A 41,796-nucleotide genomic window follows, 5' to 3' on the forward strand; every position below is an offset into this window, starting at 1 on the left:
CCGCAAGACGTGACTTTTTATTCAGTTGTTCGCTTACTTGGTCAATCTGCGGTCATGATGTTCTTTGTGCTCAGTGGCTTTTTGATTGGACATTCGATACAAAAAAATATTCAGCAAAACCATACCTTCTCGATCAGAAAATACGCCAGACAGCGTTTTCGCCGTATTTTACCACCGTTTATTTTTGCGCTGTTTTGGATGCTTTTGCTGTATGGTCTTGCGCCCTATTTCTTTGCCACGCAAAGTCATTCATTTGAAGTTATTCCTGCGTTAATGGTTCGCACCGCTTACAATTTTTCTTGGGTAGAATTGGTTGGCTCGGTATTTTTTATCAATGAGTTTCTCACGCCAACTTTATCTGCTAATGCACCACTTTGGAGTTTGAGCTACGAAGTGTGGTTTTACGTCTTAGCTGGACTAATAGCATTTTGGCAGTCCACATTTGCAAGGGTTGGCTTTGTGATCACCCTACTTATTTTGTCTTTGTTGAATTTGCAATTCTTAGTCTATTTTGGCGTGTGGTTATTGGCATTTACTTTTTCATTTGATCAAGTGTCCAGCCGTGTAGATGTCTATTCTTTAAAAATAGTTCAATGGATTTTTGCTATTTTTGCACTATGTATTGCGATGTATGATGCCTACCAGTTCTTCATCATTGATCAAGTCATAACATATCAAGCGAATTTATTTACCATTTTTAATGCCTGTATCGGGTTTGTCTTTGCGATTTTTCTGCTACAGCTTTATCAAAAACAACGCTCTTTTAAACCTGTTTGGGTAAGCTCAGCACGTTTTTCTTATACCTTATATATTACCCATTTTCCAATTTTGCTATTTATTATGGGCGTGTTTCCGCAGAGTTATCTGCGCAGTATTTGGACGTCAATGCTTGCAGTAATTTTAAGCATGTCGATTTGCATTGCATTTGCATGGTTGATGGCGAAGTTTTTAGAACCGAAACAACCTATTCGTCCGAAATAGCTGGCTTAATCACTTTGAAATATCATTGATTAGAATAATCTCTTGCACCAAACAACGCAGTCCCAACTCGCACCATAGTTGAACCTGCCTGAATCGCATCCGCCATATCTGCCGACATGCCCATACTTAAAGTGTCCCAAAGCTCAGGCTGAGCATGATATTGCTTGACTTGATCAAACAATTGCTTGGTCGTGGCAAAGGCTTGCACGTGCTCAGGCTGAGGAATTACCATCAATCCTCGTAAACGAAGATTCGGCAATCGACTGATTTTTTCAACTAATTCTGCAACCTCATCAGGCGCACAGCCATCTTTAGACTCTTGATCATCAATATTCACTTGTAGACAAATATTTAAAGGCTGTAAGTTTTGAGGGCGTTGATTGGATAATCTTTCGGCAATGATCAGCCGATCAACACCATGCACCCAAGCAAATTTCTCTGCCAAATGTTTGGTTTTATTACGCTGAACATGCCCAATAAAATGCCATTCGATCTCTAAATCTTTTGATTGTTCGATTTTTTCTAAAGCTTCTTGTAGGTAGTTTTCCCCAAATGCTTTTTGTCCCAGTTGATACAATTCAGCAATGGACTGTGCAGGGTGAGTTTTCGACACAGCGAGTAATTGAATATCTTGAACATTTCGCTTCGCTTGCAGGCTTGCTTGTTCGATTTGCCTCTGGACTTGTATAAGATTCGTGGCTAAATCTAAGCTCGTCATTTCCTTTCTATCCCTTACTTTAAGCTGAAATTTGAAATTGTATTGAATTTGTATCGTATTTCTTCACAAAATCACTTGGTTTCAAGAAGTGAACACCGTATTATTCTAAACATAAAGAAGCCGTTTGAACATAAAGGAAAAAAATGGATATTACAGAGCTTTTAGCGTTTTCGGTGAAAAACGGGGCATCAGACTTGCATCTTTCGTCAGGTCTACCACCAATGATTCGTGTGGATGGGGAAGTCAAGCGTATTAACTTGCCAGCGATGGAACACAAAGATGTGCATCGCCTGATCTATGACATCATGAACGATAAACAGCGTCGTGATTATGAAGAACAATTAGAAACTGACTTTTCATTTGAAGTACCTGGCGTGGCACGTTTTCGTGTCAACGCATTCAACCAAAACCGGGGTGCAGGTGCGGTATTTCGTACCATTCCATCCAAAGTATTGACGATGGAGCAGCTTGGTCTCGGTCAAACGTTTAAGAATATTGCCGAGTATCCACGTGGGCTCGTCTTGGTTACAGGTCCGACGGGTTCAGGTAAATCAACCACACTTGCGGCCCTGCTCGACTATATCAATGACAATCGTTATGACCACATCTTGACCGTCGAAGACCCGATCGAATTTGTACACACTTCGAAAAAATGTCTGATTAACCAGCGTGAAGTCCATCGTGATACGCACGGCTTTAACGAAGCACTACGTTCTGCACTACGTGAAGACCCTGACATTATCTTGGTCGGTGAGATGCGTGACTTGGAAACTATTCGTCTTGCACTCACTGCTGCGGAAACAGGTCACTTAGTATTCGGTACACTGCACACCACCTCTGCAGCAAAAACCATTGACCGTGTCATCGACGTATTCCCTGCCGAAGAAAAAGACATGGTACGTGCCATGCTTTCAGAATCACTTCAAGCCGTGATTTCACAGACTTTGCTTAAGAAAAATGGCGGTGGTCGTGTGGCTGCACATGAAATCATGATCGGTACACCTGCGATCCGTAACTTGATCCGTGAAAATAAAATCGCACAAATGTATTCTGCTATCCAAACTGGTGCGGCTCAAGGCATGACTACACTGGATCAAACCTTAAAGCAACTGGTTGCAAAAGGTCAGATCACCGCTGCTGCTGCACGTCATGTGGCGAAATCACCTGAAGCATTTATGTAAGGATTTAAAATATGGACTTTAATGACTTACTCAAACTCATGATTGAGAAAAACGCTTCGGATTTGTTTATTTCAGCCGACGTCGAACCATCAATGAAAGTACATGGACAAATTTTGCCAGTCACCAAAAGCAAACTCAGTCCTGAAATTATCTCTCAGTTGATGCATGCCATCATGAATGAGAAGCAACGTGAAGAATTTGCCACCACTCGGGAATGCAACTTTGCCATCACCGACCGTGAAAAAACTGCACGTTTTCGTGTCAGCGCATTTCAGCAACGTGACATGCCTGGCATGGTACTGCGTAAGATTGAAACCAAGATTCCAACTCCTGAGTCTTTAAAATTACCACCAATTCTAAAAGAACTCGCCATGACAAAACGTGGCATTATTCTCTTTGTCGGTGCTACAGGTACGGGTAAATCAACTTCGTTGGCATCATTGGTTGGACATCGTAACCAAAACTCTCGTGGACATATCATCACGATCGAGGATCCAATCGAGTTTGTCCATCAACACGCAGGTTGTATCATCACACAACGTGAAGTCGGCATTGATACCGATTCATTTGAAGTCGCTTTGAAGAACACGTTACGTCAAGCACCTGATGTCATTTTGATTGGTGAGATTCGTTCTCGTGAAGTTATGGATTATGCCGTTGCCTTTGCAGAAACAGGTCACTTAGTATTTGCAACGCTTCACGCCAACAACGCCAACCAAGCCTTAGATCGTATTATTCACTTCTTTGATGCAGACCGTCATAGCCAACTCTATATGGACTTGTCATTGAATTTGAAATCAATCATTGCGCAACAACTTGTTCCAACCAAAGATGGTAAGAGCCGTCGTGCTGCGATTGAAATTTTGATCAACTCACCACTCATGCAGGACTATATCCGTAAGGGTGAAATCCACGAGCTGAAAGACTTGATGAAACGCTCACGTGAACTGGGTATGCAGACCTTTGACCAAGCCTTATTTGATCTCTATAAAGCTGGTGAAGTCACTTATGAAGATGCGCTCAAGCACTCTGATTCACCAAACGATCTTCGTCTACAAATCAAATTGTCAGAAAGTGATTCTAAAACATTGTTAAATAACAGTGGTAAAGGTTTATTTATTCAACAAGATTGATCGAATGCCTCTCAATAAAAAAGGTGCATTGATTGCACCTTTTTTACTACTCATTTTTTGAAAATTTAAACTTATTTCTTCTTTAAAACTTCTTGGCATCTAGGGCTATCGCAATAGCCATAAAGATTCAGTGCATGACCAGTCAAAGTGAAATTGAATTTTTCAGCAATACTGTGTTGTTCACGCTCAATTAAATCATTGGTAAATTCAACGACTTTATTACAGTTTTGGCAAACAAGGTGATCATGATGATCTTCCTGCATGATTTCAAATACCGAATGATTGTTGTCAAAGTGATGACGCTGTATAATTCCCGCCGCTTCAAATTGCGTCAACACACGATATACCGTAGCTAAACCAACATCTTCGCCATGCTCAAGTAAAGTCTTATAAATATCTTCAGCACTCAAATGATGTTGTTTTGAATTTTCTAATAATTCTAAAATTTTAATACGAGGTAAAGTGACTTTGAGTCCCGCTTTGCGCAAATCCTGATTTGTAATCGGCATTGTATATAAACTCTCAACAAAATTAAGTGGTCATGGGTTAGCATACTTTGCTAAAGTATGCGCTAAACTTTATCTTAGTGCATTAAATAATTGTGGGATAGTGTAGCAAAATGCAAAAATTTCTGTTGTCAATTTTTATAGCCACCATCATTACTGGCTGTTCTGTGCTCGGCGTCTACAAAGTAGACATTCCACAGGGCACACCATTGACTCAAGCAAAAGCTTCTCAAGTCAAAGTCGGTATGACACCGCAACAAGTCCGTTTCCTACTTGGGACACCTACAGTCAGTGATCCTTTGAATCCATTGCGTTGGGACTACATTTACAACTATATCCCAGGAACATATGCCAAAAAAGCAGATATTCCTGCTGCCAAAGGTCAGCACTTACGTATTCACTTTAACGAATCTGGCGTTGTTTCGCAAATCGAAGGCTTGGACACCATTCCCGAATCTCAGCCGGGCTTACCGGGTTCGAAAGAAGCGATCTTGACTGCACCAAAGCTATAACTAGCTTATCGCTTCTTAAGCAAGCGTCTTTAACGCAAAAAAAAAGCATAGATGATCTCTATGCTTTTTTATTCATCTTAGATTAGCATTTTGAGCGCCAAATCTTTATACAAGCTTTATAAAAGATGATTTGGAATTGATCTTACGCTCTGCTTTTAACGGTTTTATGAATTACTCTGTTGATTGCCCTGTCGTTTTTTCTGTTGATTACCTTGTTGATAGCGCCCAACTGGGTGCTTCTCTGCACGGCGACGACGCACGTCTTTGGGATTCATGGTCAATGGTCGATACACTTCCAAGCGATCCCCTGCTTGCAAAATATGTGTCACAGGATCTTTGATTCGCAGTCCAAAAATACCTAATGCCAACGGCTCAGGTAATGTGACCTGTTTAGCCAAGTCACTCGCCTCTAATGCTTGTAACGCTGTCATGCCCTGCTGATAAGGAATATGTATTGAATATTGCTGATCCACTGCACAATACACAATCCAAATCTGAGAGGATTGATCTATACCAATATTCGAATCATTAGAAAAATCGTTCATGTTCAATTCAGTACAGAAAATTAGACTGTAAATAACATTTGAAGCCACGCAAACATCGCGACGACGATCGACATAGGGACAACGATACGAATCAAAATTCGCCACACGTTGTAGCTCATTTCATTTTTAAAATTAAGTGATTTACGCAGATGACTGATCTTCATCAACCACCCTGCAAAAATTGCATACGCAAGACAAAGCACCAAACCCAGGGCAATCAAAATTGGATATAAAACATTACTGATTGGTAAAGCCCAAATCAATATTGGAATAAGCAAAATCAATGCTTGAATGGGTAAGGCAATTTGACGTTGAATCAACTGCGCTCGTATCAATTGCAACAGATAAGCTGACAAGCTCAATGCACCAATGAGCAATACCATACTTTGTGTCATTGTTGCGCTTTGATTAGCCCAAAGCATCGCCAACAACCCGACAGCTTGCGCAATCCAAATCGGCAATACTATTGGCGTGCTTGATGCTTTATCAGCACTGCTCGCTTGAACATTCTGAGTCGCAGACTGCCAATACACACCCAAACCCAAGCCACCTGTAACTAAAGTCAATGTCACGACTTTTGCCCACTCTGCAAAGCTCACACCTGTCCATTGCCAAGCGCCCTGCTGTGCAAGCATGCCCAACACAATAAACGCAACGACTGCGAGTGCCGACACAGCAAGTAAAATTATTCGTGGCAACATCGACAAAGCAACAGCAACAATCGCCAAGACTAAAATCGCAATACTTGGGTTCAGTCCCATTGTATTTGACTGTAGCGTAAGCTGTGACATCACTGCACTATTGGCATAATGTAACATCGCTCCTGCAAACAACGGTACAATCACCACAGCCAACCAACTCACCGCACGCCATTTCGTCGATACATCAGCATCACGTGTTAGTTGCATCAATCCTTGCAAGGGCGCAGACTTGGCTCGCTTCGCCAATCCGACTTCCATATACAGTGCAGGCAATGCCAAAACGAGCATAGTCACCAACCACAATACTAAAAAGTCATACTGCTGATATGCGACCAGACCCAAACTTGGTGCCAAAGTCACACTAAATAAAAAGGATAGACAAAATGCCAAAACTGGCGTGATCCATGTCGGTTGCTGTTGCATCATATCGTCTTTAAAAGTTATAAAAATCTTGCCTGTATTTTGCCTTTCTCAGCCCTCAAAAGCAAAACTAAAACGACCAAACTCGTAACAATTCCAAATCATTCTTTTCATTTTCGCCATTTCTCAAAACATAAAAAAAGATCGCCGAAGCGACCTTTTCTTTAGATAAGATGATCGATGTTTTACATCATACCGCCCATCCCCCCCATACCGCCCATATCTGGTGCAGCAGGTTTGTCTTCTGGGATATCAGTAATCATTGCTTCTGTAGTCAGCATCAAGCCTGCAACAGATGCAGCATGCTCAAGTGCAGAGCGAGTTACTTTTGCAGGATCAAGAATACCCATCTCAAGCATATCGCCATATTCACCAGTCGCAGCATTATAACCGAAGTTGCCTTCACCTTGTTTCACTGCATTGATCACCACAGACGGCTCTTCACCTGCATTGGCAACGATCTGACGAAGTGGCGCTTCGATCGCACGGCGCAAGATATTGATACCAACAGTTTGGTCATCATTCGCACCAGTTACACCGTCAAGTGATTTGATTGCACGTACTAGCGCAACACCACCACCTGCAACCACACCTTCTTCAACCGCAGCACGTGTTGCATGAAGCGCATCGTCTACACGATCCTTTTTCTCTTTCATTTCAACTTCAGTCGCAGCGCCGATCTTGATCACTGCAACACCACCTGCAAGTTTCGCAACACGCTCTTGCAGTTTTTCTTTGTCATATTCAGAAGTTGACTCTTCAACTTGCGCACGGATTTGTTGTACACGCTCAGCGATTTGTGCTGCATTACCTGCACCGTCCACAATCACTGTGTTTTCTTTAGATACTGTGACTTTATGCGCAGTACCTAAATCTTCTAGTGTTGCTTTTTCCAAAGACATACCAACTTCTTCAGAAATCACATTTGCACCAGTCAAGATCGCAATATCTTGAAGCATTGCTTTACGACGATCACCAAAACCAGGCGCTTTAACCGCACAGACTTTAATAATGCCACGCATGTTATTAACTACAAGAGTTGCAAGCGCTTCCCCTTCAACATCTTCAGCGATGATTAACAATGGCTTACCAGTTTTAGCAACTGCTTCAAGTGTAGTGATCAATTCACGGATGTTGCTGATTTTTTTATCAACAAGCAAGATAAACGGATTTTCAAGTTCAGCAGTCAACGTGTCTTGTTTGTTGGCGAAGTACGGGCTGATATAACCACGATCAAACTGCATACCTTCTACAACGTCCAAAGCATCTTCAAAGCCTGAACCTTCTTCAACAGTGATCACGCCTTCTTTGCCGACTTTTTCCATCGCTTGAGCGATCAACTTACCCACTGTACCGTCAGAGTTTGCAGAAATCGAACCAACTTGTTCAATCGCTTTAAAGTCGTCAGCAGCTTTTGCTGTAGATTTAATGTTTTCAACCACAGTGCGTACAGCGATGTCGATACCACGTTTCAAATCTGTAGGGTTCATGCCCGCAGTGACAGACTTGATGCCTTCAGCCAATATCGCTTGCGCAAGTACAGTCGCAGTCGTTGTACCGTCACCCGCCACATCGTTAGTCTTAGAAGACACTTCACGAACAAGCTGAGCGCCCATGTTTTCGAATTTGTCTTTTAAAGTGATTTCTTTCGCAACAGTCACCCCATCTTTAGTGATATGCGGTGCACCGAAAGAACGGTCGATCACAACATTACGACCTTTAGGACCTAAAGTGACTTTCACTGCATCGGCAAGGACATTTACGCCGTCGATCATTTTTGTACGTGCTGAAGCACCGAATTTTACTTCTTTAGCTGACATGAATTTTTCTCCGAATAATCTTTAATCTGATTTTTAAGACATTAATTTAAAAACTAAATCAATCTGAGTTTTAGCCTTCAAGAATCGCTAAAATGTCAGATTCTTTCATGATTAAAAGCTCTTCGCCGTCGACTTTGACTGCTGTGCCCGCATAAGTACCAAACAATACTTTATCACCAACTTTAACGTCGAGTGCACGCACGCCATTGTCAGTGATCTGACCATTACCTACAGCGATGATTTCACCTTGAGCAGGTTTTTCAGCAGCCGAACCCGGTAGCAAAATACCGCCAGCAGTTTTAGTTTCTTCTTCGACACGACGAACCACAACACGATCATGTAGGGGACGAATATTACTCATGTTTTACTCCATTCATCTGAACTTTTCAGGTAAATTTTAGCTTTGATGTATACACCGCCTGAATTCATAAATCTTTTCGGCGATGCAATGTTGAATTTGTTTTTTGAAATGGGGTTGACCTGTAGAGTTTCAAGGGCAAAAAATAATTTTTTAAACTTTTTGTGCTTTTTCTCATCAAACAATTTAAGTCATGTCATTCTTCGGAAAAATGCGTTTCCATTTTTGAAAACTTTTTGATGGTTCATCATATAAATAAGCATCTATTTCACCTTGCGCAGTGATCACATTAAAGCCATTTTCCTCACCGTGATGAGTACGATTCGAGAAGGTCGTACCTGCATGAATATCGAGCACCGACTGTGCTACATTGAGATGGTAAAATTGATTGAGATGATAGACCGCCGACTGATGCAAATGTCCATGTAACAAACCATTCAGCCCTGCATCTGCCCAGTGCCTGAGTGCAATTTCCCCCGATACAGGGCAATCTTCTACATGTTTATCAAACGGTTCACAGTAAAATGGCTGATGTACCGCAACCAGTTTATATAAATGCTCAGGTGCATTTTTTAATTTAGCTTCCACCTCTGCGATTTGCTTAGTCGAAACATAACCTTTGGTATGATATTTCGGGCGGATACTATTCACACCGATCACATAAAAATGCTCAGAGATAATCTCCTTTTCCGTTGCGCCAAAGAACAATTGATATCGACCAAACGGATTAAAGAAACGTCGCCAAACATGATACAGCGGAATATCATGATTACCCGGTACAACAAGATACGGAATATTTAAACTTTCTAAAAATTGACGACATGCATAGAACTGCTGAAAGCGAGCACGTTGGGTCAAATCGCCACTGACAATCACCAACTCAGGTTGATGCTGCTCGCAGAAATTTTTCACCGCTTGGACACGTTCGGGAAGCTCCGTACCAAAATGTAAATCGGATAAATGTAATAGCATGCTTACATCTCTCCCAATGTAGAGCGCGGTACACGGACATTGATCGCATCATGCGTAACTTTAAACTTGAGTGGTGTACGCAATCGCATAATTTCACCATCCAGCGCAACTTTCATATCAGGCTTTTGCGTTGAGATTTCGACATTTTCTGCGCAAAAACTATAGACATCTTTGGCATCTTCCAATTCGCCTTGTAGCAATTTGACCATGAGTTGAAATAACTGAAATCGAGTCACATAACCCACTGCCACAGCTGCCAATTTGCCTTGTGCAGCGCAATCAGCCAAACGTAATTTTAAATCTTGCAGTTGGAGTTGATTATTGCCAAAGAAAACCATCGGCGATGCGATCGGATGCTTCTGCCCATCAATTTTGATTTTTAAGCGATAATATTTTTGTGGTTGCGCAAGCACCGCCAAGCCTGACAGATAAGCCACTAACGGAAAACGACCAAACTTTTTATTATAATATTCTCGGTTTTCGATCATCACAGGATATAAGCCAATACTGGCATTATTCAGATAAATTTTATCATTCACTTGTCCAACATGAATCGGCTTCGCCACGCCATCAATCAGATTCTGTACTGCCTCAGGCAAAGTCACAGGAATATGTAGCGCTCGAGCCACATAATTAAACGTCCCTAAAGGTAAGATTCCCAGTTCGATATCGGTATACATCAATGCCTGCGCAACCGCATTAATCGTACCATCACCACCTGCTGCGACGATGACGCCACGCTTGCCTTTTGCATATTGCTTATGCTTTGCCAATGCGCTACTAACACATTGATTCAGTGGAAACTTCTCTTCTGTCAAAAATAATTCGACATCAAAATCTGATTTTTGCAGGCTTTGTGAAATCAAGCGCATTTCCATCTCATGCCCTTCGCCATGATGCCCTGATCGCACATTCATAATAATAGAGAGTGGTACTGTCATATAATGTTTTATCTCACATTCTGCAAGTTACAGATCATTCTTCAATTTTTCTTAATACTTTGAATTTCAATAAAATAGCAGCGTATTGAGATCAAAGTATGTCAAATCACAATCTATAACGATGTGATTATTTCAATAGTTAATGCAAATATACAACAGATGGTAGTGCACAAATGTAAAATTAGTTTATTATTGATTTATAAAGATTTTATTTAATATTTAGAATATAAATACCAAGCATAAATTTTAAATTATATCACAATGATTTTAATATAATTATTTTAATTCAATATCTTACATGAACATTATCAACCTACAGCTTCTCTTGAGAGTGAAGCTTGGATACCTATTCCAACAAAAATATGTTTTAATATGTTCACCCATTTTTAACGACGATATAACGTATATATCTTAGTCATTATCGTGCAGTTGTATCCCGACTGTGCGTTGTACGGATAGTACATTTTTAAAGAAAAGTAGGCCTCATCATGACCCAAGTGAACGCACCAGAATTCGTTCGTCATCCTAAGCTTGTTGCTTGGGTTGAAGAAATTGCTAAATTAACTAAACCTGCAAAAATCGAATGGTGTGACGGCAGTGAAGAAGAGTATCAACGTCTTGTTGACTTGATGATCGCTAACGGCACCATGCAAAAATTGAATCAAGAAAAGCACCCAGGTTCATATCTAGCAAACTCTGATCCGTCTGATGTGGCACGTGTCGAAGATCGTACATTTATCTGTACTGAAAATGAAGAAGACGCAGGCGCAACCAATAACTGGGAAGCTCCCGCAGTAATGCGTGAAAAACTCAATGGCTTATTTGAAGGCGCTATGGAAGGTCGTACGATGTACGTTGTCCCTTTCTCTATGGGTCCTTTGGGTAGCCACATTGCACACATCGGTATCGAGTTGACTGACTCTCCATATGTTGTGATCAGCATGCGTAAAATGGCTCGTATGGGCAAAGCAGTTTACGACGTACTTGGTACAGACGGTGAGTATGTACCATGTGTACACACTGTTGGCGCGCCACTCGTTGCAGGTGCAAAAGATGTTGCTTGGCCATGTAACAGTGAAAAGTATATCGTTCATTATCCACAAACTCGTGAAATCTGGTCTTATGGTTCAGGTTATGGCGGTAATGCGTTGCTTGGTAAAAAATGCTTGGCACTTCGTATCGCATCTGCGATGGGTCGTGAGCAAGGTTGGTTAGCTGAACACATGTTGATTCTTGGCGTAACTAACCCTCAAGGTGAAAAGCACTACATCGCTGCGGCATTCCCATCTGCATGTGGTAAAACCAACTTTGCAATGTTGATTCCACCTGCAGGTTATGAAGGTTGGAAAATCGAAACTGTCGGTGATGATATTGCATGGATTAAACCGGGTGAAGATGGTCGTCTATATGCGATTAACCCTGAAGCAGGTTTCTTCGGTGTTGCACCAGGTACGAATACCAAAACCAATCCAAACTGTATGGCAACATTGAACAAAGACGTGATCTATACCAACGTCGCTGTCACAGCTGACGGTGAAATTTGGTGGGAAGGCTTAACCAAAGAAGCACCTGCGAATTTGACCAACTGGAAAGGTCAAGCTCACACAGGCGCAGAAAAAGCTGCTCATCCAAATGCACGCTTTACAGTTTCTGCAGGTCAATGCCCTTCTATTGATGCAGACTGGGAAAACCCAGCAGGTGTGCCGATCTCTGCATTCATCTTCGGTGGTCGTCGTGCTGACACTGTACCGTTGGTATCAGAAGCATTTGACTGGATTGATGGGGTATATAAAGCTGCGACAATGGGTTCTGAAACCACTGCTGCAGCCGTTGGTCAACAAGGTATTGTTCGTCGTGACCCATTTGCGATGTTGCCATTTGCTGGCTACAACATGGCAGATTACTTCTCTCACTGGTTAGAGCTTGGTCAACAAGTTGGTGCAAAAGCTGAAGCTGCTGGTAACAAATTGCCAAAAATCTTCAATGTAAACTGGTTCCGCCGTGATGCAGAAGGCAACTTCGTATGGCCTGGTTTCGGTCAAAACATGCGTGTGCTTGAGTGGATCATTGATCGTTGTGAAGGTCGTGCTGATGCAGTGAATACGCCGATTGGTTTGGTTCCAACCTATGAGCAATTGAACTGGTCTGGTTTAGACTTTACAAAAGATCAGTTTGAAACTGTGACTAAGCAAGACAAAGATCAATGGATCAAAGAGCTTGAAAGTCACACTGAGCTATTTACTAAGCTTGGTGCTCGCCTCCCACAAGCATTGAAAGATCGTCAATCTGCATTATTAGATGCGGTAAAATCTGCTTAATTGCAAATTTAAAGATTGATTCAAAAAGACGCTTCGGCGTCTTTTTTTATTTAGAATGTCCCATCCTAAATAAAGTTGACACTTTCCATCCTTAAATTATGGAGAGCGTTATGCCTACATCACTAAAGCTTACACAACGAGATTATAGTCTTGCCTTTAAATTGTCAGTTGTTGATCAAGTTGAAAAAGGCGAAATGACTTTTAAGCAAGCACAGGATAAATACGGTATTCAAGGTTGCTCTACAGTTTTGGTTTGGCTTCGCAAGCATGGTAATTTAGATTGGAGTAAAGGAACACCTCCTTATCATTTAGGTCAAACTACCATGTCTAATGCGCCACTTACACCAGAGCAACGGATTAAGGAGCTTGAACAACAGCTACGTGATACTCAACAGAAAGCTGAATTTTTTGAAGCAGTTGTTGATGTCTTAAAAAGAGATTACGGAGTAAGTGTTGTAAAAAAGCCACAAAGCAAGTCATCAAAGAAAAGAGAGAATTAGGTATAAGCATCGTGCAATGTTGCCATTATCTTGGTATCACTAGACAAGCCTATTACCAACAATGCCAACGAGATGTCTTGCGATCGAAGCAAGATCAAATCATTTTGGAGCAAGTCAAAACGCAAAGAATGCACCATCCCCGTATAGGTACAAGAAAGCTCCAATATCTATTGAATCAAACCAATCTCACTCACATTGGTCGTGATTATTTATCTGATTTACTTCGATTTAATCACTTACTGGTAAAACCTAAACGAGCTTATCACAAGACAACTCATAGCCATCATCGCTTTCGCTGTCATCCTAACCGTTTAAAGGTAAGGAATGATCAAGTGATCGTAAAGAAACCTGAACAATTATGGGTTGCAGACATCACTTATTTACCAACCAAGACAGGTGAAGCATATTTAAGTTTAGTCACAGATGCCTGCTCAAGAAAAATTGTGGGCTATCATATTCATAATGATCTAAAGACTGATTCAGTGATCCAAGCGTATAAGAAAGCATTGAAACAACGTCAAACAAAAGATGTTGTACTGACACATCATTCAGATAGGGGGATTCAATATTGTTCCGAGAAATATCAGTCGTTTCATAAACAGCATGGCGTTGAATGTTCCATGACAGATGGATACCTTGTGAAACAGTGTTTCTCATACCAAAATGCTCTAGCTGAACGGATCAATGGTATTTTAAAAAATGAATATTTATTACACAAACCTACTGATATTAAAGAAGCAATCAAAATGGTTGCTGAGTCTGTAGACATTTACAATACAAAGCGACCTCACCTTGCCTTAAAATACAAAACGCCCAATGAGGTTCATCAGGCGTTTTATAGTTGAAAATAAGTGTCAACTTATTTCAGGACTAGACAAAAAGTAATTGACCTATTTGATTTTGCAACAACAACATCAACAAAACTAAATGCTATAATTCAAAATGATTATTTAATGATTATTTTTATGAAAATCCGCATCTTAACCATTGGCCAAAAAATGCCTGCTTGGGTCTATACGGCATTTGAAGATTATTTCAAGCGCATTCAGCCTTTTGTCACGACGCAATTGATCGAGTTACCCATGGCAAAGCGTGGTAAAAATGATTCCGATGCAGATATTTTGAAATATTGTCAGATCGAGGGTGAAGCGATTTTATCCAATATCAAACAAGGTGAAATGCTGATCGCCCTCGAAGTTGGCGGTCGGGAGCATTCAACAGAAAAACTCGCACAAACCATGCAACAATGGACACTTGATGGTGCTGATATTGTCCTTGCGATTGGCGGTCCAGATGGGTTATCTGATGCAGTACGTAAAGCAGCAACGTGGCATTGGTCACTATCCAAATTGACCTTACCGCACCCAATGGTACGCATTATTCTGATTGAACAACTGTATCGAGCGATGAGTATTAATCATAATCATCCTTACCATAGAGCATAAGTCATCGAGCTTAAGTCATAGCATTTAAACCAAATCATATTGTGAATTCTGCTTTGTTATGTTGTGTGGCAAGCTCTTGGTTTATGATCAATTTTGGCGCACAATAGTGCGCTTTAAATGGTTTGACTCATATCCTTGTCGGATTGCACATCCGTTCTTGAATTGACCGCTATTTATTGAATCCACTGTTAAAAAAGGGTGCATAGAATGACCGATGCCTTAGTCTTACAAGATTTGCATAAAACTTATAAAAATGGCTTTCAAGCACTCAAAGGAATTGACCTCACCGTTCCAGAAGGCGAATTCTATGCGCTACTTGGTCCAAATGGTGCAGGTAAATCGACTACTATCGGCATCATTAGCTCTTTGACAAAAAAGACCTCAGGTAGCGTCAATATTTTTGGTTATGACCTTGATCAGTTTTCCTCTAAAGCAAAGCAACATCTTGGCGTCGTCCCGCAAGAGTTTAACTTCGGTCAATTTGAAAAGACTTTTGATATTCTCGTCACTCAAGCAGGCTACTACGGCATTGATAAAAAAATTGCCGAACAACGTGCCGAGCATTATCTCGAAAAGCTCGGACTTTGGGAAAAGCGTAATACCCAATCTCGCCTACTTTCAGGTGGTATGAAACGTCGCTTAATGATTGCTCGTGCCATGATGCACGAACCAAAACTGATGATTTTGGATGAACCGACCGCAGGTGTTGATATTGAACTGCGTCGTTCGATGTGGGACTTTCTCACTGAGCTGAATCAAAATGGCACCTCAATCATTCTCACCACACATTATCTTGAAGAAGCAGAAATGCTCTGTCGTCGCATCGCCATTATTGATCGTGGTGAAATCAAAGAAGATACCAGCATGAAAAGCTTCTTAAATCAGCTTTCTGTGGAAACCTTTATTTTTGATTTGGCAGCACCAATCGAACACTTTGATTTAAATATTATTGGATTCCAATTCGATTTAATTGATTCGAGCACCTTGCAAGTCACGATGGATAAAGCCCATTCAATTAATGATTTATTTGCAATCTTTGAAGCCAATGGCATCGTGATCAGCAGTATGCGAAATAAGGCAAATCGACTCGAAGAGCTCTTTGTAAATATGGTCGAGAAAAATCTGACAGGAGCGAACGCATGAACCGTCAACAACTCAGCATCGCATTCCTGACTATCGTCCGTAAAGAAATTCGTCGTTTTATGCGGATTTGGCCTCAGACGCTTCTACCGCCTGCGATCACTATGAGCTTATATTTCGTGATCTTTGGCAATCTCGTTGGTTCTCGTATCGGTGAAATGGGCGGTTTTAGCTATATCCAATTCATCGTGCCTGGTTTGATCATGATGTCAGTGATTACCAATAGTTATTCGAATGTGTCATCAAGTTTCTTTAGTGCTAAGTTTCAACGAAGCGTCGAAGAACTCATCACAAGCCCAGTGCCAAATCATGTGATCTTACTTGGTTTTGTCGTTGGTGGCGTAGCACGAGGGATCTGCGTTGGCTTTATTGTGACGATCGTGAGCTTACTATTTACCCAGCTCAGCATTTTTAATATTTTCGTGACGATATATACCGTACTCATTACCTCGATGATGTTTTCATTGGGTGGTTTTATTAATGCAGTCTATGCCAAATCATTTGATGATATCTCGATCATTCCGACCTTTGTATTGACACCGCTGACCTATCTCGGTGGTGTATTCTATGCGATTAGTAATCTCAGTCCATTTTGGCAAAATGTGTCTTTACTCAATCCGATCGTATATATGGTCAATGCGTTTCGTTATGGCATCTTAGGGCATAGTGATGTCAATGTTTGGGTTTCTCTAATGGTGATTAGTGCGGGCTGTTTTATGATGTACGCTATCGCTTATCATTTATTAAGTCGTGGTACAGGAATGCGTGAATAATGTCAGTTGATGCGTCACTTTTGGGTCAAGACACCCAATACCCAACGAAATATGCTCCTGAGCTATTGTTTCCAATCGCACGTAGCGATGCACGCCTAGCCTATAAAGATGTCACGGGTATTGCTCAAGGCATCGACTGGTGGCATGTCTTTGAAATCTCATGGTTGGACTTAGATGGCATACCACAAGTTGCGATTGGACGATTACATATTCCTGCAACCTCAAGCCATTTGATCGAATCAAAATCGTTAAAACTGTACTTTAATAGTTTTAATTTCGAGCGTTATGCACGACAAGATTTTATTGATACGGTTGAAACTGACTTATCCAAAGCTGCCCATGCAGAGATCAAACTTGAATTATTCGATGTTGATGCGCTCACCGTAGATCGACCTCATGGGATTTGCCTTGATCAATATAAGCCAAGCACTATCGTTTATCATCCCGATGCGTCATTGCTGACTTTAGACAGTGAAGTACAACCCAACAATGAAATCATCGAACAAAGCTATTACTCACATTTATTACGCAGTAATTGCCCTGTCACCAATCAACCTGATTGGGGCACTTTATTGATCCGTTATCGTGGAAAAAAGCTTTCTGAAGCCAATTTATTCGCTTATATTATCTCTTACCGTGAACACAATGGTTTTCATGAGCAATGTGTTGAGCAAATATTTGCCGATATTTGGATACAATTGCAACCTGAAAAACTGATGGTTTACGCCGCTTATACACGTCGAGGTGGATTGGATATCAATCCATGTCGTGTATCAGATCTTTCATGGATGCCAAGTCCGCTTAGATTAGCGCGACAATAAGCACAACAATAGACTATTGGAAATTGATTGAGGAAGAACAATGCCAAGTTTTTTTGGATTTATCCCATCCCCTTCACTACTCAGTGATATTCAACAAGCTCAGCGCAGTCGTAATGCGTCTGAACCGATGTATCCACTTCGAGATAGTATCGCATTAGCAATGAATGATGAGCTATTAGATCACGTGTTGAGTGATGGTCTAAAAGAGTTTCCACCAAGTGACCGTAAAGATACTGCGGAAAAATTAGTCGGCTATGTGAAAAGTACCGTCCGTGCATTACTCAACCAGCTATTAAGCAAAACTCCGAATGAAAAAATTGTCGCTTCTCTTGATTTTATCGAAGGCAGTATTTTCCATGATGCCCAAGCACAGCTTCGTGTTGGCTCGCCATTGAACAGTGCGCTTGTTGCACAAATGCAAAGCAACTTTGCAGCAATTCTCGCAGGTGAAGATCAAAGCAAAATCAAACCTGCATTGACTGAACAATATAAGCAGTTTGCAGATTTGATGGTTAAACATTTTATGGTTGATTTTAACAAGACACTTGATCTGGGCATGATCAAACGCAAAGCTGCTGATGTCGGCGCAGGTGTTGTCAGCAAAGCGGTGCATATTGCGATTAATAAGTTAATCCCTGCACTAACTGACGAAGAGCTAAAAATTTTGGCACATCACCATAGTCAGTTGATTCATCAAACCAACTAATTTTATAGTTATATTGATAAAAATATACTGATATAAATCAAGTCGCCAAAGCCTAAGTGATCTATTGTTTGCTTAGGCTTTTCACTTTTAGTTCAATTTTAGCTTTTTTAGTTTCAATATCTATTCTTTCTAAGCTTCTAAATTTAAATTCCTAAACATAATATTTTACTTTTCTCGATGAGATTTCTTAATCAATTTTTTTAGCTGTGTTAGCATATACGACTTGTTTTATCTCAAAACAATACTTCATTTTTTGCATTCCTTTTCCGCTACCAATTATCTTGAACGCCATGTCTTATCGCATTCATCACAATCGCTTCTTACGTCATGCACCTCGAGATGGCACAAGCTCTCGCTACCCCCTTTCACTATGGGAACGCGTCCACCTCGATCCGTGGCTGCTTGGCTTATTGGCATTTAATGCGGTACTTGGGTTGACGGTACTATATAGTGCATCTGCTGAAAATAGTGGCTTGGTACTCAAACAAGCCATGAGCTTTGGTATTGGTTTTGTGGTAATGCTATTTATGGCGCAAATCCCGCCAAAGATGTATCAAGGCTTCTCGCCCTACTTTTATGGTATTGGTGTGTTATCACTGATCGCTGTGATTTTGTTTGGTGAAGTGCGTATGGGCGCACAGCGTTGGATTGATATTCCGGGTTTTGGCAGTGTTCAGCCCAGTGAATTTTTAAAAATCGGTATGCCGATGATGGTGGCATGGTATCTGTCACAGTATCCTTTACCACCAAGTTTCAAACGTGTATTCATTAGCCTCATTATTATTGGGATTCCTTTCTTACTGATTGCTGAGCAACCTGATTTAGGGACTTCGCTACTGGTTTTAGCGAGTGGCATGTTTGTTTTATTTTTAAGTGGTTTATCTTGGCGTTTGATCTTGGCTGCTGTCGGTGCGGTTGCGGTGATTATTCCGATTGCTTGGCAGTTTCTATTACATGACTATCAGCGCCGCCGAGTGTTGACCTTATTAGACCCTGAAGCAGATGCGCTCGGTTCTGGGTGGAATATTATTCAGTCCAAGACGGCGATTGGTTCTGGTGGATTCTCAGGTAAAGGCTATTTAGAAGGTACGCAAGCACATTTACACTTCTTACCCGAAGGTCATACCGACTTTATTATTGCCGCATTTTCTGAAGAATTTGGCTATATCGGCTTGCTGATATTATTGGCGATCTACTTTGCAATGATTATTCGCATCTTCCAAATCAGTTTACATAGCTTTCATAATTATGGACGCCTTGTTGCAGGTGCGTTAGGATTATCGTTTTTTGTCTATGTATTTGTGAATGCTGGGATGGTTAGTGGTATCTTACCTGTAGTTGGTGTGCCCTTACCTTTTATGAGCTATGGCGGTACGGCAATTATTACCTTGATGGCTTCTTTTGGCGTGATCATGTCGATCCATACGCACCGCTAGTCTATTTTAAAGTACATCGGTTTTAAGGTGCATCTTCTTTCAGATACAGCGCTTTTACGATATATCAGTTTTAAAATAGATCTGCGAATGTTTAGCTCAACATATTGATAAGCATCTATATCGAAATTTTATATCAGATTTACGGAGAATAAAGTTAATGACCCATTTTTATAAGAAAGCAATGCTTGCGCTTGGCTTAAGTGCATTTTCGATCACAGCAAGCTTTGCAAACGACTTTATTACCCATCCAAACTATCTCTCATTCAAAGCCAAAGCAATGCAACAACATGGCTTAACTTCTGCGCAAATTGATAATGCCATGTCAGGTGCACAAAATATTGATCGCATCTTAAGCATTATGGCAAAACCTGGCGAAAGTAAGCCGTGGTACGAATACCGTGAGAACTTCTTGGTTGAAGGCACGATTCAACGTGGTGTGCGTTTTAAAAATCAATATGCCAGTGCGCTACGTCGTGCAGAACAAACTTATGGTGTCCCTCAGTCAATCATTCTAGGCATTTTAGGTGTAGAAACAGGCTACGGTGCCAATAAAGGTTCATTCATCACACGTGATGCGCTAGCGACCCTCGCCTTTGGTTATCCACGTCGTGCTGATTATTTCCAAGACGAGCTTGCTGCCCTCATTGCATGGACATATCAAGATGGGCGAGTCACATCAAGCGTGAAAGGTTCTTATGCAGGTGCAATTGGCTTTCCGCAGTTCATGCCAACGAATATCACCAAGCTTGGCGTAGACTTTGATGGCAATGGTCATATTGATCTTGAAAACTCGGCTGTAGATGCGATCGGTTCAATCGCCAACTTCATCTCTAAGCATGGTTGGCAAACAGGTCAACCTGTAGCTATTCGTGCGATCTATACAGGTGTCGATGATACTCAAGTGATTGCACCTGATTTGCGTACAGCAAAACCATATCTGGTTGGTGAGTTGAGTAAACTTGGTGTTCGCCCGATTAACCCAACAGTCAAACTCGACACGATGGATATGGTACACGTGATTCGCCTTGATGAAGTTTCAGGACCGCAGTACTGGATCACCTACCCAAACTTCATTAGCATCATTGGTTATAACCCAAGTCGTATGTATGTTTCTGCGGTATGGCAACTCGGTGAAGAAGTCGCAAATCGTTAAGTTTTGCGGATCAACAAAAAGTGTCAGAAGCTCTAATTTTTTGACACTTTTATAAAAGTCAAACAATATTTTGCGACGCAGTTTGAGTTTTAGGCTATTTTAAATATTTTGTTACATTTTTGATTATTATTTAGCCACAAATTGCGATAAAAAGTTACTTTTTGCAAATTTTTACAGTTAAGACATAGACAAATACAAAAGCGAACCATTACTATCCACTCAATTCTGAAGATCGCATCATGCATATTAATTATGCGATCAATGCACTGGATGCATACTTAAATAGAAGATTTGGTTTTTATTTAAGCAATTTCAGTCACATATTGGTCGTATATAGGAGTCGTCGCGTGCAAAAGTCTTTAAGTACTATTTTACTGATTATTGCAGCTGGTTTTACATCTCAAAGCCAAGCTGAATTATTACCAACTACCAATTTTGTCAATGCTACAGACAAAACCAATTTGGCATCTAAAGTCCTCGATAAAGATTTCCAAGCTTTAAGTGATAGCTTATTTAAAGGAAATGGTGATGCTCTAACTGGTTTAAGCATTACTGAATCTGCAAACAACCGTGTTATAAACAAACAAGTGGTTGCAGCAAAAATCGAAGTTCCTGAAGAGCCAAGTATCATTGAAAAATTGAATACTGTTGCCTCAAACACTGTGAAAAAATTCACGCAAAGTGGTGTGGCATCTTGGTATGGTCGCCAGTTTCATGGCCGTAAAACTGCAAGCGGTGAGCGTTTCGACATGAACGCTTTGACTGCTGCACACCGTACCCTACCGTTGAACTGCTATATCCGTGTAACGAATAAGAGCAATGGTAAGAGCGTAATTGTTAAAGTCAATGATCGTGGTCCATTCCATGGCAATCGTGTTGTTGACTTATCTTACGGCGCTGCCAAAGCAATCGGTATTACTGGTGCAGGTCTAGGTAAAGTATCTATCGAACGTGTTGAAGGTCCGAATTCTTAATTCTGATTTTTAAAATGTTCCAAAAGCCACTATTTATTAGTGGCTTTTTTTATATCGAAAATCTGATTTATAAAATGCTACTCAAAGCAGTATTTGACCTGTTTTGATATTGCAGTTTCTTACGCAGGGCGATACATTAAAGATAGAGTTGACTGCAATGCGAGGGAGCGTGATGAAAACAATTCAAGATTGGCTATCTGAATATAACGAGAGCCACCAGAATGCGACAAATAAGGTGATTCACTGGGTTTGTGTTCCTGCAATCCTTTTTACCATTATTGGCATTCTAATGCACTTGAGTGCCCTCCTCACTGCATTATTATTAGTTTTAAGCCTCGTGTTTTATGCTCGCTTGGATTTGGTCTTGGCAATCGCTATGGCTGTACTACTTTCAATGATGACCACGTTGGTCATTATTCTGCCTGTTGGTAAAAGCTTTTATTTTGCAATGTTTGTGATTGCTTGGATCGGGCAGTTTTATGGACACAAGGTAGAAGGTAAAAAGCCATCTTTCTTTAAAGATTTGCAGTTCCTACTCATTGGGCCAGTATGGTGTATGGATGCTTTTTTAGGTAAAGCCTTGCCGAAATGGCGCTTTCGCAACCCTGCGCTTTCTTAACAATTCAAGTCAGCATATTTATTGAGCTTCCATTAAAGACCGCATGAATAGAATGGCTCAATGAATATACTGAAAACTGCTTGAATAACTCAGCAATATTCTCATTAATTCTGCTTGGCTATTGCAGTCAACCTTAGCAAAAATATGCTTAAAATACGTTCTCACTGTACTGAGTGTCATGCCACATTGTGTAGAAATCTGAGCAATATCTAGCCCTTGCACGAAATGCTCGCAAATCTCTACCTCTCGCTTAGACAACTTAAAATGCGTTATCAAATAAGATTTTGCCAAATGCACTTGGGGATGACGAGAAGTCAAAAATATCGCTACCTTATGAGATGGTAATCTTGTATTTACTTGATTCTCAACATTTTGGCCGACATGACTTTTCAGCATAGAAAATGGAACCACGGAAATTAACATCGGTTTTTGATCAAACTCATCCGTCAATGACATCACGCCACCAATCTGATCATTTTCTAAATTTTCAATGTGGCTTTGAAGCATTGAGCTTAAAATATATGGAGTTTAGGAAGTTAAACATTTTACAAAGTATGGTAACTTCCTTATATGAAAGCAAAAAACAGATACTATTTCCGTTCAAGAATCGCAGAAGCAAAATTCAGACAAATTATTCGCTTTTTTGCCATGGATTTCACTGCTTCAGATACAGCTAGACTCACAAATATTTCTGTGAGTACCATAAATACAATCTAAATCAAATTACGTAAAAAAAAGCTCATTGTTATTACGACTGGCACTTGACCAACGCCATGCTACAGCGTGTCGTTCCTCAAGTGTATTTCAATGAACATAACATGACATTATGCGGATAGCAGCATCGGTTTTTCTCTAATTTTGTTTGAGTTAATGCTAGCCTCATCCATGAGGCAAAGCGTTTTTAGTTTTATGCTAAATTACTTTTGTACTACAGCGGTTGCTGGAAGCGTTTCAGAAATTTTGCTTTCGTTACCACCACAGAACACGTGACCAAACCCTCCTGCGCTTTTTCCATCTTTAACGTCATAAATGATCTGGTCATTCTTCGCTGCACTCACCCCGCCACTGACGAAGTCGAGTTTCAATGAGTTTCTCGTCCGCCAAGCAATGTTGTGATCTACACAGGAGCTATCACCCGATACCCCCAAAGCACCAACCAATTGTCCTTTTGAGTTATACAAAGCTAAACCGCCCCCGAATACATTCACGCCACCGATGCGCTCGCCAACCAGCGGATCGTTGTCGCTCCCATTACTTTCTGCATTGCCTTTGTAGGCTCCCGCCGTATTGATCGGGTTGCTATGTTGCAATCCATACAGCGATCCACCAGGTTGAGTTGCAGAGTATAAATTGGCGGTAGACAGCGCTAGATTTTCAAGACTAAATGCATTTGCAGTATTCGCTTTTTGTGCCGAAATTAAACGACTGCCAGGCCACTGAGAATCATATTTAGTACCGGTATAAACAACTGTACAAACTTTACCGGCTCTATTTACTACCGTTCCCCACATGTCAAGGTTAAATCCTCCATTATCAGCTTTGTGCGCATCAATAAGGGCCTTTTTAAGCGCGGCATGTGTAGGTAAGCCTTCACAATCTTTTGCTTGAGCTTCCAGTGTTCCCAGTCCTGTGACAAGGGCTAGTAAGATAATCGACTTTTTCATTAAAAAATCCCTTCATTGTATGAAATAATATTAGTCTTACCAAAATAATCAGCACACTGATATTATATCAGTGTGCTGATACAGGCAAGAATTTTTAATCGGTGATCAGGCGATGAGATTTAAAGACACTTTAGGCATTAGCCATAAGCTAAAAATAGTTGAACATGAGTTGTGTCGAAAAATTGAAGTCGAACTTGCAAAGCTCGGCCTAACTCTTCCTCAATACACAGTTCTGTCTTGTCTTGAAGAAAAATCCACAGCGACAAATGCCGAACTTGCCAGAAAGTCATCTGTTACGCCCCAAACGATGAATAAAATTATGCAGAACCTGGAGAGAGATGGTTTTGTTACAAAAGAAAAAAACTCGGAGCATGGTTTAAAGCAAGATTTCACAATGAAACCTGAAGCCAAAAAAATCCTATGCGATGCTCACGCTCTGGTGAATAATATTGAATTGAAGATGGTTCATGGAATTTCTGAGGTAAAAATAAAAGAGTTCGAAGATATTTTGAGTCAGTGCCTCTATAATCTGTATTAGTCCTGCAAGTGAAGGAACTTTTACCATAAATCGTATTATTTAACTTCACGATAATACCAATGACCACAGTGATAATTACTCTCTGTGGTCTTTTTTTAAATCTTTATTAAAGCAGTCAAATATCTAAACATTAATACACATCCGCACGCGTCTTTCTCACCAAACTCGGATCATGCTTTTCACGTTCTAAACGCTCAACCAGTGTTATTGCTTGCAACTCAATTTTGCCATCTTTAAATACAATCATCTCACCGGGCTGATAAGCCTGCCACAGTTCGTTATCTGTTAATGGCTCTGTGGTAATCACTGCGACACGATCTTCTGGTGTCGTCACTGTGCTAAAGTCGATATCGACATCTAAGTCAATGAGCTTTGCATGCTGAAATGGATATTCACGAATCAGCCAATGTAGCTTAGTGGTGGCATAGCTAAATAAAGCTTGCCCATTCGATAAGAAGAAATTGAATGTGCCGTGTTCTGCAACCTTAGGGCAAATGTGTTGCAAATACGCAAAAATATCTTCAAGGCATGGATGTTCATTGCCGAATCTTAGTGCCAACTGGTCTAGCACATAACAAAATGCCAATTCACTATCAGTATCACCAACGGGTTGGAATCGACCAGTTAACTCAGGCTGAAAATTGAGTAAATCGCCATTATGCGCAAAAATCCATTGTCTGCCCCATAGCTCACGTACGAATGGGTGTGAATTTTCTAAGTTTATTTTGCCTTGTGTAGCCTTTCGAATGTGCGCAATCACATTGCGTGATTTGATCGGATAATTACGAATGAGATTTGCAATCGGTGACTCTAAAGCAGAATGATTGTCAACAAACAATCGACAGGCTTTTTCTTCAAAAAAAGCAATACCAAAACCATCAGAGTGATCCGATGTGACTCCCGCACGCTGCGAAAATCCTCGAAACGAAAAATCGATGTCGGTAGGTGTGGCGCAATTCATTCCGAGCAATTGACACATAAGCTTTCACTATTTTGGGAGGTTGGTCTTACAGAAGCTTAAAGTCAATACTTCTAGCTTAGCTGTCTTTCATCCAATATATGAAATATTGTTGTGTCTGCTCAAGTCTTTTTTTGAATATAGATATCCAGCGTTGATATAAAAGTGATCCCGTCTTAACGCTGAATCATTTTGTTCATGACAAAGCTTTTTGCTGCTTCATTCATTTCAAGGTAGACGAAATAATCTAAGCAGTTGAAATCTTCATCATAAAAAGCTTGCTTAGAAAGTTTAGCTTGCATATTCAAATACACATCGAATAGCTTCGGCATACGCTCCTCATGTGGCAAGCTGAAACTCGGGACTTGCGGTGTGAATGCATTTAACGCTTGAATATCAATACTTTGCTCAGGACTCAATTGTTGAAGTAATTGATGCGTATGATAAGCACGTGCCAAGTTATCTTCCAAACGAATACTGACACAGCCGATCAAATGCTTCGCACGCATGCTCCATAATACTTTTGGTGCAAGATTGAGCCATAACATTGACAAAGCTTTGCCTGAACGAAAACGTGGGTGAACACAAGTACGACCCACTTCAACTATGTTCGAACAATTTGCAAGATGTGGAATCACATTGAATTCCTGAGCGCTATAACTATGCCCAACTTCATGCCCTTGGAATAATTTTAACCGTGTATAAGCAACGATTTCACCTGACCATTTTTCACGAAGCACCGCATGTTCACAGCCAAAATCATAAATATCTTGATCAATCTCTTGCTCGAAAGAGATGCCAAATTGATCAGAAAATTGTGCTGCACGGAATTGTTGGACTTCACGGAGTTGTTTTAAATCATCGACCCATTCAAAACGGTATTGGGTTTGTTGGCTTTTATTTTTATTCAGTGGCAGTTTATTGGCTAATGGAAAACTCGATAAAGGGTTGCCTTTAGGCAGGGGAAGATTTTTGGCAAAAGGGAGTTGTTTTGGTGATGGTAGCATTGGGCGAAATTGATTGAGTTTTTCTAACATATTGTTACTCCTCGTTTTGCTTACGATAGAAGCGACAGATGACAAATAGATGACTAAATCATGAGCGATTAATGACAATTCAAAAAACTGTCATATAAAAAAGCAAAGTTAGAATAAATAACCTCAGTTCGACATAAGATGAGTAAAAATTATCTAATTCGTGGGAGCGTCAGTCGCATTGTTCGAGGGCAGAACAACTTTAGAAAAATGACGTTTTTCAAGGTATCGGATGATTTGTAGTGTATGACCGAGTTTGCGACTGACAAATGGTTTTGCTTACTTTTCCCGAAAGAAAAGTAAGTCGAACCGAAGGTTAATCCCGAAATATGAGTATACACCGCATGACCTTGTCTAAAAATGCTTTTCTTTATCAACGCTGTACAATACAAACTTCATCGGACTCCAGTTAAATAGAAAAGGTCGCACTAAGCGACCTCTTCAAAACACTCAGAATAAGCGTGAAATTAATGCTTATTTAACCGATTAGAAATCAGCGTACCTACACCATGATCAGTGAAAATTTCTAACAAACTGGCATGTGGCACACGACCATCAACGATATGCGCACTCACTACACCACCTTTGACTGCATCAAGCGCACAAGTCACTTTTGGAATCATTCCGCCATAGATCACACCAGTAGCGATCAACTCATCCACATCATGGGTATTTAGACCTGTGAGCAATTCTTTGTTTGCACCAAGTACACCTGTAATATTAGTGAGCAAAATCAGCTTTTCAGCACTTAAAGCTTCTGCAACTTTTCCTGCAACCAAATCGGCGTTGATGTTGTAGGTATTACCCTCTTCATCGACACCAAGCGGTGCGATCACAGGAATAAAGTCACTGTGCAAAAACATGTCGATGACATCAGTTTTCACGCCTGCAACTTCACCAACTAAGCCAAGATCAATCTGTTCAGTACCTTTGTCAGTGACTTTATCAATCATCAATTTTTTGGCGCGAATCAGATTACCATCTTTACCCGTCAGACCAATGGCACGACCGCCATGTTTGTTGATCAGATTCACGATAGATTTATTGACGCTACCGCCAAGCACCATTTCTACAACTTCCATAGTCGGCGCATCTGTCACTCGCATACCGTCGATACGATCAGACTCACGACCGAGTTGTTTAAGTAGATTGTCCACTTGCGGACCACCGCCATGCACCACCACAGGATTGATACCGACGGTTTTTAACAGCACAATATCTCGTGCAAATGAGCTTTCCAGTTCAGGATCAGTCATGGCATTGCCACCGTATTTCACGACCACAGTTTTCCCTGAAAACCGTTGGATATACGGTAAGGCTTCGATAAGCACTTTGGCTTTATCAACACCAAGTTGATTGATTGACACGAAATACTCCTGAACTTTTAAGCCGCAATCTCTTGTAAGGCTTGGGCAAAATGCGGTGAGATATTATGCACCATCTCGACAAAAAATGCTTTAATCTTCGCTAAATAGAGCGCATCATCGGCATCAAAACGCACGGTAAAATATTCACCTGTATTGGACGCACGGATAATGCCAAAACCATATGGGAAATCCAGTCGAATACCATCAACACAACTTAATGTCATCGACTGCGCATCGACTTGTGCTAAATCATTGTGAATATAATCCTGAATATGTGCAAAAAGTTGCACACGATCTATACCGTTCGCATCAATATAAATATCAGGACTTGAGGTACGTTCAGGAAATTCTGCTAATACTTCACTTAGACTTTGCTGTGTTGATTCAAGATATTCCAGTAAACGCAGTGCCGCATACAAGCCATCATCGTAGCCTAGACCACGACCATCGTTAAATACATAATGCCCTGCGTATTCGCCACCAAATACCGCTGAATGCTTAGCAATATAATGTCTTAAAAAACTACTGCCTGTACGAAGCATATGACTACGACCATGATAATGAGCCACAGTTTTTGCAATCATCGTCGAACACTTCACATCAAAGACGATCTCAGCAGACGGCTTTACTTTTTGATCAGTTAAACAAATTTTGGCAAAAGCACACATCAACCGATCCGGACTAATCCATTGACCGAGTTCATCAATGATCACCACACGATCGCCATCACCATCTAAGGCAAAACCCATCACCGACTTTGACTCAAACACGGCTTCTTGTAATGTTGCTAAGCGTTTGACATCACTGGGATCGGGTGCACCATGCGGAAAATTACCATCTGCATAACAATTTAACGCAATCACCTCACAGCCGACATTTTCTAACGAATTTTTTGCAATTTCACCTGCCGAACCGTGCAAACCATCAATACAAATACGATGATTATTTTTTAATTTTATATCTTGCTTTAAATATGAAAAATATTCTGCTTTAGCATGCATTGTGGTGACTTTGCCACGATGAGATAACGTTTGAAAATCTTGTGATTCAATCAGATCAGCCACATCTTGAATCTGCTCAGCGCTTGGCGGAAGATGCTGACACAACCATTTAAAGCCATTATCTGTTGCAGGATTGTGGCTTGCGGTGATCATGATGCCATTGCCACCAAAACGCTTTGCGGTAAAATACAGTAATGGCGAACTGACACATCCAATTTGAACAACATCTAGTCCAGATGCAGTCAATTGCGCTGTGATGATGTCTGCAAAGGTGCTACTGCTTAAGCGTGCATCAAATCCAATGACGACTTTTTGTTGATGCGCACGGATAAACTGTGTGGCAAGTGCTTTGCCAATTTGAGCGACCAATCCAATAGACAACTGCGCAACTTTTCCCCGAATGTCATACGCTCGGAAAATTTGTCGAGGCACAGATGCCACTGTCGTGGATTGGAATTGCTCACTCATTTCGTATCTAATTCTTTAAAAATACGGGAATTTATTTCGTGCCAGTATGTCCAAAGCCACCTGCACCACGCTCGGATTGCTCAAATTCTTCAACAATATCAAACTGCACTTGTTGCACTGGGACAACCACATATTGTGCCAAACGCTCGCCTGGTTCAAGCACAAAATCCGCCTGACCACGATTCCACACCGATACCATCAACTCACCTTGATAGTCTGAATCAATCAAACCAACGAGATTACCCAAGACAATTCCGTGCTTATGACCTAGTCCTGAACGTGGCAAAATCAAGCCTGCAAAATGCGGATCTTCGATATAGATCGACAATCCTGTTTTCACCAAAACCGTCTGACCAACCGCAATAGTAATTGCCTCATCTAAACAGGCTCGTAGATCAAGCCCTGCCGAACCGACAGTTGCGTAGTTTGGCATGTCCCATTGGGTGCCTAGACGTTCGTCTAATACTTTGACTTGGACTTTCATATTGTTCCTTTTAATTTCTGACTAACTTTGATCAATGATAGCGTTTTAGTGACTATAATTATCTTTTCATTAAGGCTTTGAGATTTTCAATGGCACGGCGAGCTTGTTCTTTAGGATCGACGTCGCTTGTTCCAGCAGGCTTCTTCCGCCCTAACCATTCTATGTCATTCTGTGGCAATTCATCTAAAAAACGGCTCGGTGACATTTGCTTCATTTGTCCACCATTTTTGCGCTGCTCAGCCAAAGTCATGGTTAAACCTTGCTTCGCCCGAGTAATGCCCACATACATTAGGCGACGTTCTTCCTCAATGGTTTCACTGGCGATCGAGTTGCGATGTGGCAGCAATTCCTCTTCCAAGCCCATCATATAGACATAGGGAAATTCCAAACCTTTCGCCGCATGCAAAGTCAGTAGATTGACCTTATCTTGATCCTGCTCTTCTTGCTGTTGTTCCAGCATGTCGATCAACACCAGCTTGCGAATCGCACTTTCAATATTGCGATCATCAACATCTTCAGCTTTATTGATCAGATTTTGGATACTGCTATATAGGCTTTCGATATTGTCGAATTTCGACTTTTCTTGCGCAGGTGTGGCAGCATTTTCACGAATATAATCGACATAACCCGCTTCATTAATGAACTGACGCACCAACGGTACAGGATCATCATGATCATGTAATTCTTCGGTAAAGCGTTGAATAAATTCAGCAAACTCATGCAACTGGCTCATGGCTTTTTTCGGCAAGACCATCGCAAGGCGTTGATCCGCAGATGCACCAAGCAAAGACAAATGATTTTCCTGCGCAAATAAGCCGAGCTTTTCTAAGGTCACAGGACCAATCGCACGTTTTGGTGTGTTGATAATGCGTAGAAATGCACTGTCATCTTCAGGATTAATGATCAAGCGCAGATAGCTCATGATGTCTTTAATCTCTGCCCGAGCAAAGAACGATTGACCACCTGAAAGCTTGTAAGGAATCTGCATCTGACGTAGCTGTGTTTCGATCACTCGTGATTGGAAATTACCACGGTACAATACCGCATAATCTTTCCAATTTTTACCATTCATCAGCTTGTGCGTAATCAAGTCTTTGACCACACGTTCCGCTTCATCATCATCATTGCGACAGGTAATCACTCGAATTGCTTCACCACGCCCTTTATCACTCCACAAGGCTTTTTCAAAAATATGTGGATTGTTGCCAATTACCGCATTGGCAGCATTCAAAATGACATTGGTCGAGCGATAGTTCTGCTCCAGTTTCACCACTTTTAAACGTGGAAAATCATCTTTGAGCAGTGCCATATTTTCAGGCTTTGCACCACGCCATGCATAGATCGACTGGTCATCATCACCTACGGCGGTGAACTGTCCCATCACGCCGACCAGCAACTTGACCATCATATATTGTGCGGTATTGGTGTCTTGATACTCATCGACGAGTAGATAACGCACCCGATTTTGCCATTTATCCCGCACTTCGGCATTGTCTTGTAGCAGTCGTGTTGGGAGCACGATCAAGTCATCAAAATCCACCGCATTATAAGCACGCAGATTGCGCTCATAGAGTTGATAAAGATGCGCCAATTGTACATCTTCTTCAGTTTCACAAGTGACATGCGCTTGTTCAGGCAAGATCAGATCATTTTTCCAATCCGAGATTTTCTTCATGGCTTTGGCGATCAGCTCTTTGCTATCGGCATTTGCCAGATTGTCCCGATGCATCAAATCCATCAAAATTCGTTTGCAATCGTCGGCATCTAGAATAGAAAAATTATTTTTCAGTGGCGTATGTTTTAGCTCGATTCGCAGTAGATTGAGTCCAAAAGTATGGAAAGTCGATACGCTCAAACCTTTGGATTGTTCTTTGGACAGATGCCGAGTAACACGCTCTTTCATCTCACGAGCGGCTTTATTGGTAAAGGTCACTGCGGTAATACGATGCGCAGGGATGCGACATTCTTGTACCAAATAAGCAATCTTCTGCGTGATCACCGAGGTTTTGCCCGAACCTGCACCCGCCAATACCAATAGCGGTCCTTGCGTATAGCGCATGGCTTCTTGTTGTTTCTCGTTCAGCAGGCTACCCACAGACATTCAGACACCTAAAAATTAAATTGACAGCAACATGTGTTATCGCATTCTCAATCAATGCAATGAAAAACTTTGCAGTGCGATTTTTAAAAAGCAAATTATAGAGCCTTGCGTTTCAGTTGCAATGACTAATCTCAGAATGGTAGTTGCATGGCGTCAAATTATGCCGTGCTCAATCCATCATTTTCACATACTCATGATGCTAAGATTTGAAACATTAATGCTGACAGACTTGTAAATCATCTTGCTTTGCTTGCAACTGATTTTTCTTGGTAGACAACACTTTTTGCAATTGATCAATTTGGTTTTGCGCTGCCACTTCCCCTGCTTGTATGGTCTGCATGCGTGAGCCTACAGAGAATACATGGGCTTTTTCACGAATGTCAGGACGGATCACGATGTCCGCCTGCTTGACTTCGTAGTCGGCGAGGCGATTTTGCATGATGTTAATATTTTGGTTAAACAACCCCCACACATTCGACGTTTCGGTATGTTCTGGACGTGCCAAAATATCTACAGCAATGATCATATCTGCGCCAAGCTGTTTCGCAATAGACACAGGTACAGGATGCACTAACCCACCGTCAACATACTCCTGCTCACCGATCTTGGTTGGGACAAACATACTCGGAATACTGGTCGAAGCCATCACCGCTTTGCCTGTATCACCTTGTCTAAAAATCACATCCTTTCCAGACTTTAATTCTGTTGCGACCACATAGAATGGAATCCTCATATTTTCAAGAAGTGTATTATCCACCTGCGCATTGACATAACTCGCAATTTTTTTCCCATCAAAAAAGCCTTGCTTACTTAAAGTGAAATCCCGTACATCATCGCTTTTGAGATCCATGGCGATATTTTTCATCTGTTCAGGTGTTTTGCCACTGGCGTAGATTGCACCGACGATACTGCCTGCACTGGTGCCAACGATCATGTCTGGACGAATGCCATTTTGCTCGAGCACATCAATCACGCCAATATGCGCATAGCCACGTGCCCCGCCACTACCGAGAACTAAGGCAATTTTGGGTTTTGCGTGCACTGCTGTCGCATCCGCTTGCCATTTGCAGGTGCTTGGCTGCGCAGGTGTCGAGGTTGCATGCACTTGGGTCAATGCGACACTTGCCAATCCTGTCAGCAGTATCGATCGAATGTAGCGGATAGATTTACTCCGTTGCTGCGCAAAACGTGGCGCACAATTCAGCCTCAAAAGAAACCCTCATTTTATTTTACTGGGTGAAGTTGCATAGCGCATGCTAAAGGAACTCATGCGCAGACTCTAGGCAAATTTTGCAGAAAAATGTTAATTTGCGCACCTTATCTTGAACAGTTTTCGACTAATTTTGAACAGGTGCACTTCATCTAACTCTTTAAGAAAGTCGATGACGAAACAGCCATGCTGCTAATGGCAAGGTAATAATGGCGAGTACCAGCATCGGGACAAAATCCCATTTCACCTGTGCAAAGCCAGCGCCTTCTAGGTAGACCCGTTGCACCAAATCGATGCCGAAACGCAGTGGATTGGCATAGGTCAGCCAGTTCAACAGCTCAGGCATATTCTGCACAGGAGTCAATAATCCTGATAATAAGGTCAATGGCATAATCAAGAAAAAGGTATAGAGCATGGCTTGTTGCATATTCAGCGCAATTGCCGAAATCGACAAGCCCACGCCAACCACCGCAATATTAAAGGCGAATAAACCAAAATACAGCAATGCCAGCGAACCATTCATCGGGATTTGAAACCAAAATAGAATAATCATCAAAATCAACGTCGACTGAATCACCCCAATCAAAATCGGTGGAATCGCTTTACCGATCATAATCTGTGTTGGCGTGTATGGCGTCACCAACAGTTGATCAAATGTACCCTGCTCACGCTCTCGTGCCACCGACATCGCCGCCAGCATCAAGGTTTGCATCATACTCAGTGTCGCAATCAATGACGGCATCATGCCCCAACGTGACTCTTGGTTGGGGTTATACCATGTGCGAGTTTTCACGGTTATCGCCGAGGTGGTGCCAAGTCGCTCTTGATTGACCTGACTGACCACACTGCTGATATAAGAACCTGCCATGCTTGCCGTCGACGAATTACGCCCATCCACGATCACTTGGAGCGCAGACGATTCATTATTGTTGAGCTTATCCTCAAAGTCCGCTGGAATGGTAATCACTGCCAGCGCCTCTCGATCATTGATGACCTGCTGGATTTGTTGATTATTTTGCAAATCCGCAGTCCGCCGAAATATCCCCGAACCATCCATGTGTGACAATATTTGCTGTGATGCTTGACTATGACTTTGATCTAACACCGCATAATCGACATGATTGACATCGTAGCTGGCAGCATAACCAAACAACACCGCCTGAATAAATACAGGGGCAATCAACGTCACCCGATTGGCAGGATCGACTAAAATCGCCAAAAACTCTTTTCGAGTCAGCACCCAAAGATAACGAAACCAGTGAGTGATCGCCGTGATAAAGTGATTCATGGTGATGTTACCTCAAGCGTTTTCTGAGCGATCGTGCCGTGACGATGGTCAGGAGCACAATATAAATCAACAAAATGCCACATTGCTTTAACCACAATGACCAATCATCTCCGCCAAGCAATAGCGTTTTAATCAAAGTCATATAATGCGTTGCAGGCAAGACATTACTCACCACTTGCACCACGATGGGCAGGTTGCGAATATCAAATACAAATCCAGACAACATCATCGCAGGCATAAAGCTGGCAAGTAGCGCCATTTGACTGGCTTGAAACTGACTTTGCGACAAGCCAGAAATCATCAAGCCCATCAGCAATGACACCATCAAATACAAAAATGAAGCCCCCATCACCGAAATCAGCGAGGCTCGAATTGGCACTTCAAACAGCCAATTGGTAGCAACCAAACAGATGACAGTATCAATCAAACCAATCACGATATAAGGCGCCAGCTTGGACAGCACAATTTCTAAAGGGCGAATTGGTGTGACGTACAATGCCTCCAATGTGCCTCGTTCCCGCTCCCGTGCAATCAGCAAGCCTGTTAAAAACGCACCGACCAAGGTCAAAATCAATACAATTAAACCCGGCACCAAAAACCATGTACTGTTGCCCGATTCGTTAAACCACATGCGCTGACTGACCGTTATTACACCCGCAGATGATCCAGAATTGGTACGGTCGGCTTGGATAGTGGTAGTGGTGTTTAAGGCGCTGGAAATATAGCCTTGTAAAGCAGACGCAATGCTGGTGGAGCGCCCATTGGTAATCACCTGTACATTAGCGTCACCATTGGCATATTGTTCAGCAAAATCGCTGGGAATATTGAGAATAGCATCAATATCGGCATCACGCATCGCCGCTTCTGCCTGATGAAAGCTGGGATAATGACTGACGCTGATATATTTCGAGCCATTTAAACCACTAATCACCTGCGCACTCTGTGGGGTGGGATTTTGCTCCACCACACCGACTCGACCATTGCTTAAGTCAAACGACAGTCCATAACCAAACAGTAAAATCAAAATAATCGGCAAAATAAAACCAATCGCCATGCTACTTTTGTCACGGATCAATTGCTTGGTTTCTTTGCGAGTCAAGGCAAATAAACGCGTCCAGAATGCAGAGAAATTATTCATGGCGTGTACCTCATTGCTTTAGCGCTTCTGATTGCTTTAGCTTATCGGCACGGGATTGCTCAACGATGGCAATGAATGCGCTATTCATATCATTCACACTTGTATCTTTAGCCCTTTTATCTGCCACGCTTGTATCTTTTACGCTTAAGTCCTGCATTTCGCCACGTCCATTTTCATGAATCATATTACGAATCTCTTTGGGTGTGCCAATCGCAAGCATCTTGCCTGCATCTTGAATGGCAATCCGATCGCAATATTCCGCTTCTTCCATAAAATGTGTGGTGATAATGATGGTAATGCCGTGATTTGCCAGCTCACCGATGGTGTACCAAAACGAGCGCCGTGCCAGCGGATCAATACCACTTGTCGGCTCATCCAAAAACAAAATCTCAGGCTGATGTAACAATGCCGCCGCCATCGACAAGCGTTGTTTAAAGCCATTGGGTAAATCGCCACTTTTGGCATTTGGCTTTAGGTCAAACTGTGCTAAGGCTTTGTCAATTTGCTGTTTCAAATGCTTGCCAGACAAGCCATATGCTCCGCCAAAAAACTTTAAATTGTCTAGCACACTCAAATTGCCATACAGTGCAAACTTTTGTGAGACATAGCCAATTTTCGCCCTCGCCTGTGCCCGAGCAGTACGCAAATTCATCCCAGCCACTTCCAGCACCCCGCTACTGGCAGGCAATAAGCCACACAGCATGCGAAAGGTGGTGGTTTTGCCAGCACCATTGGGACCGAGCAAACCAAAAATTTCACCTCGAGAGACATCAAAAGAAGTGCTCGCCACTGCGGTAAAATCGCCAAAAGTACGCACCAAGTCTTTGACCACGATCACTGGTTTTGATTCATTCAGCTGGCTTTGCTCTGCGTGTTGTATTGTACTTTGTCTTGTATCATGTGCTTTGTCTTGAGTCGCTGTGCCATCTAATACGGACGACTTTTCGACCGTTGCATCGCTTTCATCACCATGTTGCGATTGAGTTGATGCGTTTTCGGCATGATGTTTCGCTTCATGTAAAAACAGCATAAAAGCATCTTCAAGCTCAGGTTCTCGTGCTTGCGCTACCACACCTTCATGCAGTTGATCTGGCGGAAGCTCAGGGTGATCACTACGGGTAATGAAGCGCACCACATCGCCTTTGGGCACGGCATCGGCGATATAGCGATGATTATCCAGTAAATGCGCTTGTAGTATGCGTGATTTCAGTCCAGCACTTGGTTCAGCTTGCCATGTCTGCCCATGCACATGCGAGATCAGCTCAGCTGGTGAACCGTATTGGATGACCTTGCCATCGAGCATCACATAGACATCCTGACAACGCTCCGCCTCATCCATATAAGCGGTACTAATGATCACACTGAGATTTTCATCTTTGACCAATTGCTCGATAATGATCCACAAATCACGCCGAGATAAGGGATCGACACCGACACTGGGCTCATCCAAAAGCAATAGCTCAGGCGAACGCACCAAGGTACACGCCAAGCCGAGTTTTTGTTTCATCCCACCCGAGAGCTTGCCTGCTGGACGATCGGTAAAGCGTGCCAAATCGGTGATTTTTAATAAACGGTCGAAGCGTTCTTTACGCAGATCGGCTGGCACACCATGCAAATCTGCGTAGAGATCGAGATTTTCCTGAATACTTAAATCTTCATATAAACCAAACTTTTGTGGCATATAGCTGATACGATCTTGTACCGATTGTGGATCTTTGGCGACATCCGTGCCGAGCACTTCAAGATCGCCCGAAGTCGGTGCATACAAGCCCGCAATCAATCTTAAAAATGTGGTTTTTCCTGCGCCATCAGGACCGACCAAAGCAGTCAATTGCCCCGCTTTGATTTGCATCGTTAGCCCTTGTAGCGCATGCACATCGTCCGCACCTTTTTGCTCAGATTTGAAGATTTGCTTTAAATCGTTGGCGATCACCACACAATCTGTAGACATTGGCTTATTCACCTGAACGGGTTTGATTTTGTTGGGTCGGTTGACTTTGATGGGTCGTTTCACGTTGTTGATGCGACTTGTCGATATGAACCGTAACGGGTTGTCCCATTTTCAATTGATCTTTTGGATCATCGACATAAATACGCACTTCATAGACCAAGGTGGTGCGTATATCTTCGGTCTGGACGGTTTTTGGTGTGAACTCTGCAACTGATGAAATATACCCAATCTTGCCTGTGATCGGCTGATCAGGTTGTGAATCTCGAATCACTTGCGCACGATCACCCATCTGGATTTGCCCTAGCTCGGTCTCGCTGGCATAGACACGCACCCATTTTGGATCGATCAAAGCAATGGTATACACCGACTTGCTCGACGTGGTCATATCACCGACTTCCTGCAAACGTGCTCGCACCACACCATCGACGGGTGAACGCAATTCACTTTGTGCAATCTGATAATTGATCAAATCCAGATTGGCTTTGGTCGAATCATATTGCGCTTTGGCAGCAGCACGGTCTTCTTGGCGCACGCCTTTTTGTAGTAAGGTTAGATTGGCTTTGGCTTCATTTAAGGATGCCTGTGCTGTTTTCATGGTGCTTTTGGCAGCATCGACTTCTTGCTTACTCACCGCTTGCCCCACCGAACTATTAAACAGCACATTTAAGCGTTGATATTGCTTATCGGCATTTTCTACTTGCGCTTGCGCTGAGGCGACTTGCGCTTGAGCTTGGGCAATTTCTTCAGGACGATTACCAGCATCTTGTTCATTGATAGTTTGTTGTTGCACTTGCAGCTGGGCATCGGCTTGTTTGGCTTGGATCGACAGCGATTCGGTATTGAGCTGTGCCAAGACCTGCCCTGTTTGCACACGATCGCCTTCTTGCACCGCCATAGTTTGGATGCGCCCCGAAGTTTCAAATGCCAATGACACTTGACGAATATCGACATTGCCATACAGCGTCAGATGCGATGCGTCATCTTGATCACGATTAAACCACCAAAAGGCGACTGCGGCAGCAATCACCACGATGCCAACCAACAGCACGACATTACTCTTTTTCATGTAGACAAATCCACGCTTAATTTACGTACAAGTTTAAATTCAAATTTAATTTAAACTATAGCAAAAAAGTAAAAAAAGTTATACTGTTATTTTTAGCGTTCTTGGAAATCCATTTTTATGTCTCGTGCACGACGCAGTGATGGCGACTTAACCAAACAAAAAATCTTACAAAGTGCAGGTCAATTGATTGCACAACATGGCTTTGCGCAAACCACCAACAAAGCCATTGCGCAGATGGCTGAGGTGGACTTGGCGGCGATTAATTATCACTTTGATGGTCGAGATGGCTTATATAAAGCCGTGCTCGCTGAGGCGCATCAACATTTTTTAGATGAAAAAGTACTTATTGCGATTGCCAATGCCACAATTGCACCCGAGCAAAAATTAGCCCAATTATTCGAAGCCCTCATCACCAATGTCACCACGATCGAACGCTGGTATAGCAAAATTTTTATTTTAGAAATGCTGTCACCCTCTCCTTATTTGATTGAGTTTATTGAGACCAATGCGCTGAGAAAATTTCAATTGATTCTGAAAATCGTCAGCGAAATTACCGATATTGATGTCAACGATCCGATCTTAATGCCTTCGGTGCTCAGCATCATCGCCCCGATTTTTGTAATGATCTTGGCAAACAAAGACTTTAGCAATCCAGTCCAAGTGATTTCTGCCATGCCAAAACAGGATTTGGTTGAGCATTTTAAAACCTTTTCTTTGGCAGGCTTGGCTGCGGTCAAAGCCAAACATGACAAAACACATTAATTTTTTTACGTTTTAGTGCATCAATTGCCTTTCAACAGGCTATTTTTGCGCTAAGATAGCAAGGGTTTTTATAACATGTGTTTTATCTGAATTTATCATTCAATTTTCATCCCTAAACATAGAAGGAATGCTGCCGTGGACGTACGTCTATCAGATCGTGTGAATGCCATCAAACCATCCCCTACACTAGCTGTCACCAACAAAGCCGCTGAACTCAAAGCTGCTGGTAAGAACGTGATTGGCTTAGGTGCAGGTGAACCTGATTTTGATACCCCTCAACACATCAAAGAGGCAGCAATAAAAGCCATTAACGACGGATTTACCAAGTACACTGCTGTAGATGGTACGCCTGCTCTGAAGAAAGCCATTATTGCGAAATTCAAACGTGATAATAATCTTGACTACCAGCCGAATCAAATTTTGGTGTCTTGTGGTGGGAAACAATCCTTTTTCAACCTCGCATTAGCATTACTCAACAAGGGCGATGAAGTGATCATTCCTGCACCATTTTGGGTAAGTTACCCAGATATGGTGATCATCGCAGAAGGTACGCCTGTGATCGTGAAATGTGGCGAAGATCAACGCTTTAAAATCACGCCTGAACAATTGGAAGAGGCGATCACACCAAATACACGTCTATTGGTGTTGAACAGCCCGTCAAACCCAACAGGCATGATTTATACCAAAGAAGAGCTTGAAGCTTTGGCAGAAGTATTGCGCAAACATCCACAGGTCTATATCGCTTCTGATGACATGTACGAGCCGATTCGTTGGTCTGGTGACTTCTACAATATCGCAACGGTTGCACCTGATTTGTACGATCGTACTTTTGTACTCAATGGTGTGTCGAAAGCCTATGCCATGACTGGTTGGCGTATTGGATATGCAGCAGGTCCTGCAAAGATCATTGGTGCGATGAAAAACATTCAATCGCAGTCTACGTCGAATCCAACTTCGATCTCTCAAGTTGCTGCTGAAGCCGCTTTGAATGGTCCACAAGATGTATTGCAACCGATGGTTGAAGCTTTCAAACGCCGTCATGATTTGGTGGTAAATGGATTGAATGCCATCAATGGTATCTCTTGCTTGCCTGCTGACGGTGCGTTTTATGCCTATGCCAATATCCGTCCATTGATCCGTGCCAAAGGTTTGAAGTCTTGCACAGAGTTCTCTGAATGGTTGCTTGAAGAAACTGGCGTTGCAGTCGTTCCTGGCGATGCGTTTGGTCTAGGTGGCTTTATGCGTATTTCATATGCAACAGCAGATGAAGTGCTTGTAGATGCACTCTCTCGTATCAAAGCAGCTGCCGATTCGATCAGCGGTGTAGATGAAGCGATAGCTTCAATCGAAGCTGAGAAAAATTCATAATTAGCGATGCTTAATATGATTTAAATAAACTTTAAAACTTATAAGCTGTACTTAAGCCCTGACCTCGTTTCAGGGCTTTTTATTGGACAATGCTCTATGAAAATTACATGGCGACACACTTCTTGATGCAATCCATACATGACTTCATTTTAATCAGATTTAGAATTGGCATTAAAACTGCTTAATATACAAGTGTAATCCATTACATGAACAAAGCGTTCGAAGGAGTTCGACATGAAAATTCAAGAAAACCTACACTGCTTAAACAACCTCAAACACATCAAACAACTGCATGATGCAGGTATTGATGCGGATGTCATTGCGCATTTTTTCCAGTCGGAAAATATTCCTTTAAGTGCAGATCAGATTGTGCATATTTTGCACTCGATTGATGCACTGAATAAAAAACAGATTCCATCAAGCAAACTCACTGCGTTAATGAGCGCAAAAGCTGATATTGCCGAATCAGAACAGATTCCTTGTCCTGTTTAAGTGCATTCACGCCTTTCCGTCGTTACGAGAGATTGAGAGCTTATATTTAAACACACTTAATTTAGGTGTATTTAGGGTTCATTCGCCTATTCATTGCGTTTCTTTATCGGATAGTTGAATGAATTGATTGAAAATTAGCTCGCCGAGTTGTAATTCAGTGCAAATAGACTTGACCATTAATAAAATCTGTCTATAATCGCTTGCACATTCTCCCATAGCTCAGTCGGTAGAGC

The 41,796-nt window shown here is 41.9% G+C and carries 40 protein-coding genes and 1 pseudogene; 20 read left to right on the forward strand and 21 right to left on the reverse strand.

Annotated elements, in window-relative coordinates; all coding sequences use genetic code 11:
- Positions 1–981: acyltransferase family protein (locus ACE3PQ_RS07740; RefSeq protein ID WP_374296652.1), on the forward strand; the 981-nt coding region annotated here is incomplete at its 5' end.
- A gap of 22 nt (positions 982–1,003) precedes the next feature.
- On the opposite strand, the gene ACE3PQ_RS07745 is transcribed toward ACE3PQ_RS07740, so the two are convergent.
- Complete coding sequence (locus ACE3PQ_RS07745) at positions 1,004–1,699, reverse strand: YggS family pyridoxal phosphate-dependent enzyme (protein ID WP_374296654.1); 696 nt, start codon at positions 1,697–1,699, stop codon at positions 1,004–1,006.
- A 143-nt stretch (positions 1,700–1,842) separates the two neighbouring features.
- Here ACE3PQ_RS07745 and ACE3PQ_RS07750 point away from each other — a divergent pair, with 143 nt between their 5' ends.
- On the forward strand, positions 1,843–2,880 hold the full coding sequence (locus ACE3PQ_RS07750) for a type IV pilus twitching motility protein PilT (RefSeq protein ID WP_374296656.1): 1,038 nt from the start codon (positions 1,843–1,845) through the stop codon (positions 2,878–2,880).
- 11 nt (positions 2,881–2,891) lie between these two features.
- Positions 2,892–4,013 (forward strand): PilT/PilU family type 4a pilus ATPase, encoded by a 1,122-nt coding sequence (locus tag ACE3PQ_RS07755; RefSeq protein ID WP_374296658.1) that lies wholly within the window; start codon positions 2,892–2,894, stop codon positions 4,011–4,013.
- A gap of 71 nt (positions 4,014–4,084) precedes the next feature.
- Here the strand turns inward: ACE3PQ_RS07755 and fur are convergent, their stop codons facing one another.
- Positions 4,085–4,522, reverse strand: a complete 438-nt coding sequence (fur, locus tag ACE3PQ_RS07760) for a ferric iron uptake transcriptional regulator (protein ID WP_374296660.1) — start codon at positions 4,520–4,522, stop codon at positions 4,085–4,087.
- Between the two features lie 110 nt (positions 4,523–4,632).
- Between fur and ACE3PQ_RS07765 the strand changes: the two genes are divergently transcribed.
- Entirely contained in the window at positions 4,633–5,031 is a 399-nt protein-coding gene (locus tag ACE3PQ_RS07765) for an outer membrane protein assembly factor BamE (RefSeq protein WP_374296662.1), read from the forward strand.
- Between the two features lie 164 nt (positions 5,032–5,195).
- Here ACE3PQ_RS07765 and ACE3PQ_RS07770 read toward each other — a convergent pair whose 3' ends face one another.
- The 6 genes from ACE3PQ_RS07770 to ACE3PQ_RS07795 form a co-directional block, all read right to left on the reverse strand.
- Positions 5,196–5,543 (reverse strand): RnfH family protein, encoded by a 348-nt coding sequence (locus ACE3PQ_RS07770; protein ID WP_374296725.1) that lies wholly within the window; start codon positions 5,541–5,543, stop codon positions 5,196–5,198.
- A 53-nt stretch (positions 5,544–5,596) separates the two neighbouring features.
- Entirely contained in the window at positions 5,597–6,700 is a 1,104-nt protein-coding gene (locus ACE3PQ_RS07775) for a hypothetical protein (RefSeq protein ID WP_374296664.1), read from the reverse strand.
- A gap of 182 nt (positions 6,701–6,882) precedes the next feature.
- On the reverse strand, positions 6,883–8,517 hold the full coding sequence (gene groL / locus ACE3PQ_RS07780) for a chaperonin GroEL (protein WP_374296666.1): 1,635 nt from the start codon (positions 8,515–8,517) through the stop codon (positions 6,883–6,885).
- Positions 8,518–8,587: 70 nt separating this feature from the next.
- On the reverse strand, positions 8,588–8,878 hold the full coding sequence (locus tag ACE3PQ_RS07785) for a co-chaperone GroES (RefSeq protein WP_298892323.1): 291 nt from the start codon (positions 8,876–8,878) through the stop codon (positions 8,588–8,590).
- A 183-nt stretch (positions 8,879–9,061) separates the two neighbouring features.
- The gene (locus ACE3PQ_RS07790; RefSeq protein ID WP_374296668.1) at positions 9,062–9,847 is read right to left on the reverse strand and encodes a metallophosphoesterase; all 786 of its coding nucleotides are present in this window, start codon (positions 9,845–9,847) and stop codon (positions 9,062–9,064) included.
- 2 nt (positions 9,848–9,849) lie between these two features.
- On the reverse strand, positions 9,850–10,788 hold the full coding sequence (locus ACE3PQ_RS07795) for a diacylglycerol kinase family protein (RefSeq protein ID WP_374296670.1): 939 nt from the start codon (positions 10,786–10,788) through the stop codon (positions 9,850–9,852).
- Between the two features lie 488 nt (positions 10,789–11,276).
- Here ACE3PQ_RS07795 and ACE3PQ_RS07800 point away from each other — a divergent pair, with 488 nt between their 5' ends.
- The 11 genes from ACE3PQ_RS07800 to ACE3PQ_RS07850 all read left to right on the forward strand — a co-directional run bounded on the left by ACE3PQ_RS07800 (position 11,277) and on the right by ACE3PQ_RS07850 (position 22,673).
- The gene (locus ACE3PQ_RS07800; protein WP_374296672.1) at positions 11,277–13,106 is read left to right on the forward strand and encodes a phosphoenolpyruvate carboxykinase (GTP); all 1,830 of its coding nucleotides are present in this window, start codon (positions 11,277–11,279) and stop codon (positions 13,104–13,106) included.
- A 110-nt stretch (positions 13,107–13,216) separates the two neighbouring features.
- Positions 13,217–14,451 (forward strand): IS3 family transposase gene (locus ACE3PQ_RS07805; RefSeq protein WP_374296674.1). Its coding sequence is split into 2 segments (ribosomal slippage): positions 13,217–13,562 and positions 13,562–14,451, totalling 1,236 coding nucleotides; the frame shifts between segments, so codons are not numbered across the junction.
- Positions 14,452–14,571: 120 nt separating this feature from the next.
- The gene (rlmH, locus tag ACE3PQ_RS07810; protein ID WP_374296676.1) at positions 14,572–15,051 is read left to right on the forward strand and encodes a 23S rRNA (pseudouridine(1915)-N(3))-methyltransferase RlmH; all 480 of its coding nucleotides are present in this window, start codon (positions 14,572–14,574) and stop codon (positions 15,049–15,051) included.
- Positions 15,052–15,258: 207 nt separating this feature from the next.
- Positions 15,259–16,194, forward strand: a complete 936-nt coding sequence (locus ACE3PQ_RS07815) for an ABC transporter ATP-binding protein (RefSeq protein ID WP_374296678.1) — start codon at positions 15,259–15,261, stop codon at positions 16,192–16,194.
- Positions 16,191–16,964 (forward strand): ABC transporter permease, encoded by a 774-nt coding sequence (locus ACE3PQ_RS07820; protein ID WP_374296679.1) that lies wholly within the window; start codon positions 16,191–16,193, stop codon positions 16,962–16,964. Before ACE3PQ_RS07815 ends, ACE3PQ_RS07820 begins: the two co-directional genes overlap by 4 nt.
- The gene (gene queF, locus ACE3PQ_RS07825; RefSeq protein WP_374296681.1) at positions 16,964–17,785 is read left to right on the forward strand and encodes an NADPH-dependent 7-cyano-7-deazaguanine reductase QueF; all 822 of its coding nucleotides are present in this window, start codon (positions 16,964–16,966) and stop codon (positions 17,783–17,785) included. Before ACE3PQ_RS07820 ends, queF begins: the two co-directional genes overlap by 1 nt.
- A gap of 40 nt (positions 17,786–17,825) precedes the next feature.
- Positions 17,826–18,491 (forward strand): hypothetical protein, encoded by a 666-nt coding sequence (locus ACE3PQ_RS07830; protein ID WP_374296683.1) that lies wholly within the window; start codon positions 17,826–17,828, stop codon positions 18,489–18,491.
- Positions 18,492–18,781: 290 nt separating this feature from the next.
- Positions 18,782–19,927: a rod shape-determining protein RodA gene (rodA, locus tag ACE3PQ_RS07835; RefSeq protein ID WP_374296685.1), complete on the forward strand. Its 1,146-nt coding sequence runs from the start codon at positions 18,782–18,784 to the stop codon at positions 19,925–19,927.
- Positions 19,928–20,084: 157 nt separating this feature from the next.
- On the forward strand, positions 20,085–21,080 hold the full coding sequence (gene mltB / locus ACE3PQ_RS07840; protein ID WP_374296687.1) for a lytic murein transglycosylase B: 996 nt from the start codon (positions 20,085–20,087) through the stop codon (positions 21,078–21,080).
- A gap of 347 nt (positions 21,081–21,427) precedes the next feature.
- Positions 21,428–22,054, forward strand: a complete 627-nt coding sequence (locus tag ACE3PQ_RS07845; protein WP_374296689.1) for a septal ring lytic transglycosylase RlpA family protein — start codon at positions 21,428–21,430, stop codon at positions 22,052–22,054.
- Between the two features lie 172 nt (positions 22,055–22,226).
- Entirely contained in the window at positions 22,227–22,673 is a 447-nt protein-coding gene (locus ACE3PQ_RS07850; protein ID WP_374296691.1) for a DUF962 domain-containing protein, read from the forward strand.
- A 57-nt stretch (positions 22,674–22,730) separates the two neighbouring features.
- Here the strand turns inward: ACE3PQ_RS07850 and ACE3PQ_RS07855 are convergent, their stop codons facing one another.
- Positions 22,731–23,129 (reverse strand): helix-turn-helix transcriptional regulator, encoded by a 399-nt coding sequence (locus ACE3PQ_RS07855; protein WP_374296693.1) that lies wholly within the window; start codon positions 23,127–23,129, stop codon positions 22,731–22,733.
- 114 nt (positions 23,130–23,243) lie between these two features.
- Here ACE3PQ_RS07855 and ACE3PQ_RS07860 point away from each other — a divergent pair.
- Positions 23,244–23,387, forward strand: a pseudogene (locus tag ACE3PQ_RS07860) (IS1595 family transposase); the annotation flags it as partial.
- A 203-nt stretch (positions 23,388–23,590) separates the two neighbouring features.
- Here ACE3PQ_RS07860 and ACE3PQ_RS07865 read toward each other — a convergent pair.
- The gene (locus tag ACE3PQ_RS07865; protein ID WP_374296695.1) at positions 23,591–24,337 is read right to left on the reverse strand and encodes a heme-binding protein; all 747 of its coding nucleotides are present in this window, start codon (positions 24,335–24,337) and stop codon (positions 23,591–23,593) included.
- A 112-nt stretch (positions 24,338–24,449) separates the two neighbouring features.
- On the opposite strand from ACE3PQ_RS07865, the gene ACE3PQ_RS07870 reads away from it, so the two are divergent.
- Complete coding sequence (locus ACE3PQ_RS07870) at positions 24,450–24,875, forward strand: MarR family winged helix-turn-helix transcriptional regulator (protein WP_374296697.1); 426 nt, start codon at positions 24,450–24,452, stop codon at positions 24,873–24,875.
- Positions 24,876–25,005: 130 nt separating this feature from the next.
- Here the strand turns inward: ACE3PQ_RS07870 and ACE3PQ_RS07875 are convergent, their stop codons facing one another.
- From ACE3PQ_RS07875 to ACE3PQ_RS07925, 11 genes are all read right to left on the reverse strand, one after another.
- Positions 25,006–25,854 carry a class II glutamine amidotransferase gene (locus ACE3PQ_RS07875; RefSeq protein WP_374296699.1) on the reverse strand — a complete coding sequence of 283 codons (849 nt, stop codon included), beginning with the start codon at positions 25,852–25,854 and terminating at the stop codon, positions 25,006–25,008.
- A 155-nt stretch (positions 25,855–26,009) separates the two neighbouring features.
- Complete coding sequence (locus ACE3PQ_RS07880; protein WP_374296701.1) at positions 26,010–26,870, reverse strand: GNAT family N-acetyltransferase; 861 nt, start codon at positions 26,868–26,870, stop codon at positions 26,010–26,012.
- Positions 26,871–27,334: 464 nt separating this feature from the next.
- On the reverse strand, positions 27,335–28,234 hold the full coding sequence (gene argB, locus ACE3PQ_RS07885; RefSeq protein WP_374296703.1) for an acetylglutamate kinase: 900 nt from the start codon (positions 28,232–28,234) through the stop codon (positions 27,335–27,337).
- Positions 28,235–28,251: 17 nt separating this feature from the next.
- Positions 28,252–29,703 (reverse strand): phosphomannomutase/phosphoglucomutase, encoded by a 1,452-nt coding sequence (locus ACE3PQ_RS07890; RefSeq protein WP_374296705.1) that lies wholly within the window; start codon positions 29,701–29,703, stop codon positions 28,252–28,254.
- A gap of 31 nt (positions 29,704–29,734) precedes the next feature.
- Positions 29,735–30,187 (reverse strand): dUTP diphosphatase, encoded by a 453-nt coding sequence (gene dut, locus ACE3PQ_RS07895; RefSeq protein WP_374296707.1) that lies wholly within the window; start codon positions 30,185–30,187, stop codon positions 29,735–29,737.
- Positions 30,188–30,245: 58 nt separating this feature from the next.
- Entirely contained in the window at positions 30,246–32,288 is a 2,043-nt protein-coding gene (locus ACE3PQ_RS07900) for a UvrD-helicase domain-containing protein (protein ID WP_374296709.1), read from the reverse strand.
- Between the two features lie 214 nt (positions 32,289–32,502).
- A complete protein-coding gene (locus ACE3PQ_RS07905) occupies positions 32,503–33,450 on the reverse strand; it encodes a patatin-like phospholipase family protein (protein WP_374296727.1) in 948 nt (315 codons plus the stop codon).
- 208 nt (positions 33,451–33,658) lie between these two features.
- Positions 33,659–34,786, reverse strand: a complete 1,128-nt coding sequence (locus tag ACE3PQ_RS07910; RefSeq protein ID WP_374296712.1) for an ABC transporter permease — start codon at positions 34,784–34,786, stop codon at positions 33,659–33,661.
- Positions 34,787–34,793: 7 nt separating this feature from the next.
- Complete coding sequence (locus ACE3PQ_RS07915; RefSeq protein ID WP_374296714.1) at positions 34,794–35,924, reverse strand: ABC transporter permease; 1,131 nt, start codon at positions 35,922–35,924, stop codon at positions 34,794–34,796.
- 10 nt (positions 35,925–35,934) lie between these two features.
- Positions 35,935–37,875, reverse strand: a complete 1,941-nt coding sequence (locus tag ACE3PQ_RS07920; RefSeq protein WP_374296716.1) for an ATP-binding cassette domain-containing protein — start codon at positions 37,873–37,875, stop codon at positions 35,935–35,937.
- Positions 37,876–37,879: 4 nt separating this feature from the next.
- Positions 37,880–38,941, reverse strand: a complete 1,062-nt coding sequence (locus ACE3PQ_RS07925) for an HlyD family efflux transporter periplasmic adaptor subunit (RefSeq protein ID WP_374296718.1) — start codon at positions 38,939–38,941, stop codon at positions 37,880–37,882.
- Positions 38,942–39,058: 117 nt separating this feature from the next.
- On the opposite strand from ACE3PQ_RS07925, the gene ACE3PQ_RS07930 reads away from it, so the two are divergent.
- From ACE3PQ_RS07930 to ACE3PQ_RS07940, 3 genes are all read left to right on the forward strand, one after another.
- Positions 39,059–39,703 (forward strand): TetR/AcrR family transcriptional regulator, encoded by a 645-nt coding sequence (locus ACE3PQ_RS07930; protein ID WP_374296719.1) that lies wholly within the window; start codon positions 39,059–39,061, stop codon positions 39,701–39,703.
- A gap of 135 nt (positions 39,704–39,838) precedes the next feature.
- Complete coding sequence (locus tag ACE3PQ_RS07935; RefSeq protein WP_374296721.1) at positions 39,839–41,071, forward strand: pyridoxal phosphate-dependent aminotransferase; 1,233 nt, start codon at positions 39,839–39,841, stop codon at positions 41,069–41,071.
- Positions 41,072–41,305: 234 nt separating this feature from the next.
- Entirely contained in the window at positions 41,306–41,563 is a 258-nt protein-coding gene (locus ACE3PQ_RS07940; protein WP_374296723.1) for a hypothetical protein, read from the forward strand.
- The last annotated feature ends 233 nt before the right edge of the window (positions 41,564–41,796 follow it).

This window comes from Acinetobacter sp. (assembly GCF_041911495.1).
GTDB lineage: Bacteria > Pseudomonadota > Gammaproteobacteria > Pseudomonadales > Moraxellaceae > Acinetobacter.

What these genes read in the sequence shown, in the direction of transcription:
- mltB (WP_374296687.1), top strand. Translation starts at nt 20,085, where the DNA reads ATGACCCATTTTTATAAGAAAGCAATGCTTGCGCTTGGCTTAAGTGCA.
- ACE3PQ_RS07750 (WP_374296656.1), top strand. Translation starts at nt 1,843, where the DNA reads ATGGATATTACAGAGCTTTTAGCGTTTTCGGTGAAAAACGGGGCATCA.
- ACE3PQ_RS07925 (WP_374296718.1), bottom strand. Translation starts at nt 38,941, where the DNA reads ATGAAAAAGAGTAATGTCGTGCTGTTGGTTGGCATCGTGGTGATTGCT.
- ACE3PQ_RS07830 (WP_374296683.1), top strand. Translation starts at nt 17,826, where the DNA reads ATGCCAAGTTTTTTTGGATTTATCCCATCCCCTTCACTACTCAGTGAT.
- fur (WP_374296660.1), bottom strand. Translation starts at nt 4,522, where the DNA reads ATGCCGATTACAAATCAGGATTTGCGCAAAGCGGGACTCAAAGTCACT.
- ACE3PQ_RS07920 (WP_374296716.1), bottom strand. Translation starts at nt 37,875, where the DNA reads ATGTCTACAGATTGTGTGGTGATCGCCAACGATTTAAAGCAAATCTTC.
- ACE3PQ_RS07820 (WP_374296679.1), top strand. Translation starts at nt 16,191, where the DNA reads ATGAACCGTCAACAACTCAGCATCGCATTCCTGACTATCGTCCGTAAA.
- ACE3PQ_RS07940 (WP_374296723.1), top strand. Translation starts at nt 41,306, where the DNA reads ATGAAAATTCAAGAAAACCTACACTGCTTAAACAACCTCAAACACATC.
- ACE3PQ_RS07795 (WP_374296670.1), bottom strand. Translation starts at nt 10,788, where the DNA reads ATGACAGTACCACTCTCTATTATTATGAATGTGCGATCAGGGCATCAT.
- ACE3PQ_RS07870 (WP_374296697.1), top strand. Translation starts at nt 24,450, where the DNA reads ATGAGATTTAAAGACACTTTAGGCATTAGCCATAAGCTAAAAATAGTT.
- ACE3PQ_RS07745 (WP_374296654.1), bottom strand. Translation starts at nt 1,699, where the DNA reads ATGACGAGCTTAGATTTAGCCACGAATCTTATACAAGTCCAGAGGCAA.
- ACE3PQ_RS07890 (WP_374296705.1), bottom strand. Translation starts at nt 29,703, where the DNA reads ATGAGTGAGCAATTCCAATCCACGACAGTGGCATCTGTGCCTCGACAA.
- groL (WP_374296666.1), bottom strand. Translation starts at nt 8,517, where the DNA reads ATGTCAGCTAAAGAAGTAAAATTCGGTGCTTCAGCACGTACAAAAATG.
- ACE3PQ_RS07850 (WP_374296691.1), top strand. Translation starts at nt 22,227, where the DNA reads ATGAAAACAATTCAAGATTGGCTATCTGAATATAACGAGAGCCACCAG.
- ACE3PQ_RS07930 (WP_374296719.1), top strand. Translation starts at nt 39,059, where the DNA reads ATGTCTCGTGCACGACGCAGTGATGGCGACTTAACCAAACAAAAAATC.
- ACE3PQ_RS07815 (WP_374296678.1), top strand. Translation starts at nt 15,259, where the DNA reads ATGACCGATGCCTTAGTCTTACAAGATTTGCATAAAACTTATAAAAAT.
- ACE3PQ_RS07910 (WP_374296712.1), bottom strand. Translation starts at nt 34,786, where the DNA reads ATGAATCACTTTATCACGGCGATCACTCACTGGTTTCGTTATCTTTGG.
- ACE3PQ_RS07775 (WP_374296664.1), bottom strand. Translation starts at nt 6,700, where the DNA reads ATGCAACAGCAACCGACATGGATCACGCCAGTTTTGGCATTTTGTCTA.
- ACE3PQ_RS07765 (WP_374296662.1), top strand. Translation starts at nt 4,633, where the DNA reads ATGCAAAAATTTCTGTTGTCAATTTTTATAGCCACCATCATTACTGGC.
- ACE3PQ_RS07800 (WP_374296672.1), top strand. Translation starts at nt 11,277, where the DNA reads ATGACCCAAGTGAACGCACCAGAATTCGTTCGTCATCCTAAGCTTGTT.
- dut (WP_374296707.1), bottom strand. Translation starts at nt 30,187, where the DNA reads ATGAAAGTCCAAGTCAAAGTATTAGACGAACGTCTAGGCACCCAATGG.
- ACE3PQ_RS07900 (WP_374296709.1), bottom strand. Translation starts at nt 32,288, where the DNA reads ATGTCTGTGGGTAGCCTGCTGAACGAGAAACAACAAGAAGCCATGCGC.
- ACE3PQ_RS07790 (WP_374296668.1), bottom strand. Translation starts at nt 9,847, where the DNA reads ATGCTATTACATTTATCCGATTTACATTTTGGTACGGAGCTTCCCGAA.
- ACE3PQ_RS07855 (WP_374296693.1), bottom strand. Translation starts at nt 23,129, where the DNA reads ATGTCATTGACGGATGAGTTTGATCAAAAACCGATGTTAATTTCCGTG.
- ACE3PQ_RS07915 (WP_374296714.1), bottom strand. Translation starts at nt 35,924, where the DNA reads ATGAATAATTTCTCTGCATTCTGGACGCGTTTATTTGCCTTGACTCGC.
- ACE3PQ_RS07865 (WP_374296695.1), bottom strand. Translation starts at nt 24,337, where the DNA reads ATGAAAAAGTCGATTATCTTACTAGCCCTTGTCACAGGACTGGGAACA.
- rodA (WP_374296685.1), top strand. Translation starts at nt 18,782, where the DNA reads ATGTCTTATCGCATTCATCACAATCGCTTCTTACGTCATGCACCTCGA.
- ACE3PQ_RS07755 (WP_374296658.1), top strand. Translation starts at nt 2,892, where the DNA reads ATGGACTTTAATGACTTACTCAAACTCATGATTGAGAAAAACGCTTCG.
- ACE3PQ_RS07880 (WP_374296701.1), bottom strand. Translation starts at nt 26,870, where the DNA reads ATGTTAGAAAAACTCAATCAATTTCGCCCAATGCTACCATCACCAAAA.
- ACE3PQ_RS07875 (WP_374296699.1), bottom strand. Translation starts at nt 25,854, where the DNA reads ATGTGTCAATTGCTCGGAATGAATTGCGCCACACCTACCGACATCGAT.
- ACE3PQ_RS07785 (WP_298892323.1), bottom strand. Translation starts at nt 8,878, where the DNA reads ATGAGTAATATTCGTCCCCTACATGATCGTGTTGTGGTTCGTCGTGTC.
- rlmH (WP_374296676.1), top strand. Translation starts at nt 14,572, where the DNA reads ATGAAAATCCGCATCTTAACCATTGGCCAAAAAATGCCTGCTTGGGTC.
- queF (WP_374296681.1), top strand. Translation starts at nt 16,964, where the DNA reads ATGTCAGTTGATGCGTCACTTTTGGGTCAAGACACCCAATACCCAACG.